We start from the raw sequence: 54,855 nt of genomic DNA on the forward strand, positions 1-54,855 counted from the left end.
CGCGCGCTACATGCGCGCGCTGCTGCGCCGCTACAACGGCGATCGCCCGTTGGCGGCGGCCGCCTACAACGCGGGCATCGGTGCAGTCACCCGCTACAAGGGCGTGCCGCCCTACGCCGAAACCCTGGCCTATGTGGACAAGGTGATGGCGCTGTACGCGCGCTACCGCGAAGCGATGGGCATCCGTACCGAAGTGCCAGCCCGCTAGGCGGAAGGTGTAGTGCCGAGCCCACGCTCGGCGCCACAGGACATCGGCTCAGCGCGAGGTCGAGGTGCTGACCAGGTCGTAGCGCTCAATGCGGCCGACGCGTGCCACCTCGGCCTGCACGTCGGCGCGCTGCTTCAGCGCACGCCAGGCCGCATCGATCTTCACGTCACCGGGCAGCGAGGGGTAGGTGCGCATGTCCTGCAGGGAGGCCAGCGTCTCGCCACGGTCGGTGGGGGAGCGCAGCTGTTCGATCAGCACTGCGGCTGCGCCGTCCAGGTTGCCTTCGTCCAGCAGCATCTCGCGATGGAACAGGCGTGCGTCGTCGCGCTGGGCAAGGATCACCGAGCGGGCGGCTTCCAGTGCCTGGGCATCGCCGCGTTGGCGGGCGGCAGCGAACTGCAGCAGTGCCTGGGCCGCCTTGCCGTAACCGGCCAGGCCTGGCATGTCATTCACTGCGGCAGCAGCGTCCTGCATGCGGCCCAGCGAACTGAGCACGAAGCCGACGTTGAACTGGTGCTCGGCACCATCCGGGCCCAGCGCACCGATGCGTGCGGCCAGCCTGGCTGTGGCCAGCGCATCGTCGGTACGGCCCAACCGGCGCAGCGCCGTAAGCCGGCTGTTGAGCAGCCATGCCACCCATTCGGCTTCCGCCGCCGAGGGCGACTCACCTTCGGCCGCCGCACCGGCCATGCCATCGGTCAGTGCCAGCACTTCCTCGTTGCGGTCCAGCATCAGCAGCGTACTGCTGAACTCGGCCATGCGTGCGTCCAGCGCCCGGTCGAGCAGGCCGGAGACCCGCAGTTCGTCGAGGTGTTTCTGTGCAGCCTGCACCGGATCGAAGCGGGCATCGGCGCGGTCGACATAGCGATCAAACCGCTTGTCACTGCGCAGGCGGATGATCTCGGCGGGGCCGGTGATGCGCGCCAGCGTGGCGGGAATCCTGTCGCCACGGCCGTTGTCGGCCTGCAGCGTGGCCAGTGCCAGCCACAGCCCGGTGGGTTCCAGGCCGCCGCTCTTCCAGCCGTTGTCGAACAGCGCCTGCAGCAGTTCCATGCGCTGCTGGGGCTGGTCCCGCAGGCGGAACTGCAGGTAGTTGATCGCGTGGTGGTCCACCGGCAACGGCGCGTCGGCATGCTTCAGCGCCTGCACCAGGTGCTTCGTGGCAGGTGCCGGTTGGTTCTCGGACAGTTCCACCGAGACCAGGGTCAGCAGGATCTGCGCGTCGTCCGGCAGTGCTTCCTGTGCGCGCTGCAGGTAGCGGCGGGCCTGATCCGGCTTCTTCTGCACCATTGCGGTCCAGCCGGCCACCTGCGCGGCGCGGCCGCGGTGTTCGGCATCGAAGTCATCCAGCATCGGATCTTCCATCAGCCGTTCCATTGCGATCAGTGCGCCCAGCGTGTTGCCACTGCGCGACTGCTGGATGGCTTCATCCCATCGCGTGGCATAGGCCTGGTGCATCGCATCGGCGGTGACGGACGGCTTCTGCGGCACCACCGTGATCGAAGCAGTGGCGGATGTGCTGGCCAATGCGGCAAACAGCAGGGCGGCGACGGGGAGGATGCGGGGCATGGAGGATTTCCATCCGTGGGAACCGCATTGAACCCGCTGCAGCCAGCGAGAACAAGCGCGACGGATGGAACTCTGGCGTTTGACCGCGCGATTGGCCATGGCGGATCGTGCGTTCAGCGACTATTGTCGGTGCCTCTTCAGACAGCAGGCAGGCAGCGCAGCACGATGGCACGGTGGCAATGGATGGCGGCAGGCGTAGCATTGGCGACGGTAGTGGCATTGGCCGCAACCTGGTGGGAGACACCGCTGCATACGCTGGCTGAACCGGCGGGTCCGGTTCCAACGCCGCTGGCGTGGACCGCGCAGATCGAACCGCTGGCCGGCGATGGCCACCCGGGTGACCGCGATGGCGCGTCCGCGCAGGCACGTTTCGCCGATCCGTACGCGTTGCTGCGCAGTGCCGATGGCAGCGTCTATTTCACCGATGCCGGCGACAACAACCGGATCCGCCGCCGCTTGCCCGATGGTCGCGTTGAAACGGTGGCCGGGCAGGGCGAAGGGCGCGTTGATGGCCCGGCACTGCAGGCCAGTTTCAATACGCCTTCGGGCATTGCCGCCGACGCGCAGGGTAACCTGTATGTGGCCGACACCGGCAACCATGCCATCCGCCGCATCGGCACCGATGGCCAGGTGACCACGCTGGCCGGTGGCGAACAGGGCCACGCCGATGGCCCTGCCGTGCAGGCACGCTTCGATGCGCCGATGGGCATCGCAGTGGATGCGCAGGGCCAGGTCTACGTGGCCGACACCTTCAATGACCGCATCCGGGTGATCGGCACCGACGGCATGGTGCGCACCCTGGCCGGCGGCGATCGGCCGGGCCTGGCCGATGGCGTGGGCGCCGCTGCGCGCTTCGACACGCCGGTGGCGTTGGCCTTCGATGCGCAGGGCGCGCTGCTGGTGGCCGACCTGTTCAACAACGCGGTGCGCCGCGTAGGCGCCGACGGCACGGTCAGCACCGTGGTCGCCGCCGGTGGCGTGATCAATGGGCCGCTGTCGCTGGCCACCACCCACGATGGCGTGCTGTACGTGGGCGATCTTGATGGCCGCATCGTGCAGGTGACGCCGCAGGGTCACCAGATCGCGCTGGTTGGCAATGGTCGCCTGCCGCGCCTGGCCCGCCCCAGCGGGCTGGCGATGGATGCCGATGGCAGCGTGCTGGTGGCCGACGCCGCCAGCTACCGTCTGCATCGCCTGCGCCCGCTGCCGGTGGGCGAACTACCGGCACCGGCACTGGTCGGCCCGGCTGCCGATGCGGCGTTGCCGGAGACGGGCGGTCGCTGGCCGCTGGCACCGCAGGACGGTTGGCATGAAGTGGTCGGTACGTTGGGTGAGGTGCGCGGCAACTTCACTGGCGAGAGCCGCCACCACCTGCATGGCGGTTTCGACGTGCGCGGTGATGTGGGCCAGACCGTACTGGCGATTGCCGAGGGCAAGATCAGCAGCCCGGTGGCCGCCTGGAACCTGGGTGAGCAGGCCGAGGGCCTGGCGGTGGACCGCCTCAAGTACATCCACATGCGGGTCGGCCGCACCCCGCGCGATGAGCCCTACGATGCGCGCTGGCAGGCGTTGTATGACGAGCAGGGCAAGCTGGAGCGGATGCGCGTGCGCCGCGGCATGCGCATCCACGTCGGCGACCGCCTGGGCAGCATCAACAACCAGGCGCACGTGCACCTGGCCGTGGGTACCGGTGGTTTCGAGACCAATGCCGTGGCGCTGGGCTTCCACAACTACGCCGACCACTTCGCACCGCGCATCACCGATGTGGCGCTGCTGGACGACAACGACCAGCCGATGGCCGCCGGCAGCGATGGCGTGGTAATGGTGGCGCGCCAGGGCCGCGGCGTGCAGATCGTGATCGAGGCCTGGGACCAGGTCGACAACAACCTGCCGCGTCGTCGCCTGGGCATGTACCAGGTGGGCTACCAGATCCTCGATGCCGGCGGACAGCCGCTGCAGGGTTACGAGCAGCCGCGCTGGAACATCGTGTTCAACCGCATGCCGCCGCAGAAGGAAGCGGTGCGCGTGGCCTACGCACCGGACAGCGGTATCACCGTGCATGGCAGTGCGGTGACCCGGTTCCGTTACCTGGCTACCAACACCGTGCGTGATGGCCTGATGGAAACCGGGCGCTGGCAGCCGGCGGCGCTGCCGCCGGGCGAGTACATCGTGCGCGCCAGCGTGCGCGACTACAGCGGTAACGAAGGCGTGGGCCCGCGCGAGATCAGGGTACGGCTGCTGCCATAGCCGCAGCCGGGGCGCCGCAGCGTTCGCGCTCGGCGTCCATGTCTTCCAGCGGCCGCACCTCGATGCTGCCGAAGCGCGCCCATGGGAAGTCGCGGGCGATGCGCATGGCTTCGTCGCGGTCGCGGGCGACGATCAGGTTGAAGCCGGCCAGCAGTTCGCGGGTTTCGGCGAACGGGCCATCCAGTACACGGCTGTGGCCATCGCGCACGCGCAGGGTCTGCGCGGTGTCGACCGGTTGCAGCTTCTGCGCGGCCAGCAGCGTGCCCTCGGCCTGCAGCTTGTCGGCGTGGGCCAGGCAGTCGCGCATCAGCGCGTTGAATTCTTCGGTGGGCAGGGCCTGCAGCAGGGCAGGCTCGATGTAGATCAGAAGCAGGTACTGCTGCATGGCACGGTCCTGGCGGGGGCGGAGTGTCCATGATCGCGCAGGATTGCGCGTGGGCATGTTGCAGCGCGGGAGGCGGCGCCTTCGGCGGGGACCGGCGAACGGCGGAGCCCCTCCGTGGTGGGGTTGGGTTGGTAGCTGAAAGCTGGGTTTCTGGCGGTTGGCCGGGTGGGTTGGCGGGTCGGGGGACGCCGTAAACCCGTCCATGGGGGCTTGGCCGCGGCATCCATGCCGCGGACACCCCCGCCCCGCCTACCCACCCGGCCTTGGACAGATCTCTGCAGCTGATCCACCACGGAAAATCACAAACAAGAGCAAAAGCGGGTCGCTTCGCTCGCAAAGCCGAGGCCGCCAGCCAACCGCCGTTGTTTTTGCTTTTGCTTCTGCCTTTTTTCTTGATCTTCCCGTGGTGTGCGCCGGTGGCAGGAAACTGTCCAAGGCCGGGTGGGTAGGCAGGGCAGGGGCGTGAGCCGCATGGATGCGGCGACCGAGCTTACATGGACGTACTTGCAGCGTCCCCTGCCCTGCCTACCCACCCGGCCAAACCCATGAACCCGAGCTTTCAGCGACCAAACCCACCCCACCACGGAGGGGCTCCGCCGTTCGCCGACCCTCGCCGAAGGCACGCTTTCCGCGCAAGAAAAAAATTTCCAACAGACGTGTCGATTCCCAGCCCCCTGGTTCGTTGTACCCAATGAAGGGAACGCACCACGCGTCCCCACGGGAGACCGCAATGAAAGTGATGGTGATCGTGAAGGCCAACGCCGACTCCGAAGCCGGCCGCATGCCCAGTGAACAGGAATTGTCCGAAATGGGCGCCTTCAACGAGCAACTCGTGGCCGCCGGCATCATGCTGGCCGGTGAAGGCCTGCACGCCACCCAGCGCGGCCGTCGCATTCATTTCGGCGGCGGGGCACCCAAGGTCGAGGCCGGTCCGTTCGGTCCTGCCAGCGAACAGATCGCCGGCTTCTGGCTGTGGGAGGTGCGGTCGCTGGAGGAGGCCGTTGAATGGGCCAGCCGTGCGCCGTTCAACAGTGGCGGCACGCTGGAGCTGCGTCCGCTGATTTCAGCCGAAGACTTCGGTGAAGCCTTCACCCCCGACTTACGGCAGCAGGAACAGCGTCTGCGTGCACAGCTGGAAGGTTGACCCGATTCATCTCCCTGCCGGGCACGACCCGGCACTACTGCCCTGAACCGCACAACGGAGTATTGCCATGAAACTGATTCCCTTCCTCGGCTTCAGCGGCCAGGCCCATGAGGCGATGGCGTTCTACGCCAAGGCGCTGGGTGGCCAGGTCACCTCGGAAATGAAGTACCGCGACATGCCGCCCTCCGACGGCTCGCCGGGCTGCAACGAAATGCCGCCGGAAACCCTGGACCACGTCGCGCACAGCCAGCTGGAAATCGGCAGCGCCATCGTGATGGCGGCCGACGGTCCCGGCGGTGGCGAGGGTGGTTCGACCACCATCAATGTCGACGTCGACAGCATCGAGGAAGCCGAGCGCGTGTTCGCGGCGCTGGCCGAAGGTGGCCAGGTGCAGATGCCGATCGCTGAAACGTTCTGGGCGCACCGCTGGGGCATGCTGATCGACCGCTACGGCAAGCCGTGGATGGTCAACTGCATGAAGCAACCCTGATTCCTCCCTTTCTTTCATCCACAAGGAGCTTCACCGATGAGCGCACCACAACCGCAGATGATCTTCGTCAACCTGCCCGTGCAGGACCTGGAGAAGTCGAAGGCGTTCTTCACCGCGTTGGGCTACAGCTTCAATCCCACCTACACCAATGACGATGCGGCTGGCATGGTCATCAGCGAGAGCATCTACGTGATGCTGCTGACCCAACCTTTTTTCCAGCAGTTCACCAACAAGCCGATTGCCGATGCACACACTCACACGGAAGTGATCAATGCGCTCTCGGCCCCCAGTCGCAAGGCAGTTGACGAGTTGGTGGACAAGGCACTGGCTGCAGGTGCCAGCGAACCGCAACCGGCGCGCGACTATGGCTTCATGTACCAGCGCGGCTTCCAGGACCTGGATGGCCATCTCTGGGAAATCGCACACATGGACGGCGAGCCGGGCTGACGGCCGCCGCAAGGGAGAACCCTCATGGCTTACGTGGATGCTTACGTGCTGCCGTGCCCACAGGACAAGGTGGCGGCCTACCGCCGCCTTGCCCGCAAGGCCGGTGCGGTGTGGAAGGACCATGGCGCGCTGCAGTACATGGAATGCGTGGCTGACGATGTGGAACCGGGCAAGAGCACCTCGTTCCCGCGTGCGGTCAAGGCAAAGCCCGGCGAAACGGTGATCGTCGCCTTCGTGGTGTTCCGTTCGCGCGCGGCGCGCGACCGCATCAACGCCAGGGTAATGGCCGACCCGCGGCTGGCGTCGCTGGGCCCGAAGGACATGCCGTTCGATACCAGGCGCATGTTCTGGGGCGGCTTCAGGCCAATTGTTGAAGCGTGAGCTGCGGCGCTTGTGCGGGCCGGGCGTGCGTGCTGTGATCGGCGCATGCCCGATCCCGCACTGACGCAGCGTCTGGAAACCCTCTGGCGGATGGAATCGCCGGTGTTGATCGCGCGCCTGGCGCGGCTGCTCGGGGGCGATGTCGGCCGTGCCGAGGAGCTGGCCCAGGACACCTGGCTGGCCGCGCTGGAGCGCTGGCCGGAACAGGGCATCCCGGACAACCCCGGAGCCTGGCTGATGACCACTGCGCGCAACCGTGCCATTGATGTGCTGCGCCAACACCAGCGGGTGGCGCAGCAGCATGCGCAGTGGGGCGAGGAACTGCACCCAGCGGCGCTGCCGGCACCGGATGACAGCCAGGCGCTGGAGGATGACCTGGGTGACGATCTGCTGCGGTTGATGTTCGTGGCCTGCCATCCGGTGCTGCCGGCCGATGCGCGGGTGGCACTGACCCTGCGCCTGCTCGGTGGCCTGACCACCGTCGAGATCGCACGTGCGTTCCTGCAGCCCGAGCCGACCATCGCCCAGCGCATCGTGCGCGCCAAGCGCACCTTGGCGCAGAAGCAGGTGCCCTATGAGGTGCCGCGCGCGGACGCGATGCCCGAGCGACTGGCTTCGGTGCTGGAGGCGATCTACCTGGTCTTCAATGAAGGTTACGCGGCCAGCGCCGGCGATGACTGGATGCGTCCGGCGCTGTGCGAGGAGGCACTGCGGCTCGCGCGCATCCTGGCGCACCGGCTGCCGGTGCCGCCGGTGCTGGGTCTGCTGGCACTGATGGAACTGCAGGCATCGCGTGCTGCGGCACGGACCGACGCGCAGGGCGCGCCGGTGCTGCTGGACCAGCAGAACCGCGCGCGCTGGGACTGGCTGCAGATCGAACGCGGGCAGCAGGTGCTGGCCCGCGCGCTGGCCGCCGGTGGTGCTGATGATCCCTATGTACTGCAGGCGCGCATCGCCGCCTGCCATGCGGCTGCGCGTCGGGCTGAAGCCACCGACTGGCCACGTATCGCTTCGCTCTATACCCGGTTGCTGCAGGTGATGCCTTCGCCGGTTGTCGCTTTGAATCGGGTCGTGGCGGTGCTGCGCAGCGAGGGCGCGTTCGCTGCGTGGGCACAACTGCAGCCGCTGCTGGTGGATGCACGCCTGCGCGACTATGCCCCTCTGGAGGTCGTCCGCGCGGAGATACTACAGGCGCTGGGGCGCGACCTCGACGCACGTCATGCTTTTGCCGAAGCCGCCAGACTTAGCCAGAACCAGGCGGAGCGGGGCCTGCTGCGCCAACGGGCCGGACTGCCGCCCCAGGAGTGACTGCGACGAACGCAGCACTTGTCGGCAGGCGCCTGAGCGGCTATGTTTCGCGCCCAGCGGACGCATCAGCGTCCGCATTCCGTGCGTATTGACCGAGGAGCGGTTGGATGTATTCAAGGACGAAGAGCGCATCGCGCGCTTTTGCGCGCCTGCTTGCCTGTGCCCTGTGCCTGGCCGTGTGGCCGATGGCTGCGCAGGCGGCTGACAAATCGCAGCAGGCCTACTGGGCCGGTTTTGCATATACCGCGGATGCCGCTGCCGTGCAGGCGACCACGCCGCATGCGCATGCCGTGCTGGAAAAGCGCGGCCTGATCCCGCTGAACCAGACCCTGGCGCAGGCGCTCAAGCGCCGGCCGCCGGCGAACCTGGAGCTGATCGACCAGCCGGTGGCGATGCTCGACGGCACCACCAGCGCGACGGTGCTGGCCGCCGCACTGGACCGCGAACTGGTCTCGGTCGAGCCGATCGGCAACCAGTACAAAGTGCTGGTGGAAGTGGCCCTGCAGGCACTGTTCTTCGATTTCCGCGAGCGCCAGGTGATCGCGTCCTATCCGCTGACCCTGCAGCGCATCGACGTGCAGGATTACCGGCCGGACAACGACGATATCGACGCGATCGTCGCCGATCTGCTGTACGGCAGCGCCGATACCAGCCTGTCGCAGGTGCTGGCCGCCAGTCTCGCCCAGGCCAAGCTGCCCGATGCCGCCGTGCGTCGCCTGCAGGTCGGTGGCGTAACCCTGTCCGACGCGGTCCGCGCCAAGCTGCCCGACCCGAAGTGGGAAACCCCGCTGCGCGCCACGCTGGCCCATGAACTGTCCAAGACGCTGTCGTCCAATACCGGCGTCGGCCTGCTGCCGCCGGCCTCGGGCCAGGCGATCGGTGGTGCGATGGCCGCCCGCTTTGCCGACGGCAAGGTCTACCAGCTGAAGATCCCCGAGCCGGACTACGTCATCACTGTGCAGGTCGATGCGCTGAAGAACGGCGTCATCAATGAAACCCCGGCGATGAAGACGATGCTGTTCGGCGCGTTCTTCACCGCCAAAGTGACCGAGCCCTTCTCCGGCAAGGTCTATTTCGAACAGCCGCTGCGCAAGGGCGCCACCAAGGTGGTGCCGGTCACGCAGTGGCAGGTCGACCAGTGGTCGGCCAGCTACGAAACCCTGCTGGCCGGCTTCGATGCCTTCGCCGGCGCCGCCGCCAAGCGTGCCGATTCGCGCGCATGGCTGGACGAACAGAAGCCGGGCGGACGCCCGTTGCAGCAGCAGACCCAAGCCCTCCAGGAGTTGATCAAGTCATGTCGTTGATGCGTACCATCCTGCTCATCCTCATCGCGCTGGTGGTGGCCTCGCCGGTCGCCGCGCAGACCGCGAGTTCGCGCGGTACCGGTTCGGCCAGCTACGGCCTGCGCCTGAGCGCCGACACCCGCGCCCAGGCCCTGAACAAGGCCAAGGTCAATGCACTGGAGGCGTACATCGCTGAAACCGGTGCGGCCAAGCTGCGCCTGTTCGAAGCCCGCCGCGCCGAGTTAATCGGCGAGATCGACCGTTATGTGCTCAGCGCCGTGCCGCTGTCGGACACCGAAGACAAGAAGGCCAAGACCTACACCGTCACTGTCCGCGCCGAGATCAACACCACGCTGCTGCAGACCAAGCTGGACGCAGGTTCGGCCGTGGCCGGTGCCACCGCCGCGCAGCGTTCGCTGCTGACCTTCCTGTTCATGGCACGCTCGCAGGACACCGTGCAGTCGTTCCAGGACAAGGAATACCGCCGCGTCGACGCCAGCAGCAGCTACAGCGAGAACACCCGTGAAGGCGACAGCTTCCGTGGCAACTCGGTCAGCACCAACGGCAGCATCAACCAGAACGGTTCGGTGTCGGTCACCAGCGGTGGCAGCACCACCCAGCGCAGCGACAACATCAGCTGGAAGGTGGCCAATGCCGCTGAAGTGAACACCGCGATGACCGGTGCCTTCAGCGCCGCCGGCTACGAAGTGGTTGAAGCCGAGTACGTGGAAGGCGAATCGCGCGGCCTGCTGAGCATCGAGCGCATCCGCAAGGACTTCAGCACCGGCAACGACCTGTCTGCCGCCACCCTGCGCGATACCGCCAACGGCATCCGTGCGGCCAACATCCCCTACATCGCCGTCGGTACCCTCGACGTCGGCATGCGCGACCGCGATCCGGCCAGCGGCAACACCCGCGTGTTCGTCACGGTCACCGGCAAGGTGCTGGATGTGACCGGCCGTTTCCCGCGCACCGTGTCGTCGGTGGGCCCGGTGCAGTTCTCCGGCACCGGCCCGAATGAAACCGTGGCCCGTACCAATGCCCTGCAGCTGGCTGCCGAGAAGGCCGCCCAGCAGATGATCAACGAACTGAACGTCAAGGCAGTCCGCTGATCCGCCACCCGGTGGGTGCCGAGCTCGGCATCGCGCTGGGGTTACCGATTCCCACGTGCCGCTTCGCGGCCGTCTCTCCCAAAGGACACTCATATGATCCGCAATACCGCTCTTGTCGTGGCCATCGCTGCCGCCACCCTGTCGATGCCGGCCCACGCGGGCCTGGGCAAGCTGAAGGACCTGGCCGGTGCCGCCACCGGCACCTCCAGCAGCAGCGCCTCCAGCGCCGCCGCTCCGGATGAAGCCGCGCAGGAAGCGCTGGTGCGTCGTTTCGTCAGCTCGCAGTCGCACTCGCTGCAGGCCCAGACCTCGTTCGCCCGTGCCTTCGGCCTGGCCGAGCAGGTGCAGCTGCTGGAAGCCGAGCGCCAGGCGCTGTCGTCGGGTTCGGTCAGCGTCGATGCGATGAAGAAGTCGGTGTCGGTCAGCGAAGCTGCGCAGGCCGCGATCAACGAGCGCCAGGCCGCTCAGCCGGAACTGAACGCTGAATCCAAGCAGCACTACGCCGAAGGCCTGGTCTCGCTGCTGGCGTCGGCAGCCGAAGCACAGAAGCTGGGCGGCGAAGCCAGCAGCTTCACCGCCGGCATGAAGAACCTGGGCGCGACCCAGCTGGCTACCGTTGGCCGCAAGCTGGCAGCGGGCGCATGGGTGGCCAAGGAATCGCCGGGCTTCATCCAGGGCCTGTACGGTTCGACCAAGTCGGCCGTGACCTTCGCCAGGAAGAGCAAGGTGAAGGTGCCGTCCAACGCCGACTCGATGCTCGACTCGATCTGATCCGAGGCGAATCTCCATGCGTATGACAACCCGTTTGATCGGCCTGGGCCTGGCCGCCGCGCTGCTTGCAGCCTGCGGCAAGCAGGACACCCCGGCCGCCGCGCCCGCCAAGGACAAGGCAACCAGTGCACTGGCCAGCAATGCGCCAGTGGAAGCAGCGCCCCTGCGTGGCACGCCGGATTTCGGCGGCACCACACAGGTCGCGCGCGAAGCCGACGGCATCGGCAGCACCCCGGAACTGGCGGTGCTGGCGGCGCTGCAGTCGGCCGTGGCGCAGGTCAACGGCGTACGCGTGGCCAGCCAGATGCAGGGCCTGCGCGCAGGCCTGCATGTGGATGTGGATGGCGAACACGTCGGCGATATCCGCGCCGACGCGTTCACCCAGCAGATGATCGCCGGCTCGCAGGGCGCGGTGCTGGGCTATGAAATCCTGTCGCAGGATGAAGTGCGGCAGCTGGACGAGGAAACCATCGCCCGCGTGCGCGCCAGCGATGAAGGCTGGAGCTTCAAGGGCTCGGCGTCGGCCAATGCGTCCGGCGAAGCCTCGGCCAAGAGCGGTTCGGCCTCGGCCAGCGTCAGGGAAAGCTACGACGAGAAGGTCAGCGTCGATGCCAAGCGTGGTGCAAGCTCGTTCGATTCCGACGTGACCCACCGCAGCATGCGCAGCTACTGGAAGGTGCGCGTGCGCGCGCAGATCGCCCAGTACCGCGCGCCGGACGAGCAGGGCAAGCCGAAGATCGTGGTTGCACTGCCGCGCACCAAGGCCGGCAGCTACGCCGTAGGCGATGGCCGCGTGGATGCCGATGAAGTGGCCGACGCGATCCGTGCGCGCCTGTCCGACACGCTGACCCAGACCCAGCGCTTCATCGTGCTGGACCGCGAATTCGGCGACGAACTGCAGGCCGAGATCGACCACATCAACAGCGGCAACGTGCGCCTGCAGGACACCGCGCGCGTGGGCCAGCAGCTGGCGACCGATCTGATCCTGATACCGACCATCGAACGCTTCGAGTACCCGCGCAGCGTGCGCAACCTGCGCATGTCCGACCGCCAGGTGACCTCGTACTCCGGTGGCGGCCGCATCACCCTGCGCCTGATCAACGCCACCACCGGCCAGGTGGTGATGTCCGACAGCTTCGACCACCAGCTGGCCTCGACCGGCCCCAGCACCCTGCCGCGCGTGGTCAACGGCCGCAACATGGCCGCGGCGATGATGGAATCGCTGTCGGGCCAGATCGGCACCAGCATCGTCACCACGCTGTTTCCGGTGTCGGTGGTCTCGGTGGACGGTGACCAGGTGGTGCTGAGCCAGGGCGGTGACACCGTGCAGGCCGGCCAGCGCTGGCAGGCCGTGCGCCTGGGCGAAGAACTGAAGGACCCGCAGACCGGCCGCTCGCTGGGCCGCAGCGAACACCCGTGCTGCACCATCCGCATCGACCGCGTGGCCGCACAGACCTCGTACGGCACCATCGAAGACGGCGTCGACGCGATGCGCGGCGGTTTCCGCCCGGGCCAGATCGAACTGCGCCAGAAGCTGGGCAGCAAGCCGGCCGCCGCCGCCGCAGGTGCGACTGCCTCGGCCGCTCCCGCAGCTGCCGCACGCCCGGCCGCCAAGCCGAAGCCCAAGCCCGCTGCCGCGCCGGCCGAAGACCCGAACTGGTAACAGGCTCAAGCAACACACCGATGGGGTCAGAGCCCTTTCCGCCGGGAAAGGGATCTGACCCCTTCCTGTTTCAGTCCGTGTCGACCAAGGTCGACACCTACCAACAGCAGCGGGAAGCTGTCGAAGGCGGGGTGGGTCCGGTTGCGGGGGCGTGAGCCGCATGGATGCGGCGACCGAGCTTACATGGATGTACTTGCAGCGTCCCCCGCAACCGGACCCACCCCGCCTACCCTCAGGAAACCAGCTTTTGCTGTTGCTTCGGCTGTTGCCGTTGTTTCGGCAGGTGCAGGGCGCAGCCCTGCCGAATCCCATTACACTCCAGAAGGATTTCCCTGCTGGAGAGAGCAATGAAACGAGTAGTACTGGGCCTGCTGGCCCTGTCGGTGTCGAGCGCACTGATGGCGGCCACCCCGAAATTCGACGGCGCGCGGATCTCCGCCGACGTCAAGGAACTGGCCTCCGACGCCTACGAAGGCCGCTCCCCGGCCACCGCCGGCGAAGAAAAGACCATCGCCTTCCTCAGCAAGCAGTTCGCCGACGCCGGCCTGCAGCCGGGCGGTGACCTCAAGGACGGCAAGCGCCTGTGGACCCAGGCCGTGCCGCTGCGCAAGGGCGACATCGTCGGCGCGCCGCAGTTGGCATTGCACCAGGGCGGCAAGACCCTGCCGCTGGAACAGGGCAAGCAGATTGCCGTGCGCGCCGCCATGAACGGGGCCAGCAACGTCGACATCAGCAAGGCCCCGCTGGTGTTCCTCGGTTACGGCGTGAAGGCCCCGGAGCGCAACTGGGACGACTTCAAGGGCGTGGACCTGAAGGGCAAGATCGCCGTCGTGCTGATCAACGACCCGGACTTCGAGACCGGCCAGGGTGACTTCGACGGCAAGGGCATGACCTACTACGGCCGTTGGACCTACAAGTACGAAGAAGGCGCCCGCCAGGGTGCGCTGGGCGTGCTGATCGTGCACGAGACCGCACCGGCGTCGTATGGCTGGGCCACCGTGGCCGGCTCCAACACCAACACCATGTTCGACGTGGTGCGCGACAACCCGGCCGACAGCCACCCGCTGCTGGAAGGCTGGATCCAGCGCGACCTGGCCGTGGAGCTGTTCCGCTCGGCCGGGCAGGACTTCGAGGCGCTGAAGAAGAAGGCGCAGCAGCGCGACTTCACCCCGGTGGTGCTGAGCGGCGCCAGCCTGGACGCGAAGTATGCGGTGAAGACCGAAGTGATCACCTCGCACAACGTGGCCGCACGCCTGGAAGGCAGCCGCCACCCGGACGAGACCATCGTCTACAGCGCGCACTGGGACCACATCGGCGTGGGCGAGCCCGACGCACGTGGCGACCGCATCTTCAATGGCGCACTGGACAACGCCAGTGGCACCGCCTCGCTGATCGAACTGGCCCGTGGCTTCGCCAAGGCCAAGCGTCCAGAGAGGTCAGTGCTGTTCCTGGCGGTCACCGCCGAGGAAAAGGGCCTGCTGGGTTCGGAGTACTACGCCACCCATCCGCTGTATCCGCTGGAAAAGACCGTGGCGGTGATCAACATGGACGGCATGGCGCCGTTCGGGCCGTCGCGTGACTTCGGCATCTACGGTGCCGCGCGTTTCGAGCTGCTGGACCAGCTGAAGGACGTGGCCAAGGGCTGGGATATCCGCTACACCCCGGACCCGAAGCCGGAAGCCGGCCTGTTCTTCCGCTCCGATCACTTCCCATTCGCCAAGCGTGGCGTTCCGGCACTGTCGTGGTCGGCCGGCCAGGACTGGGTGGACGGCGGGGTGGCCGCAGGCAAGAAGGCCTCCGAGGACTACACCGCCAAGCGCTACCACCAGCAGGGCGACGAATGGCAGCCGGACTGGGTGTTCGCCGGTGCCGCCCGCGACCTGGAAGTGCTGTACACGCTCGGCAACCAGCTGGCCAACACGCGCAGCTGGCCGAACTGGAGCAAGGACGAATCGTTCCGCGCCGTTCGTGATGCCAGCGCCGACCAGCGCAAGTAAGGGCATGCGCCGGGTTCGCCCGGCGCCTCCCGGGTAGTGCCGGGCGCTGGCCGGCATCCCTGTGATGCATGCGGAGATAGTGGGGAGCCGGCCAGCGGCCGGCACTACCAGATGGCTTTCCATCCCCGCTTTTCCCGCCTTCGTCGCAGCCCGCTTGTTTGCCCGGCGGGCCGCACTATGCTCGGCTCACCCCCTTCCTCCAAGGCGCCGCCGTGTTCGCCAGCCTCTCTCTCCTGATCCGCCACCTGCTGGCCTGGGCCGCCGCGCTGGTTGTCGCCGGCATGGTCTGGAGCGGCATCTTCAGCGGCATGAACGATGGCCCGGGCTGGGTGTTCGGCCTGCTGGCGATGTTCCTGATGATCTCCGCGCTGGGCAGCGCGATTACCCACGTGCGCCGGGTCTGGCTGGTGGCCGGCCGATTGGATTCGACCACGTTGTCCGGGCGCCAGCGCCGCCAGGTGGAACTGCCGATGGATGCCGGCCAGGCCTATGCCGTGGTGGAAGCGGCGATTGCCGAACTTCCGCGCGTGGAAGACGTGGAAAGCTCGGCCGGCAGCCTGCAGGTGCGCGCCTACGTGCGCCGGGTGGACCTCTGGAATGGCCGCCAGCCGTCGCGCTGGAACCTGCCGGCGCGGCTGGCGATCAAGCGCAACAGCGTGCTGGCGACGGTCACGCCGGGGCAGGGCACCAGTACCGTCACTCTGCTGTTCGAACCGGATGCCGGCTGGTGGGCCGATCTGCTGGCGCTGGATGAGGGCAGCAACTTCGAGAACGCCGAAGCGGTTACCCGCGCGATCAGCCGCCGCGTGGCCGACCAGCGCCGCGATGAGCAGGCCGCCGCCGAACAGACCCAGGTGGAAAAGGAACTGTCGGTCGCGCGCTTGAACCTGCTGCATGCGCAGGTGGAGCCGCACTTCCTGTACAACACGCTGGCCAACGCGCAGGTGCTGACCCGCACCGACCCGGCACGTGCCGAGCAGATGCTGGGCCACCTTATCCAGTACCTGCGCAGCTCGTTGCCGCAGGTGGACGAGTCGGTGTCGACGCTGGGGGTGGAGCTGGAACGCACGCGCGCCTACCTGGAGATCCTGCGCATCCGCATGGGCGCACGGTTGGCGGTGGAAGTGCAGGTACCGAATGAGCTGCATGGCGTGCACCTGCCGGCGATGGCACTGCAGACGCTGGTGGAGAACGCGATCAAGCATGGCCTGGAGCCCAAGCCCGGCGGTGGCACGATCTGGATCCTGGCGCGTGGCTTCGATGACCATGTGACCGTGACCGTCGCCGACGACGGGCTCGGCTTCGGCCAGGGCACCAGCGGCACCGGCATCGGCCTGAAGAACCTGCGCGAACGCCTGCGCCTGACCTGTGGCGAGCAGGCCGGCGTGGCGATCGTTGCCAACTTCCCCAGCGGTGTGGCCGCGACCATGACCTTGCCGCAGACACAAAAGGAGCGCAGCCATGCCGCTTGAAGCCCTCATTGCCGAAGACGAGGAACTGCTGCGGCAGTCACTGGTGGAACAGCTGCGCCGGTTGTGGCCGGAGCTGAAGCTGGTGGCCGAGTGCGAGGACGGCGCCAGTGCGCTGGAGCAACTGGCCGAGACGCAGCCGGACATCGCGTTCCTCGACATCCGCATGCCCGGCATCAGTGGCATCGAAGTTGCGCGCTCGCTGTCCGAGCTGAGCCCGCGTACCCAGGTGGTGTTCGTCACCGCCTATGACCAGTACGCCATCGACGCGTTCGAGCAGGGCGCGATGGATTACCTTCTGAAGCCGGTCAGTGACGAACGCCTGCTGGCGACGCGTGAGCGCATCCTGTCGCGGCTGCCATCGACACGCCAGGATGACGCCGTGCTTGAACGCCTGCTGCAGCGGCTGGGGCCATCGCAGGGTGCTGCCGAGCGCCCGCCGCTGGCCTGGATCACCGCCAGCAACGGCCGCGAGACGCAGCTGATCATGCTGGAAGATGTCGCCTACTTCCGTGCCGACAACAAGTACACCACCGTGGTCACCGCTGCCGGCGAGAGCCTGTTGCGCACACCATTGCGCGAACTGCTGGAAGTACTCGACCCGCAGCACTTCCGCCAGATCCACCGCTCGACCATTGTCAACATGAAGGCTGTGGCGGCGGTCAGCCGCGACGATACCGGGCGCGGTGTGCTGCGGCTGCGGGGCCGGACGGAAACACTGGTGGTCAGCCAACCATTCATGAGCCTGTTCCGCGGCATGTAGCCGCACCGCACCTTTCCGCTACCAGGAGCATTGCATGCGTCTTTTCCTGCTTGCAGGCCTCGCTGCACTGGCGCTTGCCGGTTGCCAGAAGTCCACCGAAACCGCGATCACCCGCACCACTGCCAATGGCGTGGACACGCTGTACAGCAAGCGCACGGTAGTGGACGGCGTGGCGCGTTTTGAGTGCATGGCCAGCCGCAGCGGTCAGTGCCATTACCTGTTGCTGGACCCGGCCTGTCGTCCTGACGCCGCGTGTGCGAGAGCGCCGATACGGTCGTTCGCGTTGGCGGCCGGCACCACCCAGGAGTTCAGGGACCTGCCGAAGGGCTTCGCCCAGTGCGTCAGCGAGGATCGGAAAGAACAATGCCACCGTGAGTGATCACGGTGGCATTGTGGGTCCCCCCGCTTCCCTGAAGGGTCAGTAGGCAGGCTGCAGTGTCAGGTCGTGGTGGTGCTCGTTCTCGCCCACGTGGTTGAGGCGGCCGACCAGTTCGGAGTGCTGCTTCATGCGCCCGATCTCGGTCATGATGCGGATGTCCTCGTGGCGCAGCTCGCGCTTGGCGGTGACCGCCTGCTTGTAATCGAGCACTTCCGGGTAATGCTCGGCCAGTTCCAGGGCCTCGGCCACGTGCTCGACGCTGTCGGCCTTGGAGCTGATGCGTGCGCGACTGTTGAACGCCTTCATCCAGCGCTCGAAACCGGCCTGCTGATCGAACATGTTGGCCATGAACCAGATCACGAACAGGATCGAGACCCACGAGCCGAACACGACTACCACGCGGGTGAACGTGATATGGAAGTCGTCACGCCACAGGTAGTTGGCGATCAGGCCAAGAATCAGCAGCGAGGCTGCCTGCCAGCCGACGATCGAGGCGATCAGCCATTGGCACTTGGCCTGGGCCAGCACGGCTACTTCATCGCGGATCTGCTGCTCGCTGAGATTGCGCCAATGCGCAACCTGTTTATCGAACGGGCTGCTGTAGAGCTCGTTGTCGCGAAGCAGAATTCCCAAACCCTTGAACAAAGCAATCATGGCTGGCTCCTTGTGGAACGTGCGTCGATCAGCATTGGACGGTGTGGCGGGTCCAGTTCTAGCACTTCCAGCGAGCCGTGCAATGGGCGCCATGCCAAGCCGCGTAAGGGCCTTCTCTGAATCGGTGAATGTTGCTGCATCGCAGCATCGAGGCCGGAGCCTGCGACAGGATGTCGCAGGGTGAAATGTGCTGCGGCCGCACATGAAACCGTGGCTGCGTGCGAAGACTCGCCGCCGGCGTCGTGATCGCCCAGAATCGGGGCCGACCGCGCAACTCGCGGCCACCCTTTCGCTTTTCCTGGACCTGTGATGCCGGCTCTGCTGCAGCGACTCTCCCGCCCCGTCACCGCGCCGATCCGGCGCTGGGTACTGGAGGCCTTCCCGCGTGGCCAGAGCGGCATCGATTACGACCAGCCGCTGGGTGACCCGGGCTGGTTTGGACCTGGCAGCGTGACCTGGCGCCTGCACGCGGAGTTCCCCTCGATGCTGGCCGGGGGCTTGTGTGCGCTGATGCTGCAGACCCTGCATCCGCGCGCGCTGGCCGGGGTCTACGACCACTCCAATTTCCGTCAGGACCTGGTGGGTCGCCTGCGTCGCACCACTGCGTTTGTCGCCGGTACCAGCTATGCACCCAGCGGGGAGGTAGAGGCGCTGGTGGCCAAGGTGCGCCGCATCCATGCACGGATCCGCGGCCAGACCGCGCAGGGCGAGCCCTACGCGGCGGACGATCCACAACTGCTGACATGGGTGCACGTGACTGAGGCGTTTGGTTTCCTGCAGGGCTTTCGTCGCTACGGGCTCGAGGTGCCGGCGCACATCGCCGACCGCTACTACGACGAGTACCGCCGCGTGGCCGAAGCACTGGGTGCGGTGGATGTGCCGCGCAGTGAAGCCGAGGTGGCAGCGTACTTCTGCGCGCGGCAACCGGAGCTGCGTGTGGACGAGCGCTCGCGTGAAGTGCTGGAGGTGTTGTCCGGCGTGCGCCTGCCGGTACCGGTGCCGGGGCTGTCGCGCGAGGTGTTCCTTGGCGCCGGTGCGGCACTGCTGCCGGACTGGGCCGAAGGCATGCTTGAACGCAGCGGCCGCCAGCGTGCGCAGGCGGCCGCTTCAGCGAAGTTGATGCAGGGCATGGCGCCGCTGTTCCGCCGTGCGCTGCCCGATGGCCTCGCCAGCCGCGCCTGTGCGCGCATGGGCGTGCCGGTGTCGGTGCTGCGCGAGTGGCCCACCGTTCCCCGGTAGGTGCCAATCTTGGTCGGCACGCGTTGCGCGATATAGCTTCATCCACGCATGGCGTGGATCTACTGATGCCATGGTTCTGGTTGGCACGCGCTGCGCGCGGTGCCGCAGAAGGGCCAACCAAGGTTGGCCTCTACCAGAGCGGATGCGGCAGCATATCCACGCCATGCGTGGATGGGCCTCACCCGGCCGACTTCAAGCCACGCAACAGCATTTCCAGCGCCGTCGTCGCCTGCCGCAGGCGCGCGTCGCCATCCTCGCCCTCGGCGATCCAGAACGCGGCCTCGGCCAGGCTGCCGTAGATCAGCGATGCCAGCGCCTGCGCATCCACCGGCATCGCTACGCCCTGCGCGATCAACTGTTCGATCAGGCGCTGCATCGAGTGGACGCAGTGGCGCTGCGATTCCGGTGAGGCGCCACCCAGCACCGCGCGCGCGTCACGCAGCACGATGCGCTGGATCTCCGGCTCCAGCGCCATCTCCAGATAGGCACGGCAGCGCTGTACGAAACCGTCCCAGGCATCATCCGCGCCATCGCTGATCGCCTGCAGGCGCAGGTCGGTCTCGGCATCGAGCTGGGCGACCACCGCGGCCAGCAGGCCCTTCTTGTCGCCGAAGTGGTGGTAGAGCGCACCCCGGGTCAGGCCGGCCTGGGCGGTCAGGTCATCCATCGAGGTGGCGGCATAGCCATGCTCGCTGAACACGCGGCGGGCGGTGGCCAGCAGGCTGGCACGGGTTTCTTCCATCTCGGCGCGGGTGCGACGGACCATCCGGAACTCCTTACATACGCAGTGCATGATTATTTACATACGACGCGTATGAATGTAGGCTCTTATTCATACGCTCTGTATGTATTGTCGTGGCGCCGGGAGCGCCAGGCAAGCCGCTGCCCTGGAGATCCCGATGGCCACCCCCTACCGCGACCTGTTCGCCGCCCCCGGCACCGCCGGCCTCGCCCTGGCCGGCCTGCTGGCCCGCCTGCCGCTGCCGATGACCGGCATCGGCATCATCACATTGCTGTCGCAGCTGCGCGGCAGCTATGCCTTGGCCGGTGCGGTGTCTGCCACCTTCGTGCTGACCTATGCGCTGCTGTCGCCACAGGTATCGCGCTGGGTCGACCGGCGCGGGCAGGGCAGGGTGCTGCCATGGGCTACTGCGGCCAGTGCGGCAGGGTTGTTGCTGCTGCTCGCGTGCACGCTGCTGGCTGCGCCAGACTGGGCGCTTTTCGTCGCCGCCATGCTGGCTGGATGCATGCCCAGCGTGTCCGCAATGGTGCGCGCACGCTGGACTGCGATCCATCGCGGTCGCCCGCAGCTGCAGACCGCGTATTCGCTGGAGACCGTGTTCGATGAGGTGACCTTCATCGTCGGTCCACCGTTGTCAGTGGGGCTGTCGGTGGCGGTATGGCCACAGGCCGGCGTACTGGCGGCCGCCCTGTTGCTGGTGGTCGGCGTCGCCGCATTGGTGCTGCAGCGGGGCACCGAGCCGCCGCTGCAGCAGCACGAAGGTGCAACTCCCTCGGGCTCGCTGCTGCGGCACACGGAGATCCGCCTGCTGGCGTTGCTGATGCTGGCGATGGGCGTGATTGTCGGTACGGTCGACATCACCAGCGTGGCCTTCGCCGAACAGCGGGGGCAGCCGCTTGCCGCCAGCGTGGTGCTGTCGGCCTATGCGCTGGGCAGCTGCGCGGCGGGCCTGCTGTTCGGGGCACTGAAGCTGCAGGCACCGTTGCGGCGCCTGTTGCTGGCCGGCGCAGTGGCCACCGCACTGACCACGTTGCCGCTGCCGTGGGTCGGCAGCCTGCCCGGGCTGGTCGTGGCGGTGCTGCTGGCCGGGGTGTTCTTCGCGCCGACGATGATCGTGGCGATGTCGCTGGTCGAACAACGCGTGCCCGAATCGCGCCTGACCGAGGGCATGACCTGGCTGCTGGCCGGATTGAACATCGGCGTGGCGCTGGGCGCGGCGCTGTCCGGGCAGAGCGTCGATGCGGGGGGCGTGCGTAGCGGCTTTGTCGTTGCACTGGTGGCAGGCGGGGGCGTGCTGCTGTTGGCCGTTCTCGCGCGACGTGCCTTGCGCCCGTCTGCTGCATCCACCTCCCCTGAAGGCATCATCCCGTGAGCGCTTCATCGCCTGCGCATGCCACGCCTGTGCATCGCCATCCGTGGTGGGCGGTTTCCGCCGTTGGCCTCGCCACGTTCTCGGTGGTCACCACCGAAATGCTGCCGGTGGGCCTGCTGACCCCTGTCGCCGAAGATCTCGGCGCGTCCACCGGCACCGCCGGCCTGATGATCTCGCTGCCGGCCCTGCTGGCGGCAGTGTTCGCACCGCTGGTGGTGATCGCAGCCGGTGGCATCGATCGTCGTCGCATCCTGTGCGTGCTGCTGGGGCTGCTGCTGGTCGCCAACATTGCTTCGGCGCTGGCACCCGGCATCGGCTGGCTGCTGGCCGCGCGCGTACTGGTGGGGTTCTGCATGGGCGGGATCTGGGCCATCGCTGGTGGGCTGGCAGCACGCCTGGTGCCGGCGCATCGCATCGGCCTGGCCACCTCGATCATCTTCGGGGGCGTGGCCGCAGCATCGGTTCTGGGGGTGCCGCTGGGTGCACTGATCGGCGACGCCCTGGGCTGGCGCTTCGCGTTCGCAGCGATGGCGCTGTTCAGTGCGGCGGTGATGCTGCTGCATCTGTGGGTGGTTCCCGCGTTGCCGGTGGTGGCGTCGGTGCGCCCGGCGCAGTTCGTGCAGCTGCTCGGCCACCGTGGCCTGCAGCGCGGCCTATGCCTGACGCTGCTGCTGGTAGCAGGTCACTTCATTGCGTTCACCTATGCGCGCCCGTTGCTGACCCTGCGATCGGGCGTGGATGCCGCTTGGATCGGCGCGCTGCTGTTCGCCTATGGCATGGCGGGCATCGCGGGCAACTTCATCGCCGGACCACTGGCCGCTCGTCATCCGCGCGGCATGCTGCTGGCGATCTCTTGCGGCCTGCTGCTGACGCCGTTGTTGTTCCTGTGGCTGGGCGGCACACCCTCCGGCGGCATTGTGGTGCTGTTGCTGTGGGGCCTGGCCTATGGCGGCGTGTCGGTCGGCCTGATGAGCTGGATGATGAAGGCAGTGCCGCACGCGGTGGAGATCGCCACCGCGCTGTATGTCGGTGTGTTCAACATCGGCATCGCAATGGGCGCGTGGGGCGGTGGACGGCTGCTGGATGGCGTGGGCCTGCATGCGAATCTGTGGGTCGCGGCCGGGCTTGCCATGGTCGCCACGCTGGTGATTGCCACAACGCGCCGGTAGATCCACGCCATGCGTGGATGGCTTGTAGTCCTGTAGATATGCCGACCAAGGTTGGCATCCACCCGAGCGGGGCATTTGCCAACCAAGGTTGGCAGCTACCGGAAAATGAAACGGGCGCCTCGCGGCGCCCGTTCCGGTTACATCACCACACCTTGACCCGCTTGTCCGGGGCCAGGTACAGCTTCTGGCCTTCCTTCACCTCGAACGCCGGATACCAGGCGTCGATGTTGCGCACGGTGAGTGCGCGGAACTGGCCTGGCGCATGCACATCGGTCAGCAGCGAGTTGCGCAGCGCCTGCTCGCGGCTCTTGCTGCGCCACGCCTGGGCGAAGCCCAGGAAGAAGCGCTGGTCCGGCGTGAAGCCTTCCAGGGTCTGGCCCGGCTTGCCCTGCAGCGACAGCTGGTAGGCATCGTAGGCAGTGCCCAGGCCGGCCACGTCGGCGATGTTCTCGCCCAGGGTCAGCTTGCCATTCACATGCACGCCCGGGAACGGCTCGTAGCTGCTGAACTGCGCGGCCAGCGCATCACCGGCGGCGTTGAACTGCTTCAGGTCCTCGGCGGTCCACCAGTTGTGCAGCTTGCCGGTCTCGTCGAACAGCGCGCCGGCGTTGTCGAAGCCGTGGCTGATCTCATGGCCGATCACCGCGCCGATCGCACCATAGTTCACCGCGTCGTCGGCGGCACCATCGAAGAACGGCGGCTGCAGGATCGCGGCCGGGAACACCAGGCGGTTTTCCAGCGGCACGTTCATCGCATTGATGGTCTGCGGCAGCATCGCCCACTCACTGTGGTCGACCGGCTTGCCCAGCTTGGCGATGTTGCGCTGGTATTCGAACAGCTCGGCGCGCTGTGCGTTGCCGAGCGCGTCATCGCGGCGGATCTCCAGGCCGGTGTAATCACGCCACTTCTCCGGGTAGCCCATCCCCACGGTCAGGCCGGCGACCTTGGCCTTGGCATGCGCCTTGGTCTGCGGCGACATCCACGACAGTGCGTCAATGCGCTTGGCGAAGGCGGCGATGATGTTCTTCGCCATTTCGTCCGCACGCTCCTTGGTCCTGGCGTCGAAGTGCTTCTCGACATAGCGCTTGCCGATGGCCTCGCCGACAGCATGGTTGGCATCATCCACGGCGCGCTTCCAGCGGTCGCTCTGCTGCGGCGTGCCGCTCAGCGCGGTGCCATGGAAGGCGAAGCGGGCGTCGGCGAACTTCTTCGGCAGGTAGGCGGCGGCACGGTCCAGTGCGTGGAAGGCCAGGTAGTCCTTCCACACCTCCAGCGGTTCGGTGGCGACCAGCCTGGACAGGCCGGCCACGGCCTTGGGCTGCCACACGATGAAGTCCTGCTGCTCGCCCAGCGCGGCCGCATCAAGGAAGGCGTTCCAGTCCATGCCCGGTGCCTTGGCGTTGAAATCGGCCTGGGTCCACGGATTGGCACCCTTGGTCACGTCGTTGGTTTCTTCCTGGGTGGCATGCGCCTGCGCGATCTTCGTCTCCAGCGCAAGGATGCGCTGTGCCTTGCCGGCCGGGTCGGCCACGCCGGCCAGCTGCAGCATCTGCGCGATGTAGCCCTGGTACTGCTTGCGCAGTTCGGCCATGCGGCCGCCGCCCAGGTAGAAGTCGCGGTCGGGCATGCCCAGGCCGCCCTGCACGAGGTACGGCGCGGTGCGGTCCGGCTGCAGCATGTCGACCGAGACCCACAGGCCGAACAGGCGGTCGGTGTAGAAGTTGGTGGCATTGAGCAGGTCGACGTCGGCGCGCATCTCGCCGCCGAGGGCACGTGCCAGGCCGGCCTTGTCGGCGATGGTCTCGATGGCCTTCAGCTGCGGCTGCACCGGGGCGATGCCGTGCTGCTCGATGCCGGCTTCGTCCATGTAGGCGGCGTAGTAGTCGCCGATCAGCTTGTCGTCACCGCTGGCCTGCGCATTGCCGGCCGCACCCTCGAGGATGGCGCGGGTGTCGGCCAGGGTCTTTTCAGCGATGACGTTGAAGCTGCCGAAGCGCGAACGGTCGGCCGGAATCTCGGTGTTCTTCACCCAGGTGCCGTTGGCGAAGCCGAAGAAGTCATCGCCGGCCGCGATGCTGCGGTCCATGCCGCTGGCATCGAAGCCGAAGCTGCCCAGCATCGGCTTGGCGGCAGCGGGTGCAGCCTCGGCGGGCCTGGCGGTGCCAGCGGCCGGATCGGCCGGACGGTCGCAGGCAGCCAGGGACAGGCTGGCAACGATGGCCAGTGCCAGGGTGGGACGGCGCAGCTTGGACATGGACTTCTCTTGCAGCGGAAAACCCCAAGTCTAATCCGCCGCAGCCCGGCTGGCCGTCCCTGTGGCTGGCCGGTCCTGTGCAGGATCTGGCTGAACGCGCTGAAGCGATCTTCACGCCGTCACCGGGGTGGTGCATGCTGGGCCCTGGAGCCCTGCGCGGACACGGGGAGGTGGCCATGCAGGACGGGGTCAGGCGTCAAGAATGGCGTCCGCCGGCCGTTGAGGTCGGGGATGTGGAGGATTCGTTCGCGCATGAAGCCAGCCGACTGCACAAGGAAGATCGACCGATGCCCGCGTTGAAGCGGGCGTTGGCCCGTCCGTTGCGCGCCATCACCTGGGGCGGCGTGCTGCTGGGCCTGTTGCTGGTGGCCGGATTGGCCACCATGCTGGCCAACGACCATCACCGCCGCCTGGAGGCCGCGCAGCGGCAGAGCCGTGCGCTGGCGGTGGGGAGCGAGCGCCTGCTGGCGCTGGAACTGCGCAATCTGGAGCGGGCGATGACCGGCATCGCCGGCGATGCCGGTGAGTTGTTCCGCAGCGTGCCGTCACAGGCCCCGGTACTGCTGGATGCGGCCATCGGTGGCGTGCTGCGCCGCCACGCTGAACTGCACAGCATCGTGGTGCTGGACCGCCACGGGCGCGCGCTGACCGCCGGGCGCGGCGACCTGCAGCTGCCGCTGTGGACCGACCCGCTGCGCCGGGGGCAGGGCAGTGCCCTGTACATCGGCCCGCCGCAGCGGGCCAGCGATGGCGACTGGGTGGTGCCGCTGGCACTGCCGATGGCCGGTGAACGCTGGCTGTTGGCGCGGCTGCGCTGTGGTGAACTGCAGCGCATCGCCGGCGGCCTGGATGTTGGTCCCAACGGGCTGGTCTCGATCACCGACGCCGAGGGTTACATGCTGGCGCGCGTGCCCGATCCGCATGGCACGGTCGGTCGCCGCTACGACCTGCCGCGGCGTGACCTGCTCGGCAAGCAGGCGGTGGTCGAGCTCGGCAGCCTGCCCGGCGTGGTCGATGGTGTGCCGCGCATCACGACCATCAGTACGCTCGACCGCAGCCCGCTGGCGGTGCAGATCGGCCTGGCCGATGAGGACGTGCTGGCACCCTGGTGGCCGTACCTGCAGGCATCGGTGGCGATCGTGCTGGCCTACATCGTGGTGCTGCTGGTGCTGCTGTATGCGGTGCGCCGCAGTACCCGCAGCCAGCAGGCGATGGCCGAGGAACTGAAGGCGGGCCATGCCGAGCTGCGTCTGGCCCATCAGGTCGGGCGTGTCTGCACGTGGTACGTGGATGAGGACGCCGCGCTGCTGCGCTGGTCCCCCCTGGCGCGCGAGATCTTCGGCGTGCAGACCGATGCGCTGCCGGTAGCCGACTTCTTCGCTCGCGTGCATCGCGATGATGCCGCGCGCCTGCAGCAGGCTTTCGACCAGGCCTTTGCCGGCGGCGCAGTGCTCGACCAGGTGTTCCGCCTGGTGCTGCCCGGTGGTGAAGTGCGCTGGGTGGGCGCGCGCGGACAGCGGGTGGAGGTGGCCGACAGCGAACGACGCATGATCGGCGCGTTGACCGACCTGAGCGAACGCTACCAGGCGCGCGAGCAGATGAGCGAAGTGGAACGCCGCTTCCGCCTGCTGTTCGACCGCAACCCGGCGCCATTCTGGGTGTTCGACCCGGACACGCTGCGCTTCATCGAGGTCAATGACGCGGCGGTGCGCCAGTACGGCTACAGCCGCGAGGAGTTCCTGGCGATGAGCATCCTCGACATCCGCCCGCGCGAAGGCTGGGACGAGGTGCGTGGTGCCATCCAGCGCGCGCAGGTGGGCGATCCCCCCGACGCAACCGTGCGCCTGCACCGGCGCAAGGACGGCAGTGTGTTCGAGGTGCGCGCACACCTGTCCAAACTCGATTTCGACGGACAGCCCGCGTGCCTGGTGCTGGCCGAGGATGTGAGCGAACGGCTGGCCTACGAGCGCGACCTGGCCTACCAGGCACGGCACAACCCGGCCACCGGCCTGCTCAACGTGCGTGCATTGACCGACCAGCTGGATGAGCAGGGCGAGGGCTATACCATCGCCTTCGTGCAACTGCGCGGACTGCAGCTGGTGGCCGATACGCTGGGCCGTGAGATCGGTGATGCCGTGCTGCAGTCGATGGCGACCCGCCTGGGCGGGTTGGGCGCACGCTGCGGCACGCTGGCGTTCCAGCCGGCGGAGGACTTCGTGTTCGCCATCGGTTCGGAGCACGATACCCAGCGCGTGCTGGACGACCTGCTGCAGATCGTGTCGGCGCCGATGCGTGGCAAGGATTCACTGCACCAGTTCGAGCCGCGCATCGGCGTGGCGGTGCATGTGGCCGGTGACGGCCACAGCGCCGAACAGGTGATCGGCATGGCCGCGCAGGCGGCGCACGCGGCGCGTGCTGAGGGCAACGTGGTGGTCTGGTTCGACGCAGCGGTGACCACGCGGCTGGCCGACCGGTTGCGCCTGGCCGGGCGCATCCATGCGGCCATCGACAACGAGTTCCAGCTGTACTTCCAGCCGATCCGGCATGCCAGCGATGGCAGCCCGGCGGCATTGGAGGCATTGCTGCGCTGGCCGCAGGCTGATGGCAGCTTCATTCCGCCCAATGAGTTCATCCAGCTGTGCGAGGACACCGGGCTGATCCTGGCACTTGGCCGCTGGGTGATCCGAGCGGCAGCGAAGGCGCAGCGGCGGTTGGTCGAGGCCGGGTGGGGCGAGCTGCCGATTGCGGTCAACGTCTCGGCCGTGCAGTTCTTCAACAGCGACCTGGTGGCCGAGTTCACCCGCGCCCAGCAGGAGTTCGGGTTGGCGCGGGGTGCGCTGCATGTGGAACTGACCGAGAGCAGCCTGATGCGCAAGCCGGGGCAGGCGATGCAGACCATGCAGCGCCTGCACGAGCAGGGCATCAGCGTGTCGCTGGATGACTTCGGCACCGGCTATTCCAGCATGTCCTACCTGCAGCACCTGCCGCTGGACATCCTGAAGATCGACCGCAGCTTCGTGGCGGACGTGGAAACCAATCCACGCAACGCCTCGATCTGCCGCGCACTGCTGTCGCTGGGCCACAGCATGGGCCTGACCATCATCGCCGAAGGCGTGGAGACGCCGGGACAGCTGGACTGGCTGGCTGCGCACGGCTGTGACCAGGTGCAGGGCTACCTGCTGGGACGGCCGGCACCGCTGGAACGGATCATCGACGCGCTGGATGAGGTCGCCGCCTAAGTGGTAGTGCCGGCCGCTGGCCGGCATTCGCCCAGGACCGGGAGGTGTCTGATTGCCGGCCAGCGGCCGGCACTACGGCAAACGCCAGGCTCGGCTACACCCCGGCCTCCACCAGGTGGTCGATGAAGCTGCGCACCTTCGGTGCCAGGTGGCTGCGGCTGGTGTAGACCGCGAAGATGCCGATCGGCGCGGCCTCCCACTCGGGCAGGACGCGCACCAGACGGCCATCGGCCAGTGCGTCTTCCAGCAGGAAGTCCGGTTGCAGGATCACGCCCATGCCGGCGATCGCCGCTTCGCGCAGCACGTCGCCGTTGTTGGCGTGCAGCAGGCTGCTTACCGAGACCTTCACTTCGCCGCCCGGTCCCTGCAGTGGCCAATGGTCGCCAGCGGCCCAGTAGCTGTAGCTCAGGCATGCGTGTGCCTGCAGCTCCTGCGGGGTCTGCGGGGTGCCGTGTGCGGCCAGGTAGGCCGGCGCGGCGCACAGGCTCACCCGCGATTCGCCCAGGCGACGTGCGATCAGCGTGGGACCGGGCTCGCGGGTGATGCGGATGGCCACGTCGTAGCCTTCCTCGACCATGTCCACCAGCCGGTCGGACAGCGCCAGGTCCAACTCCACCTGCGGGAAGCGCTGGCGATAACTGGCTAGCAGCGGGCCGAGGCGGGCAATGCCCCAGCTCACCGGTGCGTTGATGCGCAGCGTGCCCGAGGGCTCCAGCGCCTGCGCGCCGATACTGGCCTCCAGCGCGTCGAATTCGGCCAGCAGGCGCACGCACTGGGCGTAGTAGGCGGCGCCGGCACTGGTCGGGCTGACCCGGCGCGTGGTGCGGTGGAGCAGGCGGGTGGACAGGCGCTTTTCCAGCGCCGCGACCTGGCGCGTGACGCCGGCGGTGGACATGTCCAGGGCCTGGGCGGCGGCACTGAAGCCGTTGCGCTCGACCACCGCCACGAACACGCGCATCGCCTCGAGGGTGTCCATTGTTGCGCCTTGTGAAATAAATACGGTCAAACGATCGTATTTATCGGCCAGTGAAGGCGCAATAACCTGTGCCCACTCCCTTCAAGGTGCCTTCCGATGCACACCACGACCGCTCCTGTTTCGCCGCTGGCGCCGTATGGCGCCACCCTGCTGCGCCTGGCTCTGGGCGTGCTGTTCCTGGTCCACGCACTGACCAAGCTGCTGGTGTTCACCCCGGCCGGTACGGCGGCGTTCTTCGAGTCTCTGGGCCTGCCCGGTGTGCTCGGCTACCTCACCATCGGCGTCGAACTGGTGATCACCGTCGCGCTGCTGCTGGGCATCTACGCACGCTGGGTGGGCCTGGTCGGCGTGCCACTGCTGCTGGGCACCATCGTCACCGTGCACGGCGCCAACGGCTTCGGTTTCGCCAATGCCGGCGGCGGCTGGGAATACCCGGCGTTCTGGGCATTGGCGCTGGTGGTGCTGTTCCTGCTCGGCGATGGCAAGTGGACCCTGCGTTCGCGCTGATCGCCGCCTGATCCTGCAACTGGAGAATTCCATGTCCCGCCTGCCTTCGCTGTACATCTCCCATGGTTCGCCGATGACTGCCCTGCAGCCGGGCCAGGTTGGCGTGCGCCTGGCCGAGCTGGCGCGCGATCTGCCGACGCCGCGCGCCATCGTGATGGCTTCGGCGCACTGGCTGGGCCGGCAGCCGCTGGTTGGCGCGCATCCACAGCCGCCGACCATCCACGACTTCGGTGGCTTCCCGCGCGCGCTGTTCGAACTGCAGTACCCGGCACCGGGTGATCCGGCACTGGCCGAAGAAGTGGCCGGCCGCATCGCCGCCGCAGGCCTGCCAGTGGCCATCGACCCGCAGCGTGGCCTCGACCACGGCGCGTGGGTACCGCTGCGGCTGTTGCGCCCTCAGGCGGACATCCCGGTGGTGCCGGTGTCGATCCAGCCGCTGCTCGGCCCCGAGCATCAGTTCGCGCTGGGCCGTGCGCTGGCGCCGCTGCGCGAACAGGGCGTGCTGCTGGTCGGCTCCGGCAGCATCACCCACAACCTGCACGACTGGGGCGACTACCAGGACGGCAAGGAAGCGCCGTACGTGCGGCCCTTCATCGAATGGGTGGAGCAGCGCCTGGCCGCTGATGACCGCCAGGCCCTGCTGGATTACCGCCGGCAGGCGCCGTTCGCCGAACGCGCGCACCCGACCGACGAGCACCTGCTGCCGCTGTTCTTTGCAATGGGCGCGGCCGGCGAGGGCGGTTTCGGTGCGCGCCGCATCGATGCAGGCATCGATGCCGGCTTCCTCGCCATGGATCTGTACCGCTTCGACGGGGCATGAGCCGGGGCTGACGCGCGGCGGCCCCGGCCGTCGCGGCCATGGCCGCATGTGGTAGTTTTTTCCGGGTTTCCGGCGCTGGCCTCCAAGCCTCCCCACGCGCCGCTTCCTGGAAGAAGCATGCATACCATTGAAGTCGTCCTGGCGATGCTGGTGGCCGTTGTCGCCAGCGGCTACCTGGTTCGCGTCCTGCCGTTCTCGTTGCCGCTGCCGCTGGTGCAGATCGGCCTGGGTGCGGTCATCGCCGGGGTGTTCAACCGTGGCCACGCGCTGGAGCCGGAAGTGTTCTTCCTGCTGTTCCTGCCGCCACTGCTGTTCCTCGATGGCTGGCGCATCCCCAAGCAGGGCCTGTTCCGCGACAAGGGCGCGATCCTCGAACTGGCGTTCGGCCTGGTGGTGTTCACCGTCATCGGCGCCGGCTTCCTGATCCACTGGTTGATTCCGGTGATGCCGCTGGCGGTGTGCTTCGCGCTGGCGGCCATCGTCTCGCCGACCGACCCGGTGGCGGTGGGCGCGATCGCTTCGAAGGCGCCGATTCCCAAGCGCCTGATGCACATCCTGGAAGGCGAGTCGCTGCTGAACGATGCCTCGGGCCTGGTCTGCTTCCGCTTCGCGGTGGCGGCGGTGATGACCGGCACCTTCTCGCTGGCCACGGCCTCGCTGACCTTCGTGTGGGTGGCGGTGGCGGGATTGGCGGTGGGCGTGGCGGTGACGCTGGGTGTGTCCACCTTCCAGCGCTGGCTGTGGCGCCGCTTCGGCGAAGAGCCCGGCGCGGCGATGCTGGTCAACCTGCTCATTCCGTTCGCGGCCTACCTGCTGGCCGAAGAGATCCATGCCTCGGGCATCCTCGCCGCGGTCGCCGCCGGTATCGCGATGAGCTATGTCGAGCTGACCGGTCGCGTCTCCGGCAGCATGCGCGTGCAGCGCGCCGGGGTCTGGAACATGCTGCAGTTCAGCTTCAACGGCATCATGTTCGTGCTGCTGGGCGAGCAGCTGCCGGGCATCGTCGAACGCGCCACCACCACCATGAACGAGACCGGCCACCAGAGTGCGTGGTGGCTGCTGGTGTATGTGGTGGTGATCAATCTGGCACTGGTCGTGCTGCGCCTGTTGTGGGTGTGGTTGTCGCTGCGCTGGAACCTGCTGCGCGCGCGCCGTCGCGGCCTGGAGCGGGGCGAGGCACCGAACTGGCGCATCGTGGTGGCGACCTCGGTGGCCGGCGTGCGCGGTGCGATCACCCTGGCCGGTGTGTTGACCCTGCCGCTGTTCCTGCCCGACGGCAGTGCGTTCCCGGCGCGTGACCTGGTGATCTTCCTGGCCGCATCGGTGATCCTGTTCTCGCTGCTGGGCGCCAGCATCGCGCTGCCACAGCTGCTGAAGGGCCTGCAGCTGCCGGCTGACTCGGGCGAGCGCAAGGAAGAGGACCTGGCACGCCGGCTGTCGTCGAAGGCCGCGCTGGCCGGGGTCGAGCGCATGCGCCAGCAGCTGGTGATGAACCAGAACACCGAGAACGTGCAGCTCTACAACGACGCCGCCTCGCGGGTGAGCCTGCTCTACCAGCGGCACCTGGAGCGCGACAGTGATGGGCCCGACGTTGACCCGGAGAAGGTACGGCGCATGGAAATGGGCTACCGCCAGCTGCGCAGCGCCGGCCTCAATGCCGAGCGCGAGGAGCTGTTCCGGTTGACCCGGCGCGGGGTGATCTCCGATGAGATCTCGCGGCGCCTGATCCGCAACCTGGACCTGCTGGAATCGCGCAAGCGCGAATGACCGTGTACCCCGGGTGGGTGCGGACCTCGGTCCGCGTTGATCGGGGTCAGATCCCTTTCCGCAGGAAAGGGATCTGACCCCAGGATCCGGGAGCCGTGCTTATTCCGGCTTCTGGTCCAGGAAATACACCTCGACCTTGCCCTTGACCTTGATGGTCATCGGGTTGCCGCGGCGGTCGCGGGCCTTGCCGGCCTGCACGCGGATCCAGCCTTCGCTGACCGAGTATTCCTCGACGTTGTCACGCTCGACGTCGTTGAAACGCACGCCGACGCCGCGCTCCAGCGCCTGCGCATCATGGAAGGGGCTGGCCGGGTTGATCGCCAGGTGGTCGGGAGGGGTATCGCTCATCGCTTCATTCACAGTGACGGCCACCAAGGCCGGCTTCAGCGGCACAGGATAAACCGTAGAATGCCGGCCTGCCCCAGAGGAAGTTCCGCCATGCCCGACAACAGCGACTATTTCGACTTCGAGGAAGACATCCACGACTTCGACGAAGATGGCTTCGAGGCACGGGTCTGGAACCTGCTGGTGCTGATCAACCCGGGCGACGAGGAACTGGCCCTGCAGCAGTTCAACCGCTGGCGCGAGCACCTGGCCGAGGACGGGCAGCCGCTGGAAGCGGACAGCGACTGGCTGCCGGCCCTGTTCACGGCCATCGCCTGGCAGTCCGGTTTCGAGGTGGAACGCGACGACCTGGAATCGCTGCAGTCGGCGGTGAACGAGCTGTCGGCGCGTTTCAACCTGCAGCTGGACTGGGGCGGCGACCTGGATGACGAGGACTTCGCCGAAGACCTGGACGGCGTGCAGCTGATGTCCACCGCCTTCGACCGCCTGCGCGAGCACAACTACACGCTGTGGAGCGTGGATGCCGGCAGCGACGGCTTCACCGGCGTGATGGCGCTGACCCGCGACGACGACGCAATGCTGGCGCTGTGCTCGCTGCTGAACGTGGAAATCCGGCTGGGCAGCGACCCGTTCTGAGCGATGGGCCGATCCGCCCGGCACGACCCGACGGGGTAGAGTCGACCGCTGGTCGACCATCGCGCGCAGCGCGGGGTTCTCGCGGCCGGATGGGAGAGCAGTCGACTGACAGTCGACTCTACCCGGTCGGTGCCGGTTGGTGTCCGGCGAACCCGCGACGTGGCCTACGGCCGGTACTGCGCCTTGGCGTTGGCAATCACCGCTTTGACAAGGTCACGGTCGGTGTGCCGTGAGATCGCCCGCGCACCGAGCGCGATCGCCTGTGCGCGCAGCTCGGAAGTGACATCGTAGTGGGCACCGCTGGCCTTGTTCTGGAAGGCCCGCGGGGGAATGCCGAGCTGCGCCGCCATCGCGTGCAGCTCGGCCAGGGTGTCGGCCATCAGGTGCGCCCAGCGCTGTCCGCGCCAGGGATGCACCGCGTCATCGACGTAGACCGTCACCGCCGCGGCCGGTTCAGGCCTGCGGCTTGCTGTCGCTGTCAGCGGCCGGAGCGGCCTCGGCAGCGGCTTCTTCGGCCACGTTGCCCTCGGCGGCTTCGCCTTCCTCGCCTTCAGCAGCGTCGACGCCTTCGAACTCGGCAACCAGCTTGTCCAGGTACTCGTCGGCGGTCTGCTCGGATTCGGCCGCCAGGGTGTCCAGCAGCTTCTGCAGCAGTTCGGAGTACTCCAGGTTGACCTTGCGGCCTTCCTTCTCCTGCACGTTGGACAGGTGCTTGAGCATGGCCAGCATCGGTACCGGGTTCTCGGCGTTGCCCATGGTCTGGCCGCCAATGGCCAGCAGCCACTCACGGCCCTGCAGGCCGATGGCCGCGACCACCTGGCCGTCTTCGTTGGTCAGCACGGCATGGTTCTGCACCTGCTGCTGGGCGTTCAGGCGCAGGAACGGGCGCTTGGCCTGCTGCTTCTTGCGCTTGTCGCGCTTGGCCTTGGAGTTCTGGGACATGGGGTGGGATCACCTGGAAACGGAAAGACCGCCATTGTAGCGGGTGCGCCGGGTGATGCCCCTGGTGGGTGCGGACCAAGGTCCGCACCCACCGTCTACTTTGCCTCGCCCTGCGCGGCCTGCACGTCCGGGTCGGCGGTGGGCGCCGACAGCCCCACCTGCGGGCCGGCACCGGCCAGGGCGGCCTCCTCGGCGGCCTTGGTCATCACCACGATGCTGATGCGGCGGTTGATCGGGTTCTGCGGGTCGGTCTTGTCGAACAGCACCGACGAGGACAGGCCGACCACACGGGTGATCTTGCTGTCCTCCAGGCCGCCGTCCACCAGTGCGCGCCGTGCGGCGTTGGCACGATCGGCGCTCAGTTCCCAGTTGCCATAGCCGCGTGCGGCCGAATAGGCGGTGATGTCGGTGTGGCCGGTCAGGCTGATCCGGTTCGGCACATGGTTCAGGTACTCGGCCAGTTCGTGCAGGATCTGCTGCGTGTACGGCTTCAGCGTGGCGCTGCCAAGGTCGAACATGGGCCGGTTCTGCTTGTCCACGATCTGGATGCGCAGGCCTTCCGGGGTCAGGTCCAGCAGCAGCTGGTCCTTGAACGGCTCCAGCGCCTGGCTCCTGCTGATCGCCTCCTGCAGCTCCTTCATCAGCGCTTCCAGCTGCTGCTTGTCGCGCTGCTGCTGGTCCACCGGCTGCGGCACGGCCTCCTTCTGGTTCTGGAAGGGATCGTTGCTGTTGCCGCGCGAGATGTCGGTGGCACCGCCCAGCTTGATCATCGAGGTGCTGGCGCCGCCCGGGCCGGCCATGCCGGGCGCCGGCGTGGCGTTCTGCCCACTCAGCGGGCTGGGGTTGCGGAAGTACTCGGAAATGGCCGCACGGTCGTTCTTGTTGGTGGTGGCCATCAGCCACAGCACCAGGAAGAACGCCATCATCGCGGTCACGAAGTCGGCGTAGGCCACCTTCCACGAGCCGCCGTGGTGGGCGGCGTGGCCGGCCTTCTTGACCCGGCGAACGATGACGGTGGGCTTGTTCTCGGCCATGGCTTACTTGACCGTCTTCAGGTGCTGCTCGAAATCGGAGAAGGCCGGGCGCACGTTCGACGGCAGCGTCTTGCGGGCAAATTCCAGCGCGATCTTCGGGTTGTAGCCGCGCAGGCAGGCCAGCAGGGCGGTCTTGACCGATTCGTAGATGCGGCTGTCCTGTTCGGCGCGGGCTTCCATCGCCGCCGCCATCGGGCCGACGAAGCCGTAGCCCAGCAGGATGCCGAGGAAGGTACCGACCAGCGCACCGGCCACATGGCCGCCCACTTCGACGATATCGCCGCCGATCGAGCCCATGGTGATGACGATGCCCAGCACCGCCGCCACGATGCCGAAACCGGGCAATCCGTCGGCGACCTTGGTCAGCACCTGCGACGGCGCCATGGCTTCGGCGTGATGCTTTTCCAGCTCCAGTTCCAGCAGCGGTTCCAGCTCGTGCGGCTCGATGTTGCTGCCGATCATCAGGCGCAGGCAGTCGGTGATGAAGTCGATCAGGTGGTGGTCGGCCTGCACCTTGGGGTAGTTGCCGAACAGGGCGCTCTCGGCTGGGCGCTCGACATGGTCTTCCAGCGCCATGAAGCCTTCGCGGCGCGCCTTGTTGAGCAGTTCATAGAGCAGGCTGAGCACATCGATGTAGTCCTGCTGCTTGTAGCGCGGGCCCTTGAACACGCCCACCATGGCCTGCAGGGTCTGCTTGACGGTCTTGGCCGGGGTACCGACCAGGAAGGCGCCGAGCGCGGCGCCGCCGATGATGACCAGCTCGTAGGGCTGCCAGAGGGCACCCAGGCGGCCGTGGGCACCGAGGTAGCCCCCGATCACGCTGATGATGACGACCAGGAATCCAACGATGATGAGCATGGGGCGACGCAAGGAGAGGGGATATCTCCTTGTCGGCCCGTCGCCCGGTTTTCTGAAGAGGGAATTCTGTGAAATCGGTCAGCGGGTATTTCAGCCCGCCATGCCGGCCTCGGCACCGCCACGCTGCAGTGGATCGGGCCACGGCTCACCATTGCCAGTGAATGAAAGTGAGACGGAATTCAGGCAGTGACGCTCGTAGGTGGGCGGCGGACCGTCCGGGAATACGTGGCCGAGGTGGCTGCCGCAGCGCGCGCAGGTGATCTCGGTGCGCACCATGCCGTGGCTGGTATCGCGGATCTCGCGCACGTGCGCCGGATCGAACGGAGCAAAGAAGCTGGGCCAGCCGGTGCCGGAATCGAACTTGGTGCTGGAGCGGAACAACGGCAGCGCGCACAGCCGGCAGCAGTAGACGCCCTCGCGTTTGTTGTCGAGGAATACCCCGCAGAACGGCGCTTCGGTGCCGTGCTGCAGCAGCACGCGGCGCTCCTCGCTGCTGAGGCCGGCGACCAGCGCCTCGGTCTGGGTGGCAGTGGGGGGCGTCAGATCGAAGGCGGTCATGGCGGCGCTCCGTGGGGTCGATGGCCTGGGGATGCCGGAAAACGTGGGGGTGCTGGCGCCCGCTTGCAAGTGTGATGGCCGTTCATGGGCGGCACACAGGCGCTGGCGCATGGTGAATGCGAACCACGCCGGAGCGTGCCATGAAATCGACCCTTTCCCTGCTGTTGATGGCCCTGCTGCCCTTGGTCGCGCAGGCCCAGGTACCGACATCGTCGAGCCCGACCGCCACCCGTAGTGCGACCACCGTGGCACCGCAGCCGGTGGTGCCGCCACCACAGGCCGCGCGCCCGCAGCCGCAGGTACTGCCCTCGCCACAGCCGACGCAGCCGATCAAGTCCACCGGTCCGGCCCAGGTCGCGCCGGCGCCGGTCCCGAAGCCGGCCGACAAGGTCTATGACCGCAATGGCCGCATCGTTCCCGGGGTGCGCCCGGCCGGCCCGAACCGCGTGTTCGACTCGCGCACCGGCCGCTATTACGACAGCGTGCCGGCCGGCGATGGCCAGCAGATCAAGCGCTGACCTCCAATGCCAATCCAGGTGGGCAGCGGCTGCGGGCTGTGCGGGCTGAACGCGCGAAAACAACCTGCTGCAGATCACTGCTTTTTCGCCTGCGATTAACCGTTCCGGGACCAACGTGACCGTGCGCCGGCATTTCGCCGCCGCATGTCCTTTGTCCACTGGATCGCGATCATGAAAAACCAGCAGAACCGTCATCCCGGCAAGGAACCGCAGGGCCGCAACCCGCAGCAGCAACAGCAACAGCAGATGGACCCGCAGCAGCCGCACAAGGGCGGCAAGCAGCAGGAACAGCGCTCGCAGAAACATCCACAGCAGCGTTGACTGTTGCCATGACCGGGGTCAGAGCCCGCTGCGCGGGATCCGACCCCTTGCCGAATCCCGACCGGGGTCGGATCCCGCAACGCGGGCTCTGACCCCGATCGCAACCGCGTCAATCCGGAATCGGCAAGCTCAGCGTTTCCTTCACTTCTTCCATCACGATGTAGCTTTTCGACTCGCGCACGTGCGGCAGTGTCAGCAACGTGCTGCCGAGCAGCTTGCGGTAGGAGGCCATTTCGCTGATCCGCGCTTTCAGCAGGTAATCGAAGTCGCCCGACACCAGATGGCACTCCAGCACGTTGGGCAGCTTCAGCGCCGCGCGCCGGAACTCCTCGAAAATGTCGCCGGACTTGTAGGCCAGGCTGATTTCCACGAACACCAGGAGGCTGGCCTTCACTGCGGCCGGGTCGAGGTGGGCGTGGTAGCCGGTTATGACCCCTTCGCGCTCCAACCGGCGCACACGCTCGGTGCACGGCGTGGTCGACAGGCCGACCCGCTCGCCCAGTTCGGTGAAGGAAATACGGCCCTCGGCCTGCAGGATGCGCAGGATCTTGCGGTCGATCTTGTCCAGTTCGCGGGTACGGGTGGCCATGGTCGTCAACCTTGGGGAATGAATTGCAGGAGAACATCCTGCCGGTTGATTTCAAAACAGGCAAATCAACTGGGAATGGCTGTCTATACTTCCCCAATTATGGTCCCTGTGCGCTCCAGTGCAGGGAATGATCGGGTTGGAGAAGTCCCATGCGAGTCCTAGTTCTCGGCAGCGGCGTGATCGGTACCACCAGTGCCTGGTACCTGCGACAGGCCGGGTTTGAAGTCACGGTCATCGACCGCCAACCCGGCCCGGCGCTGGAAACCAGCTTCGCCAATGCCGGCCAGCTGTCATTCGGCTACACCTCGCCGTGGGCGGCCCCGGGCGTGCCGAAGAAGGCCATCGGCTGGCTGTTCGAGAAGCACGCGCCGCTGGCGATCAAACCAGGCATGGACCTGGCCCAGTACCGCTGGCTGTGGCAGATGCTGCGCAACTGCAGCCACGAGCGTTATGCGATCAACAAGGCGCGCATGGTGCGCATGTCCGAGTACAGCCGCGACTGCCTGAACGAGCTGCGCGCGCAGATCGGCATCGAATTCGAAGGCCGCGACCTGGGCACCACCCAGCTGTTCCGCACCCAGCAGCAGCTGGATGCCTCGGCGCAGGACATCGAGATCCTGGCCCAGTACGGCGTGCCGTACGAGGTGCTGGACCGCGCCGGCATCATCCAGGCGGAACCGGCCCTGGCGCATGTCGATGGCCTGGTCGGCGCGCTGCGCCTGCCGCGTGACCAGACCGGCGACTGCCAGCTGTTCACCCGTCGCCTGGCGCAGATGTGCGTGGATGCCGGTGTCGAGTTCCGCTTCGACCAGGACATCACCGGCCTGGAGTTCGATGGCGACCGCATCACCGGCGTGCGCATCGACGGCAAGCTGGAAACCGCCGACCGCTTCGTGGTCGCGCTCGGCAGCTATTCGCCGGCGCTGGTCGCACCGTTGGGCATGCGCCTGCCGGTGTACCCGCTGAAGGGCTATTCGCTGACCCTGCCGATCACCGACCCGGCGATGGCGCCGACCTCGACCATCCTCGACGAGAGCTACAAGGTGGCGGTCACCCGCTTCGACGACCGCATCCGCGTCGGTGGCATGGCCGAAGTGGCCGGCTTCGACCTGTCGCTGTCGCAGCGCCGCCGCGAGACCCTGGAGCTGGTGGTCAGCGCCCTCTACCCGAAGGGCGGCGACCTGTCGCGCGCGCAGTTCTGGACCGGCCTGCGCCCGGCCACGCCGGACGGTACGCCGGTGATCGGCGCCACGCCGTTCCGCAACCTGTACCTCAACACCGGCCACGGCACCCTGGGCTGGACCATGGCCTGCGGCTCGGGCCGCTACCTGGCTGACCTGATGAGCGCGCGCCAGCCGCAGATCAGCACCGAAGGCCTGGATATTTTCCGCTACGGCCAGTACGGTCACGCGCCGCAACAAGAGAACCGCACATGCGTCCTGCCCGCGCGCTGATCGATCTGGGCGCCCTGCGCAGCAATTACCGGCTCGCCCGTGAACTGGGCGGTGGCAAGGCCCTGGCGATCATCAAGGCCGATGCCTATGGGCATGGCGCGGTGCGCTGTGCGCAGGCGCTGGAAGGCGAGGCCGATGGCTTCGGCGTGGCCACCATCGAAGAGGCGCTGGAACTGCGCCAGGCCGGCATCCGTGCGCCGATCCTGCTGCTGGAAGGCATCTTCGAACCCAGCGACATGGCGTTGGTGGCCGAACATGATTTCTGGTTCGCCGTGGGTTCGCCGTGGCAGCTGGAGGCCGTCGCCGCCTTCGACAGCCCGCGCCCGTTGACGGTGTGGCTGAAGCTGGACAGCGGCATGCATCGCCTCGGCCTGGACGTGGACAGCTTCCGCGCGGCGCACGCGCGCCTGTCAGCGCTGCCGCAGGTCGAGCGCATCGTGCTGATGACCCACCTGGCGCGCGCCGACGAGCTGGACAGCGAACGCACCCACGAGCAGGCGGCGACCTTCGCGCGCGCCATCGACGGCCTGCACGGCGAGACCAGCGTGTGCAATTCGCCGGCGCTGCTGGGCTGGCCGGACGTGCGCAGCGACTGGGTGCGCCCGGGCCTGATGCTGTATGGCGCAAACCCGCTGCCGGACGACACCACGCTGACCGAGCGCCTGCGCCCGGTGATGACGATGCAGTCGAAAGTGATCGCCGAACGCTGGATCGAAGCGGGTGAGCCGGTGGGTTATGGCGCGCGCTTCGTGGCCAAGGCGCGCACCCGCGTGGGTGTGGTTGCACTGGGCTATGCCGACGGTTATCCGCAGTTCGCCCCGAATGGCACGCCGGTATTGATCGATGGCCAGCCCGGCGCACTGATCGGGCGCGTGTCGATGGACATGCTGACGGTGGACCTGACGGCGCATCCGCAGGCCGCGGTGGGCAGCGTGGTGGAACTGTGGGGCAGTGCGCCGACGTTGGCGGAACTGGCGCCGCGCTGCGGCGTGAGCGCGTACCAGCTGCCGTGCGCGGTCAAGCGCGTGGCGAAGGTATACGTGTAGCGCCGAGCCCACGCTCGGCTTCGGTGGCGGCCGACCTCGGTCGGCGCCCTGTAATGCGTGTCGACCAGGGTCGACACCTACCGGGGGGGCTGGCACGCAGCGGTCGCCCTGCGCGGCTCCGGTAGCGGCCGACCTTGGTCGGCTAATGCGTGTCGACCAGGGTCGACACCTGCCGAGGGGCCTAGCGCGCAGCGGTGGCCTGGCTGGCCAGCTGGCGCTTCACCCAGTCATCAATCAGGCGCTTCTCGTAGCGCAGCGGATCGCTGTTGGTCAGCAACCCACTGCCCTGCAGGTAGCCGGAGTCGCTCAGGCGGGCGTCGCCTTCGCTCACAATACGGCCGTCGGCGTCCTTCAACGTGTACTGCAGGGTGATGCGGGGCGGGTAGATATCACGCATCACGCGGATGTCGCGCGCACGCGGGCCGTGCCACGGCTCGTAGTCACCGGCACGCTTGATGTCCACCAGGGTGACATCGAGGGTCTGCCCAGGCTGCAGCGGCTTGGCAGCGGTGGTCTGCAGGTAGCGGGCCAGCTGCTGTACCCAGTCACCGCGTTCGGCCTCGAAGCGGTTGGTGCTCTGGCGGATCTCGGTGAACGTGGCCGGATCCTCCCATTTCACGCTGACCGGGCCATTGGCCTGCAACGCACGCGGCGCGTCCGTACCGGTTACGTTGCGCGCTGCAGCGTTGGCGCCGCTCACCACCAGGGCGCCTGCCAGCAGGGCAATCACGAGTGCGCGTTTCATGACGGTCTCCTGCGTCCCCGCGCTGGGGACGATGTTGATCACGGATCGAGTGTGATCCTGTGGCCGGGTCACTGCAATGGCCGGCTGCGGCGTATGCAAGGGGGGTTACCGCCAATTCATCGTCGTCAACCCTGACTGACGGCGCTTGACGCTGTGAATACGCTCTCTGGAACATGCTGTGTCTCCAATCCGGCCCGTCCAGACGCCCTTGTCCACACTGCCGCCCCTAGTGGAGCGCCCACCGATGATGGTGCCGGCGCCCGAACCCGACCTGCATCATGGCGTGCTTGAGCGCATCAACGCCGGTTTCTGCGTGATCCAGGTGCTGTTCGAAGGCGACCGCGCGGTGGACTATCGTTTCATCGAGGTCAACGACGCCTTCGAGCGCCATACCGGCCTGAAGGACGCACGCGGTCAGCGCATGAGTGCGTTGGAACCGAACCACGAGGAAGACTGGTTCCGCATCTACGGTGAAGTGGCCCGCAGTGGTCGCCCCGCCCAGTTCGAGATGGAAGCGCGCGCCCTGGGCCGCTCGTTCGCGGTTGATGCGGTGCGCGTTGGTCGTCCGGGCGAAGACAAGGTCGGCATCCTGTTCTTCGACATCACCGCGCGCAAGCAGATGGAAGTGGAGCTGGGCGAAAGCGAAGCCCGCTTCAGCGCACTGGCCGATGGCCTGCCGATGCCGGTATGGGTGCTCGACGAGCGCGGCCACGCCCGCTTCGTCAACAGCGCCTTCAGCGAGTTTTTCGGTGGCGACGAAACGCGCGTTCCGGAAGATGTCTGGCGCGGCCTGGTACATCCAGACGATGCGTCCGTATTCGAGTACGAGCTGCAGGAAGCATTGAAGGCGCAGCGTTCGATGCATGCGCTGGTACGTGCGCGGCGCGCCGACGGCCAGTGGCGCTGGCTGGAGATGAACGCGCGCCCGCGCTTCTCGCGCATGGGCCGCTTCATCGGCCTGGCTGGCAGCAGCCCGGACGTGACCGAGCGCCGCGAGATCGAACTGGCACGCGAGGAACTGCTGCAGTCCGAACGCGCCGCGCGCAGCGCCGCCGAGAACATGGCGCGGCTGAAGGACGAGTTCCTGGCCACGCTGTCGCACGAGCTGCGCACGCCGCTGACCACCATCCTCGGTTGGAGCGAGCTGCTGCTGCAGCGCGTGGACAACACCAGCCCGCTGTACAAGGGCCTGAACGTGATCGCCAACAGCGCCGGTGCGCAGAAGCGGCTGATCTCGGACATGCTCGACCTCAGCAGCATGCTGCTGGGCAAGGTACAGCTGGAGGTGGAAGTGCTGGACCTGCGCACGCTGCTTGGCGAAGCCATCGGCGCGCAGGAACTGGTGGCCGAAGGCAAGGCGCTGGACGTGCACCTGCAGCTGCCCGAGCAGCCCAGCCTGGTATTGGGCGATGCCACGCGCCTGCAGCAGGTGTTCTGGAACCTGCTCTCGAATGCGATCAAGTTCACCCCGGCCGAGGGCCGCATCGACGTTCAGCTGCAGGCCGACGGCACCCACTGGGTGATTACGGTGCGCGATACCGGCGATGGCATCGCACCGGAGTTCCTCAACCACCTGTTCAGCCGCTTCCGCCAGGCCGATGGCACCACCACGCGCCGCCATGGCGGCCTCGGCCTGGGCCTGGCGATCGTGCAGCAGCTGGTCGAACTGCACGGCGGCACCGTCGCCGCCGCCAGCGAAGGCCATGGCCACGGCGCCACGTTCACCGTGCGCCTGCCCCAGCACCTGCCGGATGCCGAGCGCCGGCCGCTGCGCGAAGTCATCAGCGGGCCGATCCTGGAGCCGGTGATCGTCGAACCGTATCCGCTGCGGGGCATGCATGTGCTGGCGGTGGAAGACCAGCCGGAGGTGCTGGAGTACCTGCGGCGCATGCTGGAAGAGCAGGGCGCCAGCGTGTCGGCGGCCAGCTCGGCCGGCGAGGCACTGGCACTGCTGGCCGACACCGGCCATCTGCAGTACCACGTGATGCTGACCGACATCGGCATGCCGGGTATGGATGGCTATGGGCTGGTGCGAACCTTGCGCGAGGACATGGGCGTGGACGCGGCAACCTTGCCTGCGGTGGCGGTGACTGCACTGGCGCGTGCCGATGACCGCCGCCGCGCGCTGGCGTCGGGCTTCCAGGAGCATGTCGCCAAGCCGTACTCGGTGGCGCAGCTGGTGGCTGCCGTACGCAAGGTGCAGGTGCCGCGCGCGGACAGCGCGCTGCACTGAACATTCACGGCCGATCGGCGACCCTACAATCAGGAGGTCGCCGATGTCCCGTATAGCTCCACGTATCCACACCGATCCGGCGCAGATCGCGCGCCTGGAAGCCCTGCTGCCGCAGCTGGATGGCGAAACGCAGGTGGAACTGATTCTGCACGATGGCCGCCGCCTGCTCGGCACGGTGGCCGTGAGGCCAACCGTGCAGCAATACCGCAACGTCGCTGGTGATGAAGGCAGCAACGGCCAGCTGCGCCTGGATGACTACGACACGCCGGTGCAGCAGCACCATGTGTGGCTGGATGAAATCGCCAGCATCCGCAGGTTGCCGCCGAGGGTTTGACGGCAACCTGCCGGGCCCATCCCCGCTTGGCGTGGATCTACCAGAGGTTGCAGTAGAGCCACGCCATGCGTGGCTGCTGCGCTCAGTGCTCGAACAGGGTCGGCGTCGCCTCGAACCGGCGTGCATACGCCCGCTCCTCCGCAACCCTCGCCACCTCGTCATCGGCCAGGTCCGGCGCGCCATACACCGCATAGGCCACGCTGCCGTCGGCACCATGACCGACCTGGTGCAGCCGGTAGCGCGAGTGGCCGCCGCCGGTGTCCTCGGGGTAATGCACGGGCGGATGGCTGCCTTCCAGGTCCATTTCACTGTTGTCGACCACGCCACCGACGAACAAGGCTCGCATGCAGGTTCTCCTGGGTTTCCGGGGGAGCCTCTACCCTGAACGTTCCAATGTTGCTGGCAGATCAAGGCCCCGTTCGGGTTTCGCAAAGCGGCTGCCGGGGCCGACCCGGTCAAGCCGGTACAATGGACGGCCCTCACGCTTGAAGTACCCGCGCCGATGGCCTCCAGCGACGACGCCCCCCTGCAGACCCTGTTCCTGCCGTTCTCCCAAGGCGCCCTGCGCTGGCCGGAAGGCCCCGTGGCTTTCCTGCGGGCCCGCGACGGCTGGCCGCTGCGCGAAGTGGCCGGCAACCGCGAGGTGCATTGCGAGCAGAGCTTCGCCCCGTTCGCGCAGCCGCTGCAGCAGGCCGCCGGCTGGACCGTCAGCGGCCAGCTGGATGATGTGGCCGGCAAGGGCCGCTACCCGCTGGTGCTGGTGCTGCCGCCGCGCCAGCGTGAAGAAGCCCGCGCGCTGTTCGCCCGCGCGCTGGCGCTGGTCGCCGACGGTGGCCGCATCGTTGCCTGCCAGTCCAACAACGAAGGCGCACGCTCGGGCGAGGGTGACCTCAAGCAGCTGACCGGCCTCGGCGGCAGCCTGACCAAGAATCACTGCCGCGTGTACTGGACCGCGCCGATGCAGGGCCAGCACGACGCCGACCTGGCCAAGCGCTGGTTGGCACTGGATGCGGTGCGGCCAATCGTCGGCGGCCGTTTCCTCAGCCGCCCGGGCGTGTTCGCCTGGGATCGCATCGACCCGGCGTCGGCGCTGTTGGCCGAACACCTGCCGGCCGACCTGGCCGGGCGTGCCGCCGACCTCGGCGCGGGCTACGGCTACCTGTCGCGCGAGCTGCTGGAACGCTGCCCGAAGATCACCGCGCTGGACCTGTACGAAGCCGAGCAGCGTGCGCTGGCACTGGCCGAACTCAATCTGGCGCCGCCGCCGCGCCCGCTGCCGCTGCGCTTCCGGTGGCAGGACGTCACCGCGGGTATCGAACCGGGCTACGACGTCATCATCAGCAACCCGCCGTTCCACACGCCGTCGCGCGCCGATCGCCCGGACATCGGCCAGCGCTTCATCGCCGTGGCCGCGCAGGCGTTGCGCCCGGGCGGACGCCTGTACGTAGTGGCCAACCGCCACCTGCCGTACGAGTACACGCTCAACGAGAGCTTTGGCGCGGTGCGCGTGATAGCCGAGCGTGATGGCTTCAAGCTGGTGGAAGCGGTGAAGGGGAAGGGCAAGTGAAGCTGGTCAAGCTCATCGCCAACCTGGGCTATGGCAGCCGCAAGCAGGTGCAGTGGATGTTCCGCGAAGGCCGCGTCACCGACGCCGACGGCGAGGTGCTGTATGCCGACGACCAGGTGCCGCACGAGGCGATCCGTGTCGACGGCGAGCCGCTGGACCCGCCGGTGGGCCTGTCGATCGCGCTGCACAAGCCGGCCGGCTACACCTGCTCGACCAAGGACACCGGCCGCCTGATCTACGATCTGCTGCCGCCGCGCTTCCGCGATCGCGATCCGGTGCTGTCCACGGTGGGCCGCCTCGACCGCGAGACCAGTGGCCTGCTGCTGCTGACCGACGATGGCGGCCTGCTGCACCGGATCATCTCGCCGAAGTCGAAGCTGCCGAAAGTCTATGAGGTCGAGTTGAGCGACGACCTGCGCGGCGACGAGGTAGCGCTGTTCGCCAGCGGGACGCTGATGCTGGAGTCCGAGAAGACGCCCCTGCTGCCGGCTGAACTGGAAGTGCTGGATGCGCGTCGCGCGCGCCTGGTGCTGCACGAAGGCCGCTACCATCAGGTACGCCGCATGTTCGCCGCCACCGGCAACCACGTGCAGGCCCTGCACCGCAGCCGCGTCGGCGGGCTGGATCTGCAGGGGCTGGACGAAGGGCAATGGCGGCAGCTCACCTCCACCGACCTGGATACGCTGTTCGCTCCATGACCACCATCGCTGCGCTGCCGTTCCTCCCCGACGCCGTCATCTTCGACATGGACGGCCTGATGATCGACAGCGAGCGGGTTTCGCTGGCCTGCTGGAGCCAGGCCGCCGACGAGTTCGGACTGGGCCTGGACGAGGGGGTGTTCCTGCGCATGGTCGGCCTCGGTGACCGTGACACGCACGCGCTGCTGCGTGCGCAGGGCATCGAGGACAGCGTGATCGAGGCGGTGGCCGCGCGCTGCCACGACCTGTATGAAGCACGCACACAGACCGGCCTGCCGTTGCGGCCGGGCATCCTGGAGTTGCTGGAGTTGTTGAAGGCGCACGCGGTACCGCGTGCGGTGGCAACCACCACGCGGCAGCCGCGCGCCAACCGCAAGCTGGCCGCTGCCGGCCTGCTGCCGTATTTCGATGCGGTGATCACCAGTGGCGACGTGGCGCGGCCGAAGCCGGCGCCGGATATCTACCTGCTGGCCGCGCAGCGGCTGGGCCAGGCGCCGGAACGCTGCCTGGCGCTGGAAGACTCACCGGCCGGTACGCGTGCGGCGCTGGCGGCCGGCATGACCGTGATCCAGGTGCCCGACCTGGTCCATCCTGACGAAGAACTACGCGCACTGGGCCACCGCATCGTCGGCTCGCTGGTGGACGCGCACGCGCTGCTGCTGCCGTTGTTGCCGAGGTAACCGGTAGGTGCCGACCGTTGGTCGGCACACCCCAATGCCCCGGTGGGTGCCAACCTTGGTTGGCACTCTTTACTGCCCTGGTGGGTGCCGACCGTTGGTCGGCACACCTGTCCACATCACACCCGCCCGAACACCAGCGCGGCGTTGGTGCCACCGAAGCCGAAGCTGTTGGACATCACCGTATCCAGCTTCTGCTCGCGGCTTTCGCGCAGGATCGGGAAGCTCTCCACCTTCGGGTCCAGCTCACCGATGTTGGCCGAACCGGCAACGAAGCCATCGCGCATCATCAGCAGGCAGTAGATCGCCTCGTGCACGCTCGCCGCACCGAGCGAATGGCCGGACAGCGCCTTGGTCGAGGACAGCGGCGGCACCGCATCGCCGAACACTTCGCGGATCGCATTGAGCTCGGTGACGTCGCCCAGCGGCGTGGAGGTGCCGTGGGTGTTGAGGTAGTCCAGCGGGCGATCGACGCCCTGCAGCGCCATCTTCATGCAGCGCACCGCGCCTTCGCCGGACGGAGCGACCATGTCGGCGCCGTCGGAGGTCACGCCATAGCCGATCAGTTCGGCGTGGATGTGCGCGCCGCGCGCAACGGCGTGGTCGTAGTCTTCCAGCACCAGCATGCCGCCACCACCGGCGATGACGAAGCCGTCGCGGTCCTTGTCGTACGGACGCGAGGCGCTGGCCGGGGTTTCGTTGAAGCTGGTCGACAGCGCGCCCATCGCATCGAACATCACGCTCATCGACCAGTGCAGGTCTTCACCGCCACCGGCGAACATGATGTCCTGCGCGCCATGGCGGATCATGTCCGCGGCCGCGCCGATGCAGTGCGCCGAGGTCGCGCAGGCGGCCGACAGCGAATAGCTGACGCCCTTGATCTGGTAGGCCGTAGCCAGGCAGGCCGAGACCGTCGAGCACATCGTGCGCGGCACCATGTACGGGCCGACCTTGCGCACGCCACGTTCGCGCAGCAGGTCGACCGCGCCGATCTGCCATTCGCTGGAGCCGCCACCGGAACCGGCGATCAGGCCGGTGCGCAGGCTGCTGACCTGATCGGCGCTGAGCCCGGCATCGGCGATGGCATCGCGCATGGCCAGATAGGCGAAGGCCGCTGCATCGCTCATGAAGCGCTTCTGCTTGCGGTCGATCAGCGCCTCCAGATCGAGGTCGACACGACCGCCGACCTGGCTGCGCAGGCCCGCTTCGGCGTGGTCGGCCAGGGCGGTGATGCCCGAGCGCCCTTCGCGCAGCGCGGCCGAAACGGTATCCAGATCATTGCCGAGGCAGGACGTGATGCCCATGCCGGTGATGACGACGCGACGCATCAGAAGCTCCCGGTTTCGGTGAACAGGCCGACGCGCAGGTCGCGCGCGCTGTAGATTTCGCGGTCATCCACATACATGCGGGCGTCCGACTGGGCCATCACCAGCTTGCGGTTGATGACGCGGCTGATGTCGATCTCGTAGCGCACCAGCTTGGCCTCCGGCAGCACCTGGCCGGTGAACTTCACCTCGCCGCAGCCCAGTGCGCGGCCCTTGCCGGGGGCGCCCAGCCAGGTCAGGAAGAAGCCGGTCAGCTGCCACATGGCATCCAGGCCGAGGCAGCCGGGCATCACCGGGTCGCCGATGAAGTGGCAGCCGAAGAACCACAGGTCCGGGCGGATATCCAGTTCGGCGCGTACCATGCCCTTGCCATGCGGTCCGCCGTCCTCGCGGATGTCGGTGATGCGGTCGAACATCAGCATCGGATCGTTGGGCAAACGGCCGGCGGCGGCGCCGAACAGTTCACCGCGTGCGCTGGCCAGCAGCTGTTCGCGGTTGAACGCGTGGAGACGGGTCATGAAGCACAATCCTGGAAGCGAAGAACAGGGAAACAAGCGCCCGAGAATGCCCGTGGAAACTGCGCCGATCAAACATTTCAACCGTACGCAACCGTAGTGTTTTCAAGGGAATACGCGCATCCTGTTGATGTGCAACGACCATACTTCGGCGTGTGGCCCGTTCGGCACGCCCCCGCCCTTTCCGCCTGACATGACCCGACTGCGCAAGATCATCCACGTTGACATGGACGCGTTCTACGCGTCGGTGGAGCAGCGCGACGATCCGTCACTGCGCGGCAAGCCGGTGGTCGTGGCATGGCGTGGTGCCCGCTCGGTGGTGTGTGCGGCGTCCTACGAGGCGCGCGTGTTCGGCGTGCGTTCGGCGATGCCCGCCGTGCGTGCCGAGCGCCTGTGCCCGGACGCGATCTTCGTGCCGCCGGACTTCGCGCGTTACAAGGCGGTGTCACAGCAGGTACGCGCGATCTTCCTGCGCCATACCGACCTGGTCGAGCCGCTGTCGCTGGACGAGGCCTATCTGGACGTGACCGAGCCGAAGAGTGGCATTGAACTGGCCACCGACATCGCCCGCACCATCCGCGCGCAGATCCGCGAGGAAACGAACCTGACTGCTTCAGCCGGGATCGCGCCGAACAAGTTCCTGGCCAAGATCGCCTCGGACTGGCGCAAGCCCGACGGCCAGTTCGTGATTCCGCCGCAGCGCGTGGATGCGTTCCTGGCGCCGCTGCCGGTGAACCGCGTGCCTGGCGTCGGCAAGGTCATGGAAGGCAAGCTGGCCGCGCGCGGCATCGCCACCTGCGGCGACCTGCGGCAGTGGGCCTTGATCGATCTGGAAGAGGCATTCGGCAGTTTCGGCCGCAGCCTGTACAACCGCGCACGTGGCATCGACGAGCGGCCGGTGGAACCGGACCAGCAGGTGCAGTCGATCTCCTCGGAGGACACCTTCGCCGAAGACCTGCTGCTGGAAGACCTGACCGAGGCGATCGTGCAGCTGGCAGGGAAGACCTGGAACGCCACGCGCAAGACCGAGCGCATCGGCCACACCGTGGTGCTGAAACTGAAGACCGCGCAGTTCCGCATCCTCACCCGCAGCTTCACCCCGGAGCGCCCGCCGGAATCGATGGAAGAGCTGCGTGACATCGCCCTGTCGCTGCGCGCCCGCGTCGACCTGCCGGCGGAGACCCGTTACCGCCTGGTCGGCGTCGGGCTGGGTGGCTTCCGCGAAAAGGAGGCGGTGGTGCAGGGGGAATTGTTCGAGCACGACATGATCAATCCCACAGATGCCTAATCATCAAACAGGGGGGTCAGAGCCCGTTGCGCAGCAACGGGATCCGGCCCCGTGCCGACCAACGGTCGGCACCCACCATCAGCAGCAGGTTCCGACAGATAGCGGGAAACTGTCGAAGGCGGGGTGGGTCCGGTTGCGGGGGGTGAGCCGCATGGATGCGGCGATCGAGCTTACATGGACGTACTTGCAGCGTCCCCCGCAACCGGACCCACCCCGCCATCCCACGGATAGCCAGCTGTTGCTGTTGCTGTTGCCTCTGCGGGTGCAGGGCGCAGCCCTGCAAAAGAAAACTCCCTACCTCACGGCCACTGCATCTCGCCCTTGGCCACCTTCGCACTCAGTTCCAGCGACGCCACGCCCGCCAGCTTCGGATAACGCGCCTGCATCGCCTTCACCAGCGCCGCACTGTCCTTGGCCTTTGCCGTCTCGGCATCGAACGCGCGGATGTAGTCCGCCGTGAACACCAGCGCACTGGCATCTAGTGCGGCACCCGGCGCGTAATGCCCCGGCACCACCACCTTCGGCTTCAACGCCTGCAACTGCTGCAGGGTCTGCAGCCAGTCGGCATGCGACTTCGGCGTCTGCGTGTCGGCCATCCACACGTGTTCACCGGCCACCACCGGAATGCCGCCGACGATCGCGCGCAGCGACGGCACCCACAGCACTGTGCGGTCCGGGGTCGGGCCATCCAGGCCGATCAGCGGCAGGCGCTGGCCTTCCAGCTGCAGGGCATCGCCATCCAGCACCTGCGGCACCACGATGCGCGACGGCACGTCGGCACCCATCTTCGGCCCCCAGTAGGCCAGCTTGCCGGCCTGGGTCTGCTGGATGTGGGCAACGGTCTGCGCAGTGGCGACGATGCGTGCCTGCGGGAACGCGTCCTGCAGGGTAGCCAGGCCGAAGTAGTAGTCCGGATCACCGTGGCTGATGTAGATCGTTGTCAGCTGCTTGCCGCTGGCGCGGATCAGCTCGACCAGCTTGCGCGCATCGCTGGCGCCGAACTGCGCGTTGACCAGGATCGCATCGCGGCGGCCTTCGATCAGCACCGAGGACACCGAGAACATCGCCTGCGGACCGGGATGGAAGGTCTGCAGGTGCAGCTGGGATCTTGTCGCTGCCGCGGGCGCCGCGGTGGCCGTTGCGGCCAGCAGCGGCGCACTGGTGAAGCTGGCGGCCAGGGCGAGGGGAAGCAGCAGGGCAGCGGTGCGCATGGGAAATTCCTTGTGTCGAATGGGGAGCCGAACGTGGGCTATGCCGGGCGTCCTTGCCCGGGCCTCTGCGGGCCGTCGCAAGCGACGCTGGCAACGGCTCCTGCCGTTGCCTTCGGCTCTACAGCTGGGTAGCGCCGGGCCATGCCCGGCGGACGCCATGATCAGTACGCCGCGGTGATGATCTGCTTCGGGTACTGCTGCGCTTCCAGCTCGGCGACGAACGCGGCGCCGTAGTCGGCGTAGCTGATGCGGCTGTGGCCGCTGGCATCAGCGAGGAAGGCCTTGGGCTGCACGCGGTACTGGCCGCGCTCTTCGCCCGGGCCGATTTCGGCGGCCGGCGAGAAGAAGGTCCAGTCCAGGTCGTCCACCGCCTGCAGGCGATTGAAGGCTTCACGATGGGCCAGCGCGTACGGCTTGTAGGCCTCCGGGAAGTTGGGGGTATCGACCAGCTGCACGCCCGGCGCGACTTCCAGGCTGCCGGCGCCACCGACCACCACCAGGCGCGGTACACCGGCCTTGCGCGCGGCGGCGGCCAGCTGCGCGGCCACTTCGCCGACGCGGCCGATGTCATCGCCCGGACGCGGGCCATAGGCGCTGGCCAGCACGTCGTGGCCGGCGATGGCGGCGACCAGGGCATCCTGGTCATCCAGCGAGGCGATCACCGGATGGGCACCGGCCAGTTCGGCCGGAAGATCCTGCGCGCTGCGCACGATGACGGTGAGTTCGTGGCCGTTGGCCAGCGCGTGGCGGGCGATCTGGCGGCCGATGTTGCCGGTGGAACCAACGAGGGCGATCTTCATGGCAGGACTCCGTGGGGCGGTGTGGGGTGGGAATGGGGCCACTCTAGGCCGCTGCAGTCGCTCGAAAAACAGCGTATAACGCGCTTGTTTGTTGCATGGATCGAGCATATGGACCGACTGACCGCCATGACCGTATTCGTCGAGGTGGCCGAGCGCGGCAGCCTCACCGCCGCCGCCGAGGTGCTGGACATGTCGCGGGCGATGGTCAGCCGCTACCTGGCCGAGGTCGAGGCTTGGCTGGGCGCGCGCCTGCTGCACCGGACCACGCGCCGGGTCAGCCTGACCGGCCCGGGCGAGGCGGCGCTGGCGCGCTTCCGGCAGATGCTGGCCATCGGCGAGGAACTGCAGGGCGAGCTGGCCAGCGACGATCCCGAACCGCATGGCACGCTGCGGGTGACCGCCAGCGTGTCGTTCGGGCAGAGCCACCTGGCGCGTGCGGTGGCCGGTTTCGTCGCACGCCATCCGGCGGCGCGCATCGAGCTGCTGCTGGTCGACCGCATGGTGAACCTGGTGGAAGAGCGGGTGGACCTTGCGGTGCGCATCGCCCGCCAGATCGATCCCAGCCTGATCGCACGACGGCTGGCCACCTGCCGCTCGGTGCTGTGCGCGACGCCGTCGTACCTGCAGGCGCGCGGTACGCCTACCGCCCCGGAACACCTGGCCGGGCACAACTGCCTGACCCATCACTACGTGGGCAAGAGCCTGTGGCAGCTGCACCGCGATGGCCGTTCGCTGTCGGTGGCGGTGGGCGGCAACATCAGCGCCAACGAAGCGTCGCTGTTGCTGGAGGCGGTGCGTGCGGGCGCCGGCATCGCGATGCTGCCGACCTACCAGGTGGCGCCACTGCTGCGCAGTGGCGAGCTGATCGAGTTATTGCCCGAGTTCAGTCTGGACGAACTCGGCATTCATGCCGTGTACGCATCACGGCGCCAGCAGCCCGCTATCATGCGGCGATTCCTGGACTTCCTGGCCGAGTGTTTCGCCAGCCCGGCCTTCCAGGATCTGGATTGGCGCCCACCGGGCAAGGAGAACACATGAACCACGGACAGGCCTTGATCGACCACAACCGTGCTGCCTGGGACCGCCAGGCCAGCGAAGTGCGCGAATGGTCGCGCCCGGTGGAAAGCTCAACGATTGCCGCCGCGCGCGATGGCCGCTGGCAGGTGCACCTGACCCCGCGCGCGCTGCCGCTGGACTGGCTGGGGGATGTGCGCGGCCGCCGCATCCTCTGCCTGGCCTCGGGCGGTGGCCAGCAGGCCCCGGTGCTGGCGGCGGCCGGGGCGGAGGTGACCGTGTTCGATCTGTCCGATGGCCAGCTCGAGCAGGATCGTCAGGTGGCGGCGCGTGATGGCCTGCAACTGCGCACGGTGCAGGGCGACATGCGCGATCTGCACGCCTTCGCCAACGACAGCTTCGATGTGGTGTTCCACCCGATCTCCAACCTGTATGTGCCCGACGTGCGCCCGGTGTGGACCGAATGCCGCCGCGTGCTGGCGCGCGATGGCATGCTGATGGCCAGCTTCTACAACCCGGTGCTGTTCGTCGGCGCGCGCGATCCGCAGCTGGATGCACAGGGCTTGATCCGGCCGCAGTACGCCATTCCCTATTCGGATCTGGAAGACCTGCCACCGGCCGAGCGCGAGGCGAAACTGGCGCGGGGCGATGCGCTGACCTTCGGCCACAGCCTGACCGAACTGATCGGTGGCCAGCTGGATGCCGGCTTCGTCATCGATCGCTTCATGGAAGACTGGCAGCCGCAGCCGCGCTTCCTGATCGACCGTTACCTGCCCACGTTCCTGGCCACGCGTGCGCGCCGGATCGGTTGAGGCAGGCCTGCCCAAAATACTGCGGCGTACAATGGACGGCCCCACGTCATGCAGGTGCAGTCCCTTGCCGTATCCGTATCCGCTGGTCGTGTTCGACCTCGATGGCACGCTGGTCGACAGCGCTGCCGATATTGCCGAAGCGCTGAACCGCACGCTGGAGGACATCGGCGTGGCGCGTGTGCCGGAAGCCACCGTGCTGGGCTGGATCGGTGACGGTGTGCGTCGTCTGGTCGAGCAGGCGGTGCAGGCCGCCGGCCGCGAGGTGGACCTGGCCGAGGTGATGCCGGTGTTCATGGTGCACTACCGTGAGTGCCTGCTGCGCAGCCCGCGGCTGTTCGACGGCGTGGGCGAAGCGCTGGCGCAACTGCGTGCGCGCAACGTGCCACTGGCGATCTGTACCAACAAGCCTGAAGCACTGGTGCCGCCGCTGCTGCAGCACCTGGGTATCGGTGATGCATTCGCGCTGGTACTGGGGGGAGATTCGCTGCCGCAGCGCAAGCCCAGCGGTGAGCCATTGCGGCACATCGCCGCGCACTTCGGGCTGCCGGTGGAGTCCTGCCTGATGGTGGGTGATTCGTTGACCGACTACCGCGCCGCCGAAGAGGCCAGCATGCCGATCGCGCTGGTGCGCTACGGCTATCCGCGCGGCCTGGACCTGGCCACCGCGCATGCGGTGGCGGTGATCGACGACCTGCGTGAACTGCCGGGGTTGCGGGGCTGAAGCAGAGGGGTAGTGCCGGCCGCTGGCCGGCAACCCGGAATGCGTTGCCGAAGGTCATGATGTTGCCGGCCAGTGGCCGGCACTACCATGAACGTTGCGCTCACTTCGGCTGGTAACGCACGCTCAACTGGTACTCGCGGCCGGGCTGGTTGAACCATGCCACCGTTTCGTAGCGACGGTCGAAGACGTTGGCGGCACGTGCCAGCAGCGACCACGATGGCGTCAGTGCGTACTCAGCGCGCAGGTCCAGCGTGCCGTA

Annotated in this window: 56 protein-coding genes (2 of these 56 cut by a window edge); 36 read left to right on the forward strand and 20 right to left on the reverse strand. The window is 67.5% G+C overall.

The window, feature by feature from the left end; translation table 11 throughout:
• Window positions 1-208: the 3' end of a lytic transglycosylase domain-containing protein gene (locus AC5P7E_RS15605; protein WP_060381182.1), read on the forward strand. The gene continues 569 nt to the left of window position 1, outside the view; 208 of the gene's 777 nt are visible here — the last part of the coding sequence; its start codon lies beyond the left edge, outside the window; it ends in the stop codon at window positions 206-208.
• Between the two features lie 48 nt (window positions 209-256).
• Here AC5P7E_RS15605 and AC5P7E_RS15610 read toward each other — a convergent pair whose 3' ends face one another.
• A complete protein-coding gene (locus tag AC5P7E_RS15610; protein WP_099526879.1) occupies window positions 257-1,777 on the reverse strand; it encodes a tetratricopeptide repeat protein in 1,521 nt (506 codons plus the stop codon).
• A 165-nt stretch (window positions 1,778-1,942) separates the two neighbouring features.
• On the opposite strand from AC5P7E_RS15610, the gene AC5P7E_RS15615 reads away from it, so the two are divergent.
• Window positions 1,943-4,024: an NHL repeat-containing protein gene (locus AC5P7E_RS15615; RefSeq protein ID WP_114618945.1), complete on the forward strand. Its 2,082-nt coding sequence runs from the start codon at window positions 1,943-1,945 to the stop codon at window positions 4,022-4,024.
• Here the strand turns inward: AC5P7E_RS15615 and AC5P7E_RS15620 are convergent.
• Window positions 4,002-4,409, reverse strand: a complete 408-nt coding sequence (locus tag AC5P7E_RS15620) for a YciI family protein (protein WP_004153945.1) — start codon at window positions 4,407-4,409, stop codon at window positions 4,002-4,004. The genes AC5P7E_RS15615 and AC5P7E_RS15620 overlap by 23 nt on opposite strands.
• Window positions 4,410-5,139: 730 nt before the next feature.
• Here AC5P7E_RS15620 and AC5P7E_RS15625 point away from each other — a divergent pair.
• From AC5P7E_RS15625 to AC5P7E_RS15685, 13 genes are all read left to right on the forward strand, one after another.
• Window positions 5,140-5,553: a YciI family protein gene (locus tag AC5P7E_RS15625; RefSeq protein WP_114618946.1), complete on the forward strand. Its 414-nt coding sequence runs from the start codon at window positions 5,140-5,142 to the stop codon at window positions 5,551-5,553.
• 67 nt (window positions 5,554-5,620) lie between these two features.
• On the forward strand, window positions 5,621-6,043 hold the full coding sequence (locus AC5P7E_RS15630) for a VOC family protein (RefSeq protein ID WP_005407887.1): 423 nt from the start codon (window positions 5,621-5,623) through the stop codon (window positions 6,041-6,043).
• Window positions 6,044-6,079: 36 nt separating this feature from the next.
• Complete coding sequence (locus AC5P7E_RS15635; RefSeq protein ID WP_005415091.1) at window positions 6,080-6,490, forward strand: VOC family protein; 411 nt, start codon at window positions 6,080-6,082, stop codon at window positions 6,488-6,490.
• A gap of 24 nt (window positions 6,491-6,514) precedes the next feature.
• Window positions 6,515-6,871, forward strand: a complete 357-nt coding sequence (locus tag AC5P7E_RS15640) for a DUF1428 domain-containing protein (RefSeq protein WP_043033942.1) — start codon at window positions 6,515-6,517, stop codon at window positions 6,869-6,871.
• A 45-nt stretch (window positions 6,872-6,916) separates the two neighbouring features.
• Complete coding sequence (locus tag AC5P7E_RS15645; protein ID WP_043033941.1) at window positions 6,917-8,179, forward strand: RNA polymerase sigma factor; 1,263 nt, start codon at window positions 6,917-6,919, stop codon at window positions 8,177-8,179.
• Window positions 8,180-8,286: 107 nt separating this feature from the next.
• Entirely contained in the window at window positions 8,287-9,483 is a 1,197-nt protein-coding gene (locus AC5P7E_RS15650) for a hypothetical protein (RefSeq protein ID WP_033833696.1), read from the forward strand.
• A complete protein-coding gene (locus AC5P7E_RS15655) occupies window positions 9,474-10,574 on the forward strand; it encodes a hypothetical protein (protein ID WP_114618947.1) in 1,101 nt (366 codons plus the stop codon). Before AC5P7E_RS15650 ends, AC5P7E_RS15655 begins: the two co-directional genes overlap by 10 nt.
• A gap of 93 nt (window positions 10,575-10,667) precedes the next feature.
• On the forward strand, window positions 10,668-11,345 hold the full coding sequence (locus tag AC5P7E_RS15660; protein ID WP_012479008.1) for a hypothetical protein: 678 nt from the start codon (window positions 10,668-10,670) through the stop codon (window positions 11,343-11,345).
• 16 nt (window positions 11,346-11,361) lie between these two features.
• On the forward strand, window positions 11,362-13,008 hold the full coding sequence (locus AC5P7E_RS15665; RefSeq protein ID WP_032966398.1) for a CsgG/HfaB family protein: 1,647 nt from the start codon (window positions 11,362-11,364) through the stop codon (window positions 13,006-13,008).
• Window positions 13,009-13,355: 347 nt separating this feature from the next.
• Window positions 13,356-15,005 carry a M28 family metallopeptidase gene (locus AC5P7E_RS15670; RefSeq protein WP_065184042.1) on the forward strand — a complete coding sequence of 550 codons (1,650 nt, stop codon included), beginning with the start codon at window positions 13,356-13,358 and terminating at the stop codon, window positions 15,003-15,005.
• Window positions 15,006-15,217: 212 nt separating this feature from the next.
• Window positions 15,218-16,477, forward strand: coding sequence for a sensor histidine kinase (locus AC5P7E_RS15675; protein ID WP_043033934.1), 1,260 nt, complete (start codon window positions 15,218-15,220; stop codon window positions 16,475-16,477).
• Window positions 16,467-17,237 (forward strand): LytR/AlgR family response regulator transcription factor, encoded by a 771-nt coding sequence (locus AC5P7E_RS15680; protein WP_005407897.1) that lies wholly within the window; start codon window positions 16,467-16,469, stop codon window positions 17,235-17,237. Before AC5P7E_RS15675 ends, AC5P7E_RS15680 begins: the two co-directional genes overlap by 11 nt.
• Window positions 17,238-17,271: 34 nt before the next feature.
• Window positions 17,272-17,616, forward strand: coding sequence for a hypothetical protein (locus AC5P7E_RS15685; RefSeq protein WP_114618949.1), 345 nt, complete (start codon window positions 17,272-17,274; stop codon window positions 17,614-17,616).
• Between the two features lie 39 nt (window positions 17,617-17,655).
• Here the strand turns inward: AC5P7E_RS15685 and AC5P7E_RS15690 are convergent, their stop codons facing one another.
• Entirely contained in the window at window positions 17,656-18,270 is a 615-nt protein-coding gene (locus AC5P7E_RS15690; protein ID WP_005407899.1) for a hypothetical protein, read from the reverse strand.
• 309 nt (window positions 18,271-18,579) lie between these two features.
• On the opposite strand from AC5P7E_RS15690, the gene AC5P7E_RS15695 reads away from it, so the two are divergent.
• Window positions 18,580-19,509: an oxygenase MpaB family protein gene (locus AC5P7E_RS15695; RefSeq protein WP_114618950.1), complete on the forward strand. Its 930-nt coding sequence runs from the start codon at window positions 18,580-18,582 to the stop codon at window positions 19,507-19,509.
• Between the two features lie 178 nt (window positions 19,510-19,687).
• Here the strand turns inward: AC5P7E_RS15695 and AC5P7E_RS15700 are convergent, their stop codons facing one another.
• A complete protein-coding gene (locus AC5P7E_RS15700; protein ID WP_005407901.1) occupies window positions 19,688-20,275 on the reverse strand; it encodes a TetR/AcrR family transcriptional regulator in 588 nt (195 codons plus the stop codon).
• A 133-nt stretch (window positions 20,276-20,408) separates the two neighbouring features.
• On the opposite strand from AC5P7E_RS15700, the gene AC5P7E_RS15705 reads away from it, so the two are divergent.
• Both AC5P7E_RS15705 and AC5P7E_RS15710 read left to right on the forward strand, forming a co-directional pair.
• Complete coding sequence (locus AC5P7E_RS15705; protein ID WP_099604741.1) at window positions 20,409-21,623, forward strand: MFS transporter; 1,215 nt, start codon at window positions 20,409-20,411, stop codon at window positions 21,621-21,623.
• Window positions 21,620-22,792, forward strand: coding sequence for an MFS transporter (locus AC5P7E_RS15710; RefSeq protein ID WP_114618951.1), 1,173 nt, complete (start codon window positions 21,620-21,622; stop codon window positions 22,790-22,792). The genes AC5P7E_RS15705 and AC5P7E_RS15710 overlap by 4 nt, the downstream gene beginning before the upstream one ends.
• A gap of 142 nt (window positions 22,793-22,934) precedes the next feature.
• On the opposite strand, the gene AC5P7E_RS15715 is transcribed toward AC5P7E_RS15710, so the two are convergent.
• Window positions 22,935-25,046, reverse strand: coding sequence for a M13 family metallopeptidase (locus AC5P7E_RS15715; RefSeq protein WP_114618952.1), 2,112 nt, complete (start codon window positions 25,044-25,046; stop codon window positions 22,935-22,937).
• Window positions 25,047-25,222: 176 nt separating this feature from the next.
• Here AC5P7E_RS15715 and AC5P7E_RS15720 point away from each other — a divergent pair, with 176 nt between their 5' ends.
• The gene (locus AC5P7E_RS15720; RefSeq protein WP_061201496.1) at window positions 25,223-28,285 is read left to right on the forward strand and encodes a bifunctional diguanylate cyclase/phosphodiesterase; all 3,063 of its coding nucleotides are present in this window, start codon (window positions 25,223-25,225) and stop codon (window positions 28,283-28,285) included.
• 94 nt (window positions 28,286-28,379) lie between these two features.
• Here the strand turns inward: AC5P7E_RS15720 and AC5P7E_RS15725 are convergent, their stop codons facing one another.
• Window positions 28,380-29,261 (reverse strand): LysR family transcriptional regulator, encoded by an 882-nt coding sequence (locus tag AC5P7E_RS15725; protein ID WP_111193947.1) that lies wholly within the window; start codon window positions 29,259-29,261, stop codon window positions 28,380-28,382.
• Between the two features lie 96 nt (window positions 29,262-29,357).
• Here AC5P7E_RS15725 and AC5P7E_RS15730 point away from each other — a divergent pair, with 96 nt between their 5' ends.
• The 3 genes from AC5P7E_RS15730 (at window position 29,358) to AC5P7E_RS15740 (ending at window position 32,355) form a co-directional block, all read left to right on the forward strand.
• Entirely contained in the window at window positions 29,358-29,768 is a 411-nt protein-coding gene (locus tag AC5P7E_RS15730; protein ID WP_005407907.1) for a DoxX family protein, read from the forward strand.
• Window positions 29,769-29,799: 31 nt separating this feature from the next.
• Window positions 29,800-30,588 carry a dioxygenase family protein gene (locus AC5P7E_RS15735; RefSeq protein ID WP_005407908.1) on the forward strand — a complete coding sequence of 263 codons (789 nt, stop codon included), beginning with the start codon at window positions 29,800-29,802 and terminating at the stop codon, window positions 30,586-30,588.
• Between the two features lie 117 nt (window positions 30,589-30,705).
• The gene (locus AC5P7E_RS15740) at window positions 30,706-32,355 is read left to right on the forward strand and encodes a Na+/H+ antiporter (protein WP_005407909.1); all 1,650 of its coding nucleotides are present in this window, start codon (window positions 30,706-30,708) and stop codon (window positions 32,353-32,355) included.
• Window positions 32,356-32,454: 99 nt separating this feature from the next.
• Here the strand turns inward: AC5P7E_RS15740 and AC5P7E_RS15745 are convergent, their stop codons facing one another.
• The gene (locus AC5P7E_RS15745) at window positions 32,455-32,703 is read right to left on the reverse strand and encodes a DUF3297 family protein (protein WP_005415112.1); all 249 of its coding nucleotides are present in this window, start codon (window positions 32,701-32,703) and stop codon (window positions 32,455-32,457) included.
• Window positions 32,704-32,793: 90 nt separating this feature from the next.
• Here AC5P7E_RS15745 and AC5P7E_RS15750 point away from each other — a divergent pair, with 90 nt between their 5' ends.
• Complete coding sequence (locus AC5P7E_RS15750) at window positions 32,794-33,336, forward strand: DUF6630 family protein (RefSeq protein WP_005407911.1); 543 nt, start codon at window positions 32,794-32,796, stop codon at window positions 33,334-33,336.
• A gap of 164 nt (window positions 33,337-33,500) precedes the next feature.
• Here the strand turns inward: AC5P7E_RS15750 and AC5P7E_RS15755 are convergent, their stop codons facing one another.
• The 5 genes from AC5P7E_RS15755 to msrB form a co-directional block, all read right to left on the reverse strand.
• A complete protein-coding gene (locus AC5P7E_RS15755; RefSeq protein ID WP_114618954.1) occupies window positions 33,501-33,776 on the reverse strand; it encodes a DUF4031 domain-containing protein in 276 nt (91 codons plus the stop codon).
• Window positions 33,777-33,789: 13 nt separating this feature from the next.
• Window positions 33,790-34,278 (reverse strand): hypothetical protein, encoded by a 489-nt coding sequence (locus AC5P7E_RS15760; protein ID WP_049449770.1) that lies wholly within the window; start codon window positions 34,276-34,278, stop codon window positions 33,790-33,792.
• Between the two features lie 95 nt (window positions 34,279-34,373).
• Window positions 34,374-35,312: a flagellar motor protein MotB gene (motB, locus tag AC5P7E_RS15765; protein ID WP_012479024.1), complete on the reverse strand. Its 939-nt coding sequence runs from the start codon at window positions 35,310-35,312 to the stop codon at window positions 34,374-34,376.
• 3 nt (window positions 35,313-35,315) lie between these two features.
• The gene (gene motA / locus AC5P7E_RS15770) at window positions 35,316-36,170 is read right to left on the reverse strand and encodes a flagellar motor stator protein MotA (RefSeq protein WP_005407915.1); all 855 of its coding nucleotides are present in this window, start codon (window positions 36,168-36,170) and stop codon (window positions 35,316-35,318) included.
• Window positions 36,171-36,260: 90 nt separating this feature from the next.
• Entirely contained in the window at window positions 36,261-36,728 is a 468-nt protein-coding gene (gene msrB / locus AC5P7E_RS15775) for a peptide-methionine (R)-S-oxide reductase MsrB (protein ID WP_005407916.1), read from the reverse strand.
• Window positions 36,729-36,868: 140 nt separating this feature from the next.
• On the opposite strand from msrB, the gene AC5P7E_RS15780 reads away from it, so the two are divergent.
• Window positions 36,869-37,246 carry a hypothetical protein gene (locus AC5P7E_RS15780; RefSeq protein WP_044569474.1) on the forward strand — a complete coding sequence of 126 codons (378 nt, stop codon included), beginning with the start codon at window positions 36,869-36,871 and terminating at the stop codon, window positions 37,244-37,246.
• Window positions 37,247-37,390: 144 nt separating this feature from the next.
• Window positions 37,391-37,567: a hypothetical protein gene (locus AC5P7E_RS15785; protein WP_033833709.1), complete on the forward strand. Its 177-nt coding sequence runs from the start codon at window positions 37,391-37,393 to the stop codon at window positions 37,565-37,567.
• A gap of 109 nt (window positions 37,568-37,676) precedes the next feature.
• On the opposite strand, the gene AC5P7E_RS15790 is transcribed toward AC5P7E_RS15785, so the two are convergent.
• The gene (locus AC5P7E_RS15790) at window positions 37,677-38,156 is read right to left on the reverse strand and encodes an Lrp/AsnC ligand binding domain-containing protein (protein ID WP_005407919.1); all 480 of its coding nucleotides are present in this window, start codon (window positions 38,154-38,156) and stop codon (window positions 37,677-37,679) included.
• 149 nt (window positions 38,157-38,305) lie between these two features.
• On the opposite strand from AC5P7E_RS15790, the gene AC5P7E_RS15795 reads away from it, so the two are divergent.
• Both AC5P7E_RS15795 and alr read left to right on the forward strand, forming a co-directional pair.
• Complete coding sequence (locus AC5P7E_RS15795; protein WP_114618955.1) at window positions 38,306-39,610, forward strand: D-amino acid dehydrogenase; 1,305 nt, start codon at window positions 38,306-38,308, stop codon at window positions 39,608-39,610.
• On the forward strand, window positions 39,589-40,656 hold the full coding sequence (alr, locus tag AC5P7E_RS15800) for an alanine racemase (RefSeq protein WP_005412128.1): 1,068 nt from the start codon (window positions 39,589-39,591) through the stop codon (window positions 40,654-40,656). Before AC5P7E_RS15795 ends, alr begins: the two co-directional genes overlap by 22 nt.
• A gap of 181 nt (window positions 40,657-40,837) precedes the next feature.
• On the opposite strand, the gene AC5P7E_RS15805 is transcribed toward alr, so the two are convergent.
• Window positions 40,838-41,401, reverse strand: a complete 564-nt coding sequence (locus tag AC5P7E_RS15805; protein ID WP_043033923.1) for a DUF3016 domain-containing protein — start codon at window positions 41,399-41,401, stop codon at window positions 40,838-40,840.
• A 244-nt stretch (window positions 41,402-41,645) separates the two neighbouring features.
• On the opposite strand from AC5P7E_RS15805, the gene AC5P7E_RS15810 reads away from it, so the two are divergent.
• The gene (locus AC5P7E_RS15810) at window positions 41,646-43,634 is read left to right on the forward strand and encodes a hybrid sensor histidine kinase/response regulator (protein WP_005407923.1); all 1,989 of its coding nucleotides are present in this window, start codon (window positions 41,646-41,648) and stop codon (window positions 43,632-43,634) included.
• Window positions 43,635-43,677: 43 nt separating this feature from the next.
• Window positions 43,678-43,968 (forward strand): DUF3247 family protein, encoded by a 291-nt coding sequence (locus AC5P7E_RS15815; protein WP_024957100.1) that lies wholly within the window; start codon window positions 43,678-43,680, stop codon window positions 43,966-43,968.
• A gap of 82 nt (window positions 43,969-44,050) precedes the next feature.
• Here the strand turns inward: AC5P7E_RS15815 and AC5P7E_RS15820 are convergent, their stop codons facing one another.
• Window positions 44,051-44,314, reverse strand: a complete 264-nt coding sequence (locus tag AC5P7E_RS15820; protein ID WP_005407925.1) for a hypothetical protein — start codon at window positions 44,312-44,314, stop codon at window positions 44,051-44,053.
• A 156-nt stretch (window positions 44,315-44,470) separates the two neighbouring features.
• On the opposite strand from AC5P7E_RS15820, the gene AC5P7E_RS15825 reads away from it, so the two are divergent.
• The 3 genes from AC5P7E_RS15825 to AC5P7E_RS15835 are packed head-to-tail and all read left to right on the forward strand — an operon-like array spanning window position 44,471 to window position 46,913.
• A complete protein-coding gene (locus tag AC5P7E_RS15825) occupies window positions 44,471-45,535 on the forward strand; it encodes a class I SAM-dependent methyltransferase (protein ID WP_024957099.1) in 1,065 nt (354 codons plus the stop codon).
• The gene (locus tag AC5P7E_RS15830) at window positions 45,532-46,233 is read left to right on the forward strand and encodes a pseudouridine synthase (RefSeq protein ID WP_005407927.1); all 702 of its coding nucleotides are present in this window, start codon (window positions 45,532-45,534) and stop codon (window positions 46,231-46,233) included. The genes AC5P7E_RS15825 and AC5P7E_RS15830 overlap by 4 nt, the downstream gene beginning before the upstream one ends.
• A complete protein-coding gene (locus tag AC5P7E_RS15835; RefSeq protein WP_099490821.1) occupies window positions 46,230-46,913 on the forward strand; it encodes an HAD family hydrolase in 684 nt (227 codons plus the stop codon). The genes AC5P7E_RS15830 and AC5P7E_RS15835 overlap by 4 nt, the downstream gene beginning before the upstream one ends.
• Window positions 46,914-47,029: 116 nt before the next feature.
• On the opposite strand, the gene fabB is transcribed toward AC5P7E_RS15835, so the two are convergent.
• Window positions 47,030-48,238 (reverse strand): beta-ketoacyl-ACP synthase I, encoded by a 1,209-nt coding sequence (gene fabB / locus AC5P7E_RS15840; RefSeq protein ID WP_111686829.1) that lies wholly within the window; start codon window positions 48,236-48,238, stop codon window positions 47,030-47,032.
• Window positions 48,238-48,753 (reverse strand): 3-hydroxyacyl-[acyl-carrier-protein] dehydratase FabA, encoded by a 516-nt coding sequence (fabA, locus tag AC5P7E_RS15845; RefSeq protein WP_049480813.1) that lies wholly within the window; start codon window positions 48,751-48,753, stop codon window positions 48,238-48,240. The genes fabB and fabA overlap by 1 nt, the downstream gene beginning before the upstream one ends.
• A gap of 190 nt (window positions 48,754-48,943) precedes the next feature.
• Between fabA and dinB the strand changes: the two genes are divergently transcribed.
• Entirely contained in the window at window positions 48,944-50,038 is a 1,095-nt protein-coding gene (gene dinB, locus AC5P7E_RS15850; RefSeq protein ID WP_114618956.1) for a DNA polymerase IV, read from the forward strand.
• 299 nt (window positions 50,039-50,337) lie between these two features.
• On the opposite strand, the gene AC5P7E_RS15855 is transcribed toward dinB, so the two are convergent.
• Window positions 50,338-51,249: an MBL fold metallo-hydrolase gene (locus tag AC5P7E_RS15855; RefSeq protein ID WP_114618957.1), complete on the reverse strand. Its 912-nt coding sequence runs from the start codon at window positions 51,247-51,249 to the stop codon at window positions 50,338-50,340.
• A 161-nt stretch (window positions 51,250-51,410) separates the two neighbouring features.
• The gene (locus AC5P7E_RS15860) at window positions 51,411-52,049 is read right to left on the reverse strand and encodes an NAD(P)-dependent oxidoreductase (RefSeq protein ID WP_012479034.1); all 639 of its coding nucleotides are present in this window, start codon (window positions 52,047-52,049) and stop codon (window positions 51,411-51,413) included.
• A gap of 108 nt (window positions 52,050-52,157) precedes the next feature.
• Here AC5P7E_RS15860 and AC5P7E_RS15865 point away from each other — a divergent pair, with 108 nt between their 5' ends.
• The 3 genes from AC5P7E_RS15865 (at window position 52,158) to gph (ending at window position 54,596) form a co-directional block, all read left to right on the forward strand.
• The gene (locus tag AC5P7E_RS15865) at window positions 52,158-53,087 is read left to right on the forward strand and encodes a LysR family transcriptional regulator (RefSeq protein WP_005407934.1); all 930 of its coding nucleotides are present in this window, start codon (window positions 52,158-52,160) and stop codon (window positions 53,085-53,087) included.
• Complete coding sequence (locus AC5P7E_RS15870; protein ID WP_005412139.1) at window positions 53,084-53,875, forward strand: class I SAM-dependent methyltransferase; 792 nt, start codon at window positions 53,084-53,086, stop codon at window positions 53,873-53,875. The genes AC5P7E_RS15865 and AC5P7E_RS15870 overlap by 4 nt, the downstream gene beginning before the upstream one ends.
• Window positions 53,876-53,939: 64 nt before the next feature.
• The gene (gph, locus tag AC5P7E_RS15875; protein WP_049395651.1) at window positions 53,940-54,596 is read left to right on the forward strand and encodes a phosphoglycolate phosphatase; all 657 of its coding nucleotides are present in this window, start codon (window positions 53,940-53,942) and stop codon (window positions 54,594-54,596) included.
• A 100-nt stretch (window positions 54,597-54,696) separates the two neighbouring features.
• Here the strand turns inward: gph and btuB are convergent, their stop codons facing one another.
• Window positions 54,697-54,855: the 3' end of a TonB-dependent vitamin B12 receptor gene (gene btuB / locus AC5P7E_RS15880; protein ID WP_114618958.1), read on the reverse strand. The gene runs 1,683 nt beyond the window's last position; 159 of the gene's 1,842 nt are visible here — the last part of the coding sequence; the start codon falls outside the window, past its right edge; its stop codon occupies window positions 54,697-54,699.

The sequence above is a fragment of the Stenotrophomonas sp. YJH_SMC_25 genome, from assembly GCF_059369595.1.

Bases quoted from the DNA above. Each gene is read 5' to 3' on its own strand.
- AC5P7E_RS15610 (WP_099526879.1), bottom strand. From the start codon at position 1,777: ATGCCCCGCATCCTCCCCGTCGCCGCCCTGCTGTTTGCCGCATTGGCC.
- AC5P7E_RS15615 (WP_114618945.1), top strand. From the start codon at position 1,943: ATGGCACGGTGGCAATGGATGGCGGCAGGCGTAGCATTGGCGACGGTA.
- AC5P7E_RS15620 (WP_004153945.1), bottom strand. From the start codon at position 4,409: ATGCAGCAGTACCTGCTTCTGATCTACATCGAGCCTGCCCTGCTGCAG.
- AC5P7E_RS15625 (WP_114618946.1), top strand. From the start codon at position 5,140: ATGAAAGTGATGGTGATCGTGAAGGCCAACGCCGACTCCGAAGCCGGC.
- AC5P7E_RS15630 (WP_005407887.1), top strand. From the start codon at position 5,621: ATGAAACTGATTCCCTTCCTCGGCTTCAGCGGCCAGGCCCATGAGGCG.
- AC5P7E_RS15635 (WP_005415091.1), top strand. From the start codon at position 6,080: ATGAGCGCACCACAACCGCAGATGATCTTCGTCAACCTGCCCGTGCAG.
- AC5P7E_RS15640 (WP_043033942.1), top strand. From the start codon at position 6,515: ATGGCTTACGTGGATGCTTACGTGCTGCCGTGCCCACAGGACAAGGTG.
- AC5P7E_RS15645 (WP_043033941.1), top strand. From the start codon at position 6,917: ATGCCCGATCCCGCACTGACGCAGCGTCTGGAAACCCTCTGGCGGATG.
- AC5P7E_RS15650 (WP_033833696.1), top strand. From the start codon at position 8,287: ATGTATTCAAGGACGAAGAGCGCATCGCGCGCTTTTGCGCGCCTGCTT.
- AC5P7E_RS15655 (WP_114618947.1), top strand. From the start codon at position 9,474: ATGTCGTTGATGCGTACCATCCTGCTCATCCTCATCGCGCTGGTGGTG.
- AC5P7E_RS15660 (WP_012479008.1), top strand. From the start codon at position 10,668: ATGATCCGCAATACCGCTCTTGTCGTGGCCATCGCTGCCGCCACCCTG.
- AC5P7E_RS15665 (WP_032966398.1), top strand. From the start codon at position 11,362: ATGCGTATGACAACCCGTTTGATCGGCCTGGGCCTGGCCGCCGCGCTG.
- AC5P7E_RS15670 (WP_065184042.1), top strand. From the start codon at position 13,356: ATGAAACGAGTAGTACTGGGCCTGCTGGCCCTGTCGGTGTCGAGCGCA.
- AC5P7E_RS15680 (WP_005407897.1), top strand. From the start codon at position 16,467: ATGCCGCTTGAAGCCCTCATTGCCGAAGACGAGGAACTGCTGCGGCAG.
- AC5P7E_RS15685 (WP_114618949.1), top strand. From the start codon at position 17,272: ATGCGTCTTTTCCTGCTTGCAGGCCTCGCTGCACTGGCGCTTGCCGGT.
- AC5P7E_RS15690 (WP_005407899.1), bottom strand. From the start codon at position 18,270: ATGATTGCTTTGTTCAAGGGTTTGGGAATTCTGCTTCGCGACAACGAG.
- AC5P7E_RS15695 (WP_114618950.1), top strand. From the start codon at position 18,580: ATGCCGGCTCTGCTGCAGCGACTCTCCCGCCCCGTCACCGCGCCGATC.
- AC5P7E_RS15700 (WP_005407901.1), bottom strand. From the start codon at position 20,275: ATGGTCCGTCGCACCCGCGCCGAGATGGAAGAAACCCGTGCCAGCCTG.
- AC5P7E_RS15705 (WP_099604741.1), top strand. From the start codon at position 20,409: ATGGCCACCCCCTACCGCGACCTGTTCGCCGCCCCCGGCACCGCCGGC.
- AC5P7E_RS15715 (WP_114618952.1), bottom strand. From the start codon at position 25,046: ATGTCCAAGCTGCGCCGTCCCACCCTGGCACTGGCCATCGTTGCCAGC.
- AC5P7E_RS15720 (WP_061201496.1), top strand. From the start codon at position 25,223: ATGCAGGACGGGGTCAGGCGTCAAGAATGGCGTCCGCCGGCCGTTGAG.
- AC5P7E_RS15725 (WP_111193947.1), bottom strand. From the start codon at position 29,261: ATGGACACCCTCGAGGCGATGCGCGTGTTCGTGGCGGTGGTCGAGCGC.
- AC5P7E_RS15730 (WP_005407907.1), top strand. From the start codon at position 29,358: ATGCACACCACGACCGCTCCTGTTTCGCCGCTGGCGCCGTATGGCGCC.
- AC5P7E_RS15735 (WP_005407908.1), top strand. From the start codon at position 29,800: ATGTCCCGCCTGCCTTCGCTGTACATCTCCCATGGTTCGCCGATGACT.
- AC5P7E_RS15740 (WP_005407909.1), top strand. From the start codon at position 30,706: ATGCATACCATTGAAGTCGTCCTGGCGATGCTGGTGGCCGTTGTCGCC.
- AC5P7E_RS15745 (WP_005415112.1), bottom strand. From the start codon at position 32,703: ATGAGCGATACCCCTCCCGACCACCTGGCGATCAACCCGGCCAGCCCC.
- AC5P7E_RS15750 (WP_005407911.1), top strand. From the start codon at position 32,794: ATGCCCGACAACAGCGACTATTTCGACTTCGAGGAAGACATCCACGAC.
- AC5P7E_RS15760 (WP_049449770.1), bottom strand. From the start codon at position 34,278: ATGTCCCAGAACTCCAAGGCCAAGCGCGACAAGCGCAAGAAGCAGCAG.
- motB (WP_012479024.1), bottom strand. From the start codon at position 35,312: ATGGCCGAGAACAAGCCCACCGTCATCGTTCGCCGGGTCAAGAAGGCC.
- motA (WP_005407915.1), bottom strand. From the start codon at position 36,170: ATGCTCATCATCGTTGGATTCCTGGTCGTCATCATCAGCGTGATCGGG.
- msrB (WP_005407916.1), bottom strand. From the start codon at position 36,728: ATGACCGCCTTCGATCTGACGCCCCCCACTGCCACCCAGACCGAGGCG.
- AC5P7E_RS15780 (WP_044569474.1), top strand. From the start codon at position 36,869: ATGAAATCGACCCTTTCCCTGCTGTTGATGGCCCTGCTGCCCTTGGTC.
- AC5P7E_RS15785 (WP_033833709.1), top strand. From the start codon at position 37,391: ATGTCCTTTGTCCACTGGATCGCGATCATGAAAAACCAGCAGAACCGT.
- AC5P7E_RS15790 (WP_005407919.1), bottom strand. From the start codon at position 38,156: ATGGCCACCCGTACCCGCGAACTGGACAAGATCGACCGCAAGATCCTG.
- AC5P7E_RS15795 (WP_114618955.1), top strand. From the start codon at position 38,306: ATGCGAGTCCTAGTTCTCGGCAGCGGCGTGATCGGTACCACCAGTGCC.
- alr (WP_005412128.1), top strand. From the start codon at position 39,589: ATGCGTCCTGCCCGCGCGCTGATCGATCTGGGCGCCCTGCGCAGCAAT.
- AC5P7E_RS15805 (WP_043033923.1), bottom strand. From the start codon at position 41,401: ATGAAACGCGCACTCGTGATTGCCCTGCTGGCAGGCGCCCTGGTGGTG.
- AC5P7E_RS15810 (WP_005407923.1), top strand. From the start codon at position 41,646: ATGATGGTGCCGGCGCCCGAACCCGACCTGCATCATGGCGTGCTTGAG.
- AC5P7E_RS15815 (WP_024957100.1), top strand. From the start codon at position 43,678: ATGTCCCGTATAGCTCCACGTATCCACACCGATCCGGCGCAGATCGCG.
- AC5P7E_RS15820 (WP_005407925.1), bottom strand. From the start codon at position 44,314: ATGCGAGCCTTGTTCGTCGGTGGCGTGGTCGACAACAGTGAAATGGAC.
- AC5P7E_RS15825 (WP_024957099.1), top strand. From the start codon at position 44,471: ATGGCCTCCAGCGACGACGCCCCCCTGCAGACCCTGTTCCTGCCGTTC.
- AC5P7E_RS15835 (WP_099490821.1), top strand. From the start codon at position 46,230: ATGACCACCATCGCTGCGCTGCCGTTCCTCCCCGACGCCGTCATCTTC.
- fabB (WP_111686829.1), bottom strand. From the start codon at position 48,238: ATGCGTCGCGTCGTCATCACCGGCATGGGCATCACGTCCTGCCTCGGC.
- fabA (WP_049480813.1), bottom strand. From the start codon at position 48,753: ATGACCCGTCTCCACGCGTTCAACCGCGAACAGCTGCTGGCCAGCGCA.
- dinB (WP_114618956.1), top strand. From the start codon at position 48,944: ATGACCCGACTGCGCAAGATCATCCACGTTGACATGGACGCGTTCTAC.
- AC5P7E_RS15855 (WP_114618957.1), bottom strand. From the start codon at position 51,249: ATGCGCACCGCTGCCCTGCTGCTTCCCCTCGCCCTGGCCGCCAGCTTC.
- AC5P7E_RS15860 (WP_012479034.1), bottom strand. From the start codon at position 52,049: ATGAAGATCGCCCTCGTTGGTTCCACCGGCAACATCGGCCGCCAGATC.
- AC5P7E_RS15865 (WP_005407934.1), top strand. From the start codon at position 52,158: ATGGACCGACTGACCGCCATGACCGTATTCGTCGAGGTGGCCGAGCGC.
- AC5P7E_RS15870 (WP_005412139.1), top strand. From the start codon at position 53,084: ATGAACCACGGACAGGCCTTGATCGACCACAACCGTGCTGCCTGGGAC.